This is a genomic window from Parabacteroides sp. KHUB-01 (genome assembly GCF_056640935.1).
The window spans coordinates 1,737,843-1,795,513 of sequence record NZ_CM153256.1; the positions used below are offsets into that span (position 1 = coordinate 1,737,843).

The following is a 57,671-nucleotide window of genomic DNA, read 5'->3' on the forward strand; positions in this document are numbered from 1 at the left end:
CAGCCTGAACCGCTTTATACAAACGAGCATCTTCACCGGCGTTGCGGCAAGGCCACATCCAGTTTGCACTCAACGATACGCTTGTAAGCTTTTCAGCCAACGGAGCGAATACGATGTTTGTCAAAGCCTCAGCAATAGCCATTACAGAACCCGCAGCAGGATCAACCATTGCAACCTGAGGAGCGTGACCGATTGAAGTTGCGATACCGGCTTTTCCACGGAAATCCAAAGCCACTGCACCAAGGTCGCTCAAAGGCAACTGCAATTCACCCTGACACTGCTGGCGGGCAATCTTACCTGTAACCGAACGGTCCACCTTGTTAGTCAACCAGTCCTTACAAGCAACAGCTTCAAGCTGAAGAACATTTTCCAAATAATGGTGCAATTCTGATTCCTTATAAACTACAGGCTGATATGATTCCACCACTGTGCTATCTTTCATGATTGTGCGTGGTGGCTTACCGAACATATATTCCAATTTGATATCGATTGGTTTAGTTCCGTCGGCCTGTTCGAATACGAACTGCATATCGTCAGTAGTTTCACCAACAACATACATTGGAGCACGTTCACGTTCTGCAATACGGCGAACACGTTCAACGTCTTTTTCTTCCATCAGCAAGCCCATACGTTCCTGGCTTTCGTTACCGATGATTTCTTTTGCAGACAAAGTAGGGTCGCCAACAGGCAACTGGCTCATGTCGATGTGACCACCAGTAGCTTCAACCAACTCAGACAAACAGTTCAGGTGACCGCCTGCACCGTGGTCGTGGATTGAAACAATAGGGTTATTGTCTGACTCAGCAATAGCACGGATTACGTTAGCTGCACGTTTCTGCATTTCAGGGTTTGCACGCTGAACGGCATTCAACTCAATACCGCTAGTGTACTGACCAGTATTTACAGATGACACAGCACCACCGCCCATACCGATACGATAGTTGTCACCACCAATCAACACAACTTTTTCTCCCGGTTTCGGGTCGCCCTTCAAAGCATCACGATGGTTAGCGAAACCAACACCACCTGCCAACATGATTACTTTATCGTATGCATATTTCTTGTTGTTTTCTTCGTGTTCGAAAGTCAACACAGAACCGCAGATAAGCGGCTGACCGAACTTGTTACCGAAATCAGAAGCACCGTTTGAAGCCTTGATAAGAATCTGTTCCGGAGTCTGATACAACCAAGGACGAGGGTCAAGAACCTTTTCCCATTCACGAGCACCTTCTGTGCGAGGATAAGAAGTCATATAAACCGCAGTTCCAGCAATAGGCAAAGAAGCTTTACCACCGCCCAAACGGTCACGGATTTCACCACCTGTACCGGTTGCAGCACCGTTGAAAGGCTCAACAGTTGTCGGGAAGTTGTGAGTTTCAGCCTTCAATGAGATAACAGTCTTGATATCTTTAATCTCGAAGAAATCAGGTTTGTCGCCGCTTGCAGGAGCAAACTGTTCAACAACCGGACCTTCATTGAAAGCCACATTATCTTTATAAGCAGAAACCAATTTGTTTGGATTTTCTGCAGAAGTTTTCTTAATCAAATTGAACAGAGAGCTTTCTTTTTCTTCTCCGTCAATAATAAATGTACCACCGAAAATCTTATGGCGGCAGTGTTCAGAGTTTACCTGTGCGAAACCGTAAACCTCACTGTCAGTCAGCTTGCGATTCAATTTTTCGCTTACTTCTTTAAGATAAGCAATTTCTTCGTCGCTCAAAGCCAAACCTTCCTGCTGGTTGTAGGCTTCCAAATCTTCGATGTAAATGATTGGATCCGGCTGTTTGCTGATAGTGAATATTTCCTGGTCCAAACCATTGTAGATACGCTGAAGCATTGGGTCGTGCTCAGCATCACCTGAAGCAACAGGGAAATACTCTTCGATACGAGAGATTCCGCTCAAGCCCATGTTCTGTGTAATTTCTACCGCATTTGTACTCCAAGGAGTAATCATTTCGCGACGTGGACCAACATACCAGCCTTCCATCACTTCGCTTTCCACCGGCGCAGCGTTACTGAAAAGCCATACCAATTTCTGTACATCTTCTGGAGAGAACGCATGTTTGGCTTCTACTGCCAACACGGTCTTTGTGGGAGATTGAAAAAATAGAATCATATTGTTGATTATATTTAGGATATTCTATTCTGAAATTTAGAGTACAAAGATAAAAATAAGTCATGAAATATAAGAGAAATTGGAAAATAAAGTTGTCCTACTTGCGGGAGTTATTGGGAATGGGTAAAAACTAACACATTATTCTTGTTTTTAGAACTATAAATATACTTATTATAATCATGTTAGTCTGTTCGTATATCGATTAATTACCTTATAGATTATACTTCATATAAAATAGGGCGTTAAATATAAATAAGAATATTTTTGCCATGAAAATATTCTATTGTAACTTTGTAACTGAAAATGTATTAACGTAGAAGCGTTTCGATATTATCTTTATACATTAGAAGTCTAGTTGTAGCCTCTACTTCTTTTTTAAAGTTATTAACAAAAAGAAAAAATCATAGTTATGAATAATGTTTACATCACAAAAGCAAATGCATCTAAAATTATCAGAAAGATAAATTTAGAGAATGTACCAAGTGAAGGTTTATTATATAGAGATATTGTAAAGGAATATTTTGGTGATCAGATTGTTTTTAGCGACGAAGCTCTTTTAGAAAGGGAAAATGTTTTAAATAAGCTTTTCAATATAAAAGAACGTAAGTTTTTATTCTCATATAGATTGTTTATGGAAAATCCCCAATTTTTTATGGACGAAATATATGAAAATTATCCTATAAAAGAAGATACATATACTTGGATTTATGAAGATGATAAATCCCCTGCATTTCATATAGATCCATCATGTCCTTTGTTAAATTCTGATTTTAAAAACTTTTTAATACCTGCTTCAATACGTTATAAAGGAATTTCTGAAAAGAAAAAGTATGCAGAATTAACAGAAAAAGAAAAAGCTATAATGAGAAATAATGTTTTAAAGTATAGAGAATGGTGGAACAAATATGAGGATGAAAACGGTGAAAAAGGAGGGAAATATTATTGGTCTAAAGGTAAAGATTTATTTCTGGCGCATGTAAATAATATATTTCAACCCGAGCCAAGAATTAGAAAAATAGATGAATTTGAGGCCAAAAACACAGGTTGGATAGAAACAAATAATGAAAGTATTGAAAGCATTATAAGCATCATTGATAAATTGATGACTAAATATATTAAATATTCAGAAAAAGATAACAAACATAAGATTATACTAAAAAGATATCAAAGTTGGTTTTCTAATAGTATTAAATTCACCAATAATAATACAGGATATACAGATGTTGAAATTAGAGAAGTATTAACTGAATGTGAAACATATTTTAAAAGGCCATTAAAATTTTACTTGAAAGAGTTATATCGAAGAATAAATAACCCTAATATTGAACTTCAAGAAAATTTGTTAGTACAGTTAGGATTTAGACCTTGTGGATATTGTGGTTATGTTAATTTAAAACGAAATCATCAACAGGAAGATTTATCATTTCCACCTACTTATACAGATAAACAGGAAGTTAATTTAGACAAAAATAAATTGTTTTTTAATGATTTAGATATAGATAGTGAAGAAGAATTAATACGTGCTATGATTGCTTTAGAAGCAGATGAAAAAAATGCTCAAATGGAAGACTATTTTTTTATGATTGAAGAAGAATACAAAAAAGAAAGGTTAAAAAAAGATAAATATAAGACTTTTTAGAGACAATGTATGTTCTCAAATATCTTTATTCTCTTTGATTTATTTAACAATAATTTGGGATTATAATACAAATAATAATTTTGTAGTATTATATCCTCTAAGTTAATGCCAAAATTTCAGCCAACAACCTCAAGAAAACTTTCTTTTTTATTAAAATAACGCTAAAAATGCAATTATCTTATAATTAAACGGTTATTCGGATTGCTTGAAAATTGGGTAACGAGATAGCAACCGTTCGTATTTCTGAGTTCTTCATTGTTATGCTACAATGTGATAACTCTTGATGCTACAAAGGTACAAAAAGAAATGCAGACGAGAAGAGAATGATAATAATTTTCTTTCGCCTGCATTTCAATTATAGCAATTTTTTCAGTTCTTCAATATCGGGCAATGCTTGTTTCAATTTCTCAGGCATTTCGTCCGAAGTTTTGTATGTTGCAACGCCTAATGGCTTGTCGTAGTCTTGGATTACATACTCAACATACTTTTTATCGGCACTCTTGCATAGAACTATACCGATTGATGGATTTTCATGTGGCTTACGCATTTGGTCGTCCACTAAACGAAGATAGGTGCATAATTGCCCTAAATAAGAAGATTTAAACGCTCCTTTCTTTAATTCAATCACCACGAGTGCGTTCAGCTCTCGGTTAAAGAAAATCAAGTCAGGGAAATGTTCCACCCCGTACACCTCCAATTTGTACTGATTGCCGACAAAAGCAAAGTCTCGTCCAAAAGTGAGAATAAACTTCTTAATGTTGTGTATGATTTTCTGCTCTATGACTCGTTCGTCAATATCTTCTTTGTCTCGCTCTCCAAGTTCCTCTACATTGATAAAATCCAAAAGATATTCATCTTTGAACATTCCAATGGCTTTCAATGACTGTCGGGCATCTGGTATCTTCTGTATGAAGTTATTTGCAATCTCTCCTTGATGATTAAACAAATCATCCTCGATTCTTGCTGACAATACCTCTTTGCTCCATTTATTCGCAAGAGCTTGACGAATGTAGAACAGACGCTCTGCAAGTGTTTTGGTCTTACGAACAATAATCATATGATGTGTGAATCCCAATCCCAAGAATGAAGCAACATCAAAATTCTCTTTTTGAGGGCTTTCGCAAGGAATCAATAACTGCGTATCTATTTCGCTAACCGCAGTTAGCGATTTATCATCCCCTAATCCGCTAACCACAGTTAGCGATTTCAAGTCCTCGCACCAAGTCTCATAGAATTGACGCATAAATTTGATGTTCGCAGCAGAGAATCCACGAAGTCCCGGTAATTCTTTCTGTAATCGTTCGCTAATGGTTTCTATTGCACCTTTGCCCCAAAAACCATTACGGGAGTTTTCTGATACATATTTGCCAATGCCATAATATAACGATAATTGTTCTTTGTTAGCAATGGAAACTGCACGATATTGGCTTTGTAATATCGCCTCTTTGATAATCCTTACGGCTTCGGTATATGCTTGTATATTGTTCATATGCATAGATTTATATGATCAGTTCTTTTTTTATACAATCACGAAAAATTGTGTATGTTCTTAGCACATTATCAGACACTTCTCTAATCTCTCTTTCATCATTATCGATAACATCGTAATATTTACGAATTTCATCAGAATTATTGTTATCAGGATATGGTATTTCACGTTTTCTATATTCTTGAGTCATTAAAATATCTCTTAATTCTTCTTGAGTGTATTCATTTTCAGGTTCTTCATATTCCCAATATTTTGTGTTGTAAGCACGACATATTTGGCAAGTTAATGATTTTAAATCATCTAATGCTTTTGATAACTTGGTATAACTATCGTTAAGATAGGAATTGATAAATCTGTTTTGAGGATAATCTTGAAAATATTGAACATAGTCCCAACACTTTTCATACCATTTAAAGAATCGTCCAGAAGAACGAAAATCTGTGATACTATTGATAAATTCTTCCTCAGACACAAAGGACATCATTTTTTCAAAAATTTCAATATCGTGTCTCTTGTAATCAAATTCATTTTCCTTAGCGACAATATCATTGTAATTAAATATAATATCAGACAATAGTTTTGTTAGACACAATGATTTGACAGATTTTTTGTCAGTATCTTTTTTCCTGTATGTGATAATTCGATGTGCGGATATATCAAAAGGTAAGTATTCGACACTACCATATTCTTCATTACATATGCAAATAATTCTTTCCCAACCTAAAGAACGCACTGCAAACCCTAATTCAAACATTACATTAGGATTGGGCAAAGCTCGTTGTTTTACATTATCTACTACAAGAGTATATGCAGGTGTTACGTCACATATAAAAATATCAGACTTACCTATTTTTGTTAATATGGCGTTGGGGATGTCTGGTGCTCCTGTGGAACCTCTCGAATCTTCAAGAAGCTCTATACTAATTGATAGTTCATTAAAGGCGGATATTATTTTGTCTTTAATATAACTTTTGTTTGCGTAACCTCCAATATAAGATTGCCATGAATAAAAAACAGAAAATATATGTTCTTCCATACCACAAATATCAAAACTCATTAACATTTAGCTCTATATAAAGAAGGCTGATTAGTTAGTACACTTATTAAGTCTTTCTTGTGCATCTTTTATATCTTCAATGTTGCACACTTCGAGATATTGACTCCAAGAATAGTAATCATTCTTTATTTCTGCCATTTTATAAGATAGTTCTTTTAATTTCTTACCAACTTCCAAAGATGCATAACGGACACCCAATTTATATGTCCTCTTAATATCTCCATCTTTCTTCATTTTTGATATTAGTATATTCGAGACATCTTTTGCATATTCTCCTTTAGGATATTTATCAAGGTATTTCATGCATTCATAGTCAACTTCGTAGTCTTTCGCATTTTTTACATTAGAATATATAGACCTTTCTGCTCCGTTATACGCATCAACAAACGGAAGGCACAAACCAATTAAGCATAATACAGCTAATATGGCACATCCATTTTTTTGTAATATTTTTATTTTCATAAATTGCAATTATTATATTATTTTCATTTTTTAAATATCAGAGAATTCAGTTTATCATTTAATTTGAATGTAAATTGTGATATATTATCCCAATAAAAACTATAATCACTATTCCATGACATTGAACTTCTTATGTATTCTCTGTTTTTGTTTAGAATATTAACAGCGTCTAAAACTTCTTGATAAATATTCGTTCTACGATAGAGATATCTTATATATGCATCTATTAGCGAGGTTATGTGTTCTTCTTTAGAATATTGGTGCAAGGCCTCAAATTTCACAGTATTTTCTTTGTCTTTATAAGTTTCCTTTTCTTTATCTGTCATATACGAAAATGTACAATACCCACTTTCTCTTGTTTTTTTAGAATATGATGGCAGTAATTTCCCTAAATATACATCAGACGGATTAGCATTGCTATATGCAAACTCATTTAATGTATAGGTATCATCATCTCCTATTTTTGTACGAATATGCTCATCTATAGAAACCGTATAAGATTCTATTATTTCTTTAATATTTAATGAATCAATATAATTTAGAACAGTCTCTTTCATAGCATTAATTTTCTTGATATAGGAGAAACAACCATTTATATATGCTTTAGCATCATCAATATTTATGAATTTATCAACATCTTCATCACTTGCCAAAGATATGTTATCAACAAAATTTCGTTCGATATTCAATGAAGCATTGTTTGTATCAAATATCATTGAGTATTTGTATAAAAACTCAACATAACTATATAATGGAATATCTGAGTGAATTACTGCATAAACATATTTTTTTGCAGTAATATTCCATATTAAATATTCGTTATTTTGTTTATGTAATACATAACCATATTGTTTGTCATTCATTGAATAGCTATTGCAAAAATCTGTAATTCTTAACTCACGAACGATCTTTAAATTGTATTCTTTGGAAAATCTATCGTAAGCCCAGTAACCAATTTTAGGTATAAAATCAAGATGATGAAGTTGCGAACAGTTCTCAAATGTATTATAACTAACAACTTTTACATTACGACCACCCAAAACTGCTTTCAAGTTTTTACAGCCAAAACAGAAATATTCTGGCAAAAAGGTAATATCATCTGGTAAAGTAATTGTTTCAACAATATTATTATATTGAAACATCCTTTCAGATAATTTTGTCCCTTCTGGTATAATCACATGTTTATTGACTTTCCAATCCATTTTTCAAGCTTGTTATTTATTCTGCAAAATTACTCAAAAGTCGTAATAATAAGCACTCTACGGGCGAATTATTACGACTTAGGGGTGTGTTTTATAGTTTCAGCCCTCGATTTTGGTTTCTTCTGCTTGTCGGCAGTCCTAACGCTTCCATAAACTCATCTTTCTTGCGTCTGAACCACGAATGGCGTGAAACTCCATCGATATTAAGGTCAAAATGTCCCTCTCTATCTTGTTTAAGAGAGCAAATAGCACCATTAGCTGAAAACGATTGGTTATGTTCCGATGAGTAGAGTTTACCTGTAACAGATACATCTTTGAATGTGCATAATTTCCGTATAAGGTCGTCCGTAAAGCCCATCTTTTCGCTGAGGTATTTAATCATCGGCATCAGTTTCTCCACATACGGGAAGTAACGCAAAATCTTGTCGATATATTCCGATTGTTTGCGGTTCTCTTCTTCGTAAGACCTCTTAACCTCCTGCATCTGCTTTTGATGCTCCACCTGCATTTGCTTGATATCGGATTGCAGTTGCTTGATGGTCTCATCTCGGATGGCTATCTCATCTCTCAAATCCTCATTCTTGCGTTCCAATGATTTCATCTTACCGCTGCCGAAAAGAGAACTCACACCGCTTGCAAGGGCTGTGGCTGCATCGGTGGCTACGCTTTTTAGTTTGTCGGTGCGTATCTCCGATTTCACCTGTTTGAGTTTTTGCTCGGCAAGATCTATCTGGTGTTCCTTGTGCTGCCGTTCAACTTCTATGCGTTCCAGCTCTGCACGCTGCTTCTCGATGATAAAGTCGTTTCGTTCCAAATGCTCCTTGCCTGTCTCGGCTTTGGATTGCCCTCGCTCCATTGATAGGATTTCAGATAACAATGTCTGCATCTGTGTCATATCATCATCGTTGAGTTTGTAACTCTTCCCCGTTTCGTGATTCATCCAATCGAATACGATATGTGCGTGGTAGTTCGGCTTAAACCATCTGCTACCGATTTGAAAGCTCTCCATATCGTCTGCATTGGGCTTTCCACTCAGCCAATGCCCCTCGTCTTTGTGCAGGAATATTTGAAGCGGTGTGATACCCCAACGCTCCTGGCACTCCTCGCCAAATCTGCGAACATCCTCCAATGTTGTATCGGACTTGATGAGTAACACGCCCTCACGAATTGGAGAACATCCTGCCACTTTGATAATCTTGCCACTCTTGTTTTTGCGTTCTCGCTCTTTTTCTTGCATTGCTCGCCCCGTCTTTGCTTTAACCATCTGCTTGATGTTGTCGTAATGCGTCTGCAAATCGTAGTCGGCAATGCGAGGGTCTATCCAATGCTCGTTGTCGGCAACAAGTTCGGGAATGAGGTATATTTTCGACTCTCCGATGTTACGCATATATTCGGGAGTTCTGAGGTTGTGAGCCTCGCTTGATGATATATTGCAAGGCTTGATATGTATGCTGCTTTTTATTGCCATAGTTCTTTGATTTTATTGGTTACAATTAGGCTGTTTGTTTGCTAGTTTCCGCTTACGGGGTCCTTAGGGGCAACGCCCATAAGCGGAGTGCAGAGAGGTCACTCTGCCCCACAACTACACATCGGCGAAGCGTGTAGTTATAGTGGGCTATAACCTGAAGCCTCGTTTCTTCTTTGGCTGCGGTTGTGGCATCCGTCTTACGGATTGAACTTGCGATTTCTTTACTGCTTGTTTCGCTTGTATTCTGTGGCGTAAGTAGTCGTTCAAATCCTTATGCTCGGCATAGTGTTTCGACATATCCCTAAGCTTGTCTCCGAACATCTTTTTCAGACTCTCCATTGCCTTTTGCCCTGCTTGGTCGTTGTCGAGAAAACAGCCGATTCTGCTGTATGGTTGTAGCAGTCGTTCTGCTTTTGAGAGGTTGGTAACGGAGTTGAGTACCATATAATCCTGCGCCTCGATGCGTGGCTCTTCGGGGTGGTCGTTTACCCGAATGGTAAGATAAGAGAGGTAATCCATAAACCCTTCGAAGAGGTAACACGTTGCTCGTGGCTCGCCCTGCTGTCGGATATGTGTAATATCCTTTGGAGCAAGACAACCCTTGAAGTAGCGGTTACGGAGTTCATAGCCTCCTGCCATATTCGGAAAGCCGATGGCGAAGTATGGCTTACCGTTATACTCAAATCGCAACTCCTTACATTCTCTTTTGGCGAGTTCGATGTTTATGCCTCGCTCCTGAAAGTAGGCGATTAGTGCAGGCGAGGATAACTCGCCAACCTGTATGTCCTCGAAACTATGATTAGAGGTTTGTTGCTCGCCAAAAGAAAAGGTGGCAGGGCGTATGTATGGAGTCCGCTCCGCTATGCGAGCCAACAGATAGGCTACATTCTCGCTATGGTACAGCTCGGCTGCCAATGCGATGATGTTGCCACCCTTGCCTATACCGAAGTCATACCATTGGTTAAGTTCGGTATTTACCTTGAATGAAGCATCGGTTTCGTTTCTCAGTGGTGATTTATACCATAGGCTTTTGCCCTGCTGCTTGATAGGCGTATAGCCCAAACTTTGCAGATAATCTGCCAACTTGATTTGTTTTGCATCGTTGATTGTCATATTACTACGATTTTGAGGTTAATGAAATTTTGTTGATTTGATGAACCGTTGATGTAATATGCTTATATACAACCTTGTAACCTCTCAACATCTTCTCAACAAACCGCTCACCAAAAGAGAAATTCACAAACGGTGGTTGTCGGTCTCTCAACTTCTCTTTTGGATTGTTGAGATTTTGTTGAGAATGTATATTGCTTGTTATCAGTGTGTTTATACTCATATTCAACAATTCAACAGAAAAAGATAATGTTACAAGGATTCGAGTTGCTCCCTTGTGATGGTGTAGAAGCGTCCCACTCTCCTTATCGGCTCATAGTGGCAACTTTGGTTGTAGTTGCCTTGATAGGTGGTATAGGTAAGTCCGTTGGGTGCAGGTGTCAGTTTCCAACACTCTTGCACCACCTTACGCACTTGGTGTTTCTCTACCTTTACCTGAGAGTGCATCAACAGCACGATAAAGTCGTTAAGGCAGAATGAAACGCTATCCACATTCATAGTTGCCATAATATCGAGCAACAGCTCCGACATCTCTATCTCCAATCGGTTGCGGTTGCTGCGGATAATCCTCTGCAATGCTTCGGTATGCAGCAATGAGGGGTTGAACCACATTCGGCTCTCCCTCTCGGTGGATAACTTTCGATTGGTGAGGAAATGAAGAAATGCGGGTATTTCTGCTTTTAGTCGTTGCAGGAAGTTGGTATCATCGGACTGCAAGCGGTTTATCTTGCGTACCCAATAGCGTGTTTCTCCTGCATCGATGATTACGGGCAGATACTCGTTGTTGGAGCATAGCACGAATTTGGCAAAGAACGCTATTTCGTCACGGTCTTTGCCTTTGGCTTCCACCTTGTAGGATAATGTGGTACTAAGATTCTTCAACCGCTCGCTGTCCTCCCTGCGATTGAGCAGCACCTCATCGACCACGATAAGGAGCTTGCCTGCCCAATCGGAATTGAATTGACTGCGGAAATCCTCGTTGGTGTTGAATGTGACATTGTTCTGAAAGAGGGCTTTCAGAAAATTGAGGAATGTGCTCTTGCCTGTGTTGCGTTCCTCCGATACTAACAGCAGGATTGGTAACTTCTGAACAGGTTGCAGGTAGAGCAGTTGCAGATAGTCCATACCCAACTCATATTGCTCACCGAAGATGTGTTCTATCAATGAGCGGATAGAGGGGAAATCACCCTCCTGCGGTCGGTGGTCTATCGGCTCATAGAGGTTAAGAAACTTGCCGATTACTGGGCGATAGCCGATGTGTTCGGGTACGGTGCAGAAACCGTCATACTTGGGAACGCTGCCGATGTAGTCCTTGCCATAATCTTGGCGGAGCGTTTCATTGTTCCACGGGATACGCTTCTTCACATATCCGCCACTCAGTCTTGGCTGCTCCACAATCTTGTAGAGTGTTGTTCCCACTCGGATAAATTCTTCTTTTGCCATACCGCCATCTGATGGCGGTTGATAGCTTGTTGTAACTTTTTTAGCTTCCATATTTCACTCTTTTGGGTTTGAAAAATGTCAGCTACAAAAATATAAGTGATTGATGGATAAGTTGCTACGCAAATTGTAGCAGAATGATGAATAAGATACATTGAGGGTGGGAATGTGAGGGGTATATAAACACCACAAGCCCGAAAACAGGCGAAAAACCTATCTTCGGGCTTGCTTTGCTGATTAGTCAGCCGATATGCAGACTTACCGATTTATCGGCTTGTCGGTATGCCATCACGACATACCCGATATAGAGTTTGCAAGCGAAAAGAGATAACATACTTTCTCTTTTCGTCCGCATATTCTCTTTAACAACTCACCCCGTATCTTCTCTGCACCGTATGAGTTGATGCGAAATGCAAGGGCTATAATCATATCCATATTGTAGAGGGTAGCCCAATAGGTATATGGTATTACTTCGCAATGTTGAGTGTGTTCTGTTATCACTCCGCTTTTGTGTATGGCTCGGATTTCAACCTTTAATGTGGGTGCTGCCACATCGAATAGCGCCATAAGTTCCGTAAACGACATCCATATATTGCTATCAGGAATGTTCACTTTGCCTGATTCGCTGATTGTTATTATTGTTCGTTCCATATCTATACATATTAAATTGCAAATCTTCCGCTAACTCGACTCTCAAACATTGATATATCGTGTTCAAGTTTGGTATTAGTAACCTTTGCGTAAATCTGCGTTGTGGTAATGTTCGTATGTCCGAGAATCTTGCTTACACTCTCTATCGGCATACCATAGTTCAAGGCTAACACTGCGAATGTATGCCTACTCAGATGGAACGAAGTTCGCTTCTCGATACCGCATATCTTGGCAACCTCCTTGATGCGTCTGTTAATCACATCGTGGCTACCGATATTGAATAGATTGTTGCTTATTCTGTATGGCTCATATCGTTTGATAATCTGCATAGGAATATCCATCAACTTGATTTGGAACGGTACACCTGTCTTTTGTCGCTTTGATACAATCCACGGTGAACCGCCCAACATTGTAATATTCTCAGTTGTCAGGTTCTTGATGTCGATGAATGATATACCCGTCCAACAGCCGAACACGAATAAATCTCTTGCCAACTCCAAATCGGGATTATTCAATTCAACAGTTGTAAAGGCTTGCAGTTCCTCCTCCGTCAAGAAACCTCGTTCCTTGTGGTCGGGGTCAACCTTATATTGGGCAAATGGATTGCGTGCTATCTTACCGTTATAGTGAGCAGTAGTTACAATATGCTTCAGTGGTATGGAGTATATCCATACTGATGACTGAGCCAATCCAACCTCATTTCGTAGATACAAGCAATAATCACGAATGAAATCTTCAGTAAGTTCATTCATTGCAATGTCATTGCGCTTGTAATGCACCTTGATAAACTCGGCCAGATATTTTCTTACGGTGAGATACTTTTGATATGTACGCAGAGAACGATCCTTGCCAACTCGTTTGGCAAAGGCTTCGTTCTCCTTGTCGAATGCTCGAAGCAGTGTTTCATACTCCGTTCCGATGCCTTGATAGGCATTGCGTACCATTTCGGCAGTTACAAACGCCTCACGGTCTGAAATGCGTTGATAGTGCTTGATGATTTGAGCCTTGATATTATCCAAAGCCAAATTGATGTCTCTCGATTCTTTACTCTTGCCCTTTGCTCGGTTGCCTTTTACATCCCATAGGTCTTTATGGATGCTCTGCTTGCAACTGAATTGAGCCACAGAACCGTTGATTGTTACTCGTCCCATAATCGGGACAATACCGTTTTTCTCTTTGCTTCCGTTCACGTAGAACAGCACCTTAAATGTACTTCGCATAATCTAATCTTTTTTTAGTTACAAAATTAGTTATCAGCGAGTTACACATTGATATGCAAACTAACGCAGAACGATGAAACGTGACGACACAAAGAAAAACTTTACTGCATTATCGGGTAATGACTTGGCAACCGTTCTATTTCATTACCTTGCGTTTCTTTGCTAAATTGCTATTGTCACTATTTCTGAGGTTTTCTGTTTAATGCGTTATGGCTCAGTTCAAAACGCAGAAATTCACCTTTTTTGCATCGAATACCGTGATTTTTTATTAAAACAGCTACTGAAAACCACGAAAAAACGGGATATTTCAAAGTTTCCGAAAAATCATTACAATGACTTGAGTCAATGATTGTGAAGAGTCAATGAAGTTATTACAATGGTTTAGTATAAAGATTGTAATAACTGACTGAAACCATTGTGATGAAAATTTTAACCCATTGGGATTTTCTTGCCAAAACAACTTTTTGAGCATGAAAATATAGCTTAAAAGCCATTTTTTCATCAGGAACGATAAAAAACACAGACAAAATCAGAATAACATTTTAATATGAAATCACGAAAATATATTAACACAGATTCAGTCATAAACTAGAATGATTCAAATGGCTCAAACTCTATGAAAGTGATTATTAATATTTTGTTGACAAATTGTATTTCCTAAACTCTCTGAGAATCGATTTTTGCATAAGTCATTAATATAAGTACAGATTTTTTTGATTCTCATAAAGTTTAGCTGACATAATGTCGGAGTTATTTGATGGATGGTGTTGCAAAACTAATTTAAACACAGAGACACAGAACACACGAAGATTTTATTTATTCTCAATATATTATCTCTGTGACTTCGTGCCTCTGTGTTTGATTTGCATATGTTGCAACACCATCATTACAGACTTACTATTTCCCCTATGTTAAAAAATGTCATCAAATCACATCATCCAACTGACAACCAAGTATATATTAAAATGGTGAAACTTGTAAAAGTAAAAATCTACTGCATATAACAATTGAAATAATAATTAAAATCAAAACACTGCAATGTTTCAGAAAAAAGGTAGGCAGCTTTTCCGGAAAACATCGCAGTGTTTCTAAAAAAAGCTGCCTACCTTTTTCCGGAAAGTTCACTATTTAAAATTCCATATATTTTCATCCGAAAGCAAGTAAAAATACTCTCGGAAGGAAATTGATTTACATACGGAAGGAAAACGAATTACTTTCGGAAGGAAATTCCGTTGCTTTTGGGTGTGTAGACTTTTTTTTATTATAATTGCATTTGTTAGTTGAGTATACACTATTCATATTCCTTTTGATATTGCAACTTATAAACTGATTATGATTAACTTCGACGAATACATACGCCAAGGCGAACCGCATCAACGGGAAAAGGGGTACGCATGGCAAACCGCAATCGGACTACAAGCAGTTGATGGACTTAAACCATCCGATTATTTAATTGAAACAGCACACAAAGATATTGAAGGAGAAATTACAATTGATGAAGTAGAACAACTAATAAAAAGTTACTACCATTCAAAAGATGCACGTACACCAGAAATAGCAGAAATGCATGAGGCAGATACTGCATCAATCAATATTCGCCGAATACTTACAGAGAAAACATTTGCCTTTACGCTTGTCGGACTAACATCTATTCATCGTCGTATATTCGATGGTGTATTCAAATTTGCCGGTCAAATCCGCGATTACAACATTACAAAAAAAGAATGGGTGCTACGTGGTGATACAGTGTTGTATGTTTCCGCACCTGATCTCCGCAAGGCAATCGAATACGACTTGGAACAAGAACGCCAGTTCGACTATTCAAAAGTGGACAGAAATGGATTAGTGAGCCATATAGCCAAATTTGTATCCGGACTATGGCAAATCCATCCGTTCGGAGAAGGGAATACCCGAACGACTGCCGTGTTCACGATTCTCTATCTACGTTCTATGGGATTTGATGTAACAAACGACCTCTTCGCTAATCATTCATGGTATTTCCGCAATGCGCTGGTACGAGCCAACTACCAAAACATACAAAAAGGAATCATGCGTAATTCGGAATATTTGGAACGATTCTTCCGTAATCTGTTATTAGGAGAAAACAATGAGTTACGGAATCGTTATATGGTAGTCAATACGCCTGAAGCACTGATAACAGAACAGGCAGAGCATATCAACCGTACAAGTACCGTACAACCTACCGAACAAGTTACCGAACAAGTTCGTTCTTTATTACTAACATTATCAAATGAACAATTATCTTTGAAAGGTCTAATGGAGAAGATTGGTTTAAAGCATCGTCCGACATTTATAGAAAATTACATAGCTCCAGCTATAGAAGCAGGTGTTCTCAAAGTGTTATATCCAGACAAGCCAAATCATCCTCGACAGAAATATTTGCTGACGGCTAAAGGATTAGCATTATATAACGAAATTAAGTCAAAACAATAATTCTGATGAATAGCATTAATAAATATATCTCCAATATAAAGGACAAGTTTCGCAAGCTTGGAATTAGTTGACAAGAACTTAATTCCCTCGTCAACTCGTCTCTGAAACCTTGTCAACTTTAAATTAACAACATATTATGGAAAATACAGATTTGAAGAAATGGAAAACTATCAGCAGTGAATATTTATATAAAGACAACTGGCTGACAGCACGGAAAGATTGTGTGGAACTTCCGTCGGGCGTGAGAATACCGAGTTATTACATACTTGAATATCCGGAATGGGTTTGCACAATAGCAATTACTAAAGAAAAGAAGTTTATATTTGTAAGACAATACAGACATGGTTTGCAGGAAATAAGATACGAGCTATGTGCCGGTGTTTGCGACCCGGAGGATTCGTCTCCGCTCGAGGCTGCAAAAAGGGAATTGCTCGAGGAAACAGGATATGGAAATGGCAAATGGGAAAAGATTATGGTTGTTTCGGCAAATGCCAGTTCCATGACAAACCATACTCACTGTTTTGTTGCCACTGACGTGGAAAAGATATCTGAGCCTCATCAGGAAGAGACCGAAGATTTAAGGATTCATATACTCAGTCTCGATGAAGTGAGGGAATTAATGCATAATGATGAAATAAAGCAAGCAACGCAAATCGCTCCGCTTTGGAAATATTTTGCTGAGAATGGAATGATTTGAGGTAAAGTTGACAAGGTTACAGAGACAAGTTGACAAGAACTTAATTCTCTTGTCAACTCGTCAACTGAATACTTAGCTTGCAAAACTTTAACAACGAACATACATGAATACAGAAAACACGGAACAGAATATTCTGCATAAAATGGCAGCATATTGCTCAACAGCCGAGAGATGCGTTCAGGACATTGAAAGCAAATTAAAGAATACCGACCTTGACGATGAGGCTCGAGAACGTATAATCGCACGGCTGAAGCAGGAACGCTTCATCGACGAAGGACGTTTCAGCCGTTTTTTTGTCAACGACAAATTACGTTTCAATAAATGGGGACGGATAAAAATATCTTTCGAGCTTAAAAGAAAAGGTATTTCCGGCATTGATGCGGAAGAAGCTCTTTCCGGTATAGACGAAGAAGAATACAGAAACACGCTTTACGATATTCTGAAGAGCAAGAAGAAAACGGTCAAAGGGAAAGATGAACGTGACGTTTTCTACAAGCTTCTGAGATTTGCTGCCGGAAGAGGATTTGAGACCTCAATATCGGCAAAATGTATAAAAGAAATTCTCAACAGTACCGAAGACTATGATGAATCTTATTTATGATTTTCTTAATCTTATTTATCCTCCAAAATGTTGTATATGCAATACGAATCTGATTAGCGGAGAAGATTGCATATGCCTCAAATGCCTTTGTAACCTGCAGCATAGCGATGACAATGCTAACGGGCTGAGCGAGAATTTTCTGTTTTCATCTCCGGGCTTGCCTCCCAGCCTCGCCTATTGCCCGTTTATATTTGAAAAAGGGAGCTGCACGCAAACCTTAATTCACAAAATGAAGTATGAAGACAAACCTCAAATCGGATACCGTCTGGCAAAATATGCGGCTAAAGAGCTGTTGCGTGCGGAAAGTCCGCTGTGCAGTTGCGATTTGATTGTTCCCGTTCCTCTGCATAAAAAGAAGTTGAAAAAAAGAGGTTACAACCAGTCATTGTGGATTGCCCAAGGATTGCATCACGTATGGAAAACAGAAATAAATACAAACTGCATAGAAAGAATATATAACAACCAAACGCAAACTCAAAAAGACGCGTATGAACGATGGAAACACAAGGATTTGGCTTTCAAAGTGAAAGAGCCGGAAACTATTTGCGGAAAATCCATACTGATAATCGACGACGTTATAACAACAGGCACAACCATAAAAGCTTGTGCCATAGCAATTGCCGAAGCAAAACCTAAGGAAATAAACTTCTTTGCCCTATGCCATACATAAAAAAAGATAAATAAATAAGATATAATGAAATTATATAATTTGTTTTCGCTATTTTTGCAAAATAAAAATTAAGTTTCAGGTTAATAGGCTTTATAACCTGACAAATAAAAATTGACTTGCGTATTTCGTTTGAATAAGCATAAAATTTAGACATAATTTAGAGGATTGTATGAAAACATTGGAAAGCTTAGTAGCAGAGAAATTATTAAAGATTAAAGCGGTAAAATTGCAACCAGCAAACCCTTTCACTTGGGCTTCAGGCTGGAAGTCTCCAATTTACAATGACAACCGTAAGACTTTGTCTTATCCGGCTGTTCGCAGTTTCATCAAACTTGAATTGGCTCGTGTAATCAGCGAAACTTACGAAAATGTAGATGCTATTGCCGGTGTAGCTACAGGCGCAATTGCTCAGGGTGCATTGGTGGCAGATTTGCTTGGCTTGCCTTTCGTATACATCCGTTCAACTCCAAAAGATCATGGTTTGGAAAACCTTATCGAAGGAGAATTGAAACCAGGTTCAAAAGTTGTTATTATTGAAGACTTGGTATCAACAGGCGGTAGCAGCTTGAAGGCTGTTCAGGCAGTTCGTAATTTCGGTTGCGAAGTAATTGGTATGGTTGCTATTTTCACATACGGTTTCCCTGTTGCTGTTGAAGCATTCAAGAAAGCTAACGTAACATTGACAACTTTGAGCAATTATGATGCTGTAATTGCAGAAGCAGTTCGTACAAATTACATCGACGAATCAGAAATTGAAATTCTTCAGGAATGGAGAAAAGATCCTTCTGTTTGGAATCCGGGCAAATAATCAGATTTTTTGCAAAACTATAAGATAAAAGGCAGAGAAGCACAGAGACATTCATTCTGTCTCAGTGTTTCTTTGCCTTTGTTTTTATTATAAGATAATTCTATATTCGCAGGTTAGATTTTCAGTTGACAAGTTAACAAGTTGACGAGTTGACCAGTATTTAATTCCCTAGTCAACTTGTCTCTGATGCCTTGTCAACTATTAAATCGAGTTCCTTGCGAAACCTAAATAACACAATATATATGACCGAATTTGTAAGCGAAATAAAAGCTATTCCTCAAAATGACGATCGTATTTTTGCGATGTTGTCTGACTTGTCAAACCTGGAGCGCGTAAAAGACAGAATTCCTCAGGATAAAATCCAGGGATTTGAATTTGACAGTGACTCTTGCAGCTTTTCAGTAAATCCTGTTGGCAAAATAACATTCCAGATTGTTGAACGTGAACCAAACAAGACAATCAAGTTTGCAACGACAAACTCTCCTGTTCCCCTGTTCCTCTGGATTCAGCTTAAGCAGGTGGCTGAAATGGATACAAGAATGAAACTTACTGCGCGCGCAGACTTGAATCCTTTTATAAAACAAATGGTGGCAAAACCAATGCAGGAAGCAATTGATAAAATTGCAGCTGTACTTGAAAAGTTACCTTATTGATTATAATGTAAAAACTGCTAAATAATATGGCACAAAAGCTTTGGGAAAAAAATGTTCAGGTGGATCATGAAGTAGATGTTTTCACCGTTGGCAAAGATAGAGAAATGGATCTTTATCTTGCAAAATATGATGTGCTTGGTTCAATGGCACACATCACAATGCTTGAGAGTATCGGTTTGTTGGAGAAAGAAGAACTTTCTGCTTTGCTTGCCGAGCTTAAGAACATTTACAAAATTGCCGAAAGCGGTAACTTCGTCATTGAAGATGGTATTGAAGATGTTCACTCGCAGGTAGAACTGATGCTGACAAGAAAACTTGGTGACATAGGTAAGAAAATCCACAGCGGACGTTCACGAAACGACCAGGTTCTTGTGGATTTGAAATTATTCACTCGTGCTGAAATCCGCGAATTGGTGGAACTTGTTTCAGGCTTGTTTGAAGTTTTGCAGGCTCAAAGCGAAAAATATAAATCTGTTCTTTTGCCGGGTTATACTCATTTGCAGGTGGCTATGCCTTCTTCTTTCGGACTTTGGTTTGGCGCATACGCAGAAAGTCTTGTGGACGAATTGCAGCTTCTGCAGGCTGCCTATAAGATATGCAACCGCAATCCGCTAGGTTCTGCAGCCGGTTATGGTTCTTCTTTCCCTTTGAACAGACAGATGACAACAGACTTGCTTGGCTTCGACTCTATGGACTACAACGTGGTTTATGCTCAAATGGGACGAGGAAAGATGGAGCGTACTGTGGCATTTGCTATGGCTGGCATCGCCGGAACTTTGTCAAAACTGGCATTCGACGCTTGTATGTTCAACAGCCAGAATTTCGGTTTCATTAAATTGCCGGACCAGTTCACTACTGGTTCAAGCATTATGCCGCACAAAAAGAATCCGGATGTATTTGAACTTACTCGTGCAAAATGCAACAAGATTCAGGGATTGCCAAATCAGATTACTCTTATTTTCAACAATCTTCCTTCAGGATATTTCAGAGATTTGCAAATCATCAAGGAAGTGTTCCTTCCTTCATTCGATGAACTGAAAGATTGCTTGAGAATGGTTACTCACATGATGCGCGAAGTGAAAGTAAACGAGCATATCCTCGATGACGACAAATATTCATTGCTCTTCAGTGTTGAGGAAGTGAACCGCCTGGTGCGTGAAGGAGTTCCTTTCCGTGACGCATACAAGAAAGTTGGCCTCAGCATCGAAGCCGGCGAATTTGTGCCTAACAAGGAAGTTCATCACACTCACGAAGGAAGTATCGGAAACCTATGCAATGAAGAAATCGCAAAACTTATGCAAACAGTTTTGGCAGGATTTGGATTTGAAAAGGTTGAGGAGGCTGAGAAAGCATTGATAGGATAAAATAAATACAGAATAGAGATACAATTTCATCAATATTCATGCGTTATATATAATAACGCAGAAACTGATGAATTGTATCTTTATTTTTTTAGAAAAACAGATATGAAACGACTTCTTTTTTTAATACTTTGCGGAATTGCTTTTTCCTGTTCAACATTTGTAAGTAATATTCCATATGCTAGGGTTTATCTTGAACTGGACTTGACTTATCAGGACAGAGCTCTGAAAACATTGTCGGCATACAAAATTTATAATCAGAAGAATATTGATCAGGCTGGTGAAATGACCGGATTCGGAGGCGTTCTCGTTTACCACGGAGTTAATGCTTCAGGAATGGATCAGTATTATGCCTTTGATGCAGCTTGCCCATATGAGGCAAAAACAAGCATAATAGTTGAAGTAACTGATGATGGATTATACGCTATATGTCCAAAATGCGGAAGTAAATACGATTTATTAAATGGAATAGCAAATCCGTTGGAAGGTCCGTCAGATCAATACCTTAAGCAATATAACGTAAGTATGCAAGGAGATAAAATTTACGTCACCAATTAAAAAAATGCTCAAAAAGTTTTGTAATATAAATATTTTATCTACCTTTGCACTCGCAATCGGAAGCGAAAGAGTTCGTAACAAGTGAAACCGAGAGCAGCATATGCGGAAGTAGCTCAGTTGGTAGAGCATAACCTTGCCAAGGTTAGGGTCGCGGGTTCGAGTCCCGTCTTCCGCTCATCGCTTATGCGAATGGATGCTCGAATGGTGGAATCGGTAGACACGAAGGACTTAAAATCCTTTGGCTATTGCAGCTGTGCGGGTTCAAGTCCCGCTTCGAGTACTGAAAATTATTTGCGGAAGTAGCTCAGTTGGTAGAGCATAACCTTGCCAAGGTTAGGGTCGCGGGTTCGAGTCCCGTCTTCCGCTCTAAAGAGAGAAATCTCAAAACAAAAAACAAAGTACAGACAATCTTGCGGAAGTAGCTCAGTTGGTAGAGCATAACCTTGCCAAGGTTAGGGTCGCGGGTTCGAGTCCCGTCTTCCGCTCAGCTTCCAAAAAGCCTCGTGATTCTTAGGGATTGCGGGGCTTTTTACTTTATAAATCTATACAAAACATTTGTATTATGAAATCACGAATATCAGCTTTTATTTGCAGTTGCATACTTCTTTGCAGTTGCAGTTTCTCCTCACAAAAAGAAAATACCAATAATATTTCTGAAACTGATAATCCAAATGAATTATATCTGTTGGTTGGCAGTTATTCAACTCCCGAAGAAGAAGGCATAAAGCTCTACAAATTCGATGAGGCTACTGGTGATAGCAAATATATAAGCGGACTTAAAGGTATTTCTAATCCGTCGTTCCTCACTATTGCCTCAAATGGAAAGAATATTTATGCTGTTGGCGAAGATGAAGGATTGACTTCAACTGCAAATGCCATATTGCTGGAAAATGAGAAAATGACTCTTCTCAATTCTCAGCTGACAAACGGCGGCGCTCCATGTCATATAAACTTTGACCCTAAAGAAGAATTCGTAATAACAGCAAACTATATGGGCGGCAGTATTACGGTCTTCCCTATCGAAAAAGATGGCAAACTCGGAGAGAAAAGTAATCTGATTCAATTTGAAGGTAAAAGTATCGACAAGGAAAGACAGGAACAACCTCATTTGCATTGTATAAAAATCACTCCGGACGGAAAATATCTTCTGGCTAATGATTTGGGAACCGATAAAATCCATATGTTCCCTTTTGCTGAGAATAATCCGGATAAATCATCAGCCACATTGCTTGACCAGGCAAACATGAAGGACATAAAAATTAAAGAAGGTTCCGGTCCTCGCCATATTTGTTTCCATCCAAACAAGAAAAATGCATATCTTATCAACGAGCTTTCCGGCGAAGTTGTTGTATTCAATTATAATAATGGAGAAATGGACGCTATCCAATATATAAAGGCAGACAGTGTCGGAGCAAAAGGCAGTGCCGATATACATGTTTCTCCTGATGGCAAATTCGTTTATTCAAGCAACAGACTGAAAGAAGACGGCATTGCAGTGTTTGCAGTTGATGAAACTAACGGGAAATTAAACAAGATTGATTATACTCTTACAGGAAAGCATCCAAGGAATTTCATGATTACTCCAAATGGCAAATATCTTCTTGTGGCTTGCCGTGATGACAACAGGATTGAAATATATTCCAGAAATACAGAAAATGGAAGGCTGGAGAACACAGGTAAATATATTGAGAGTGGGAAGCCAGTGTGTTTGAAAATTATACGGTAAAATCAATATTAATAACTAACAACTAAAAAATCATTCAAAATGAGAAAACTAATTGCATTATTGAGCCTTTTTACAATCTTAGGCATTGCATTTACATCATGTGGGGACGATAAAAAAGATGAAGTAGAAGATGTTGTAAAAACAGGTGTTCATAAAATTGTAGTTGAACAAAGTGGAGATATCGATGACTTTGATTTAAACGTAACTTTTGGCGGCGTTTCATTAGCCGGTCCAGCAAAACTTTACAGTGCTGACGGAGAATATGAAGGAGAGAGTTATTCTGCAACTTTCAAGAATGAGAAAAATATAACATGTTATACAGAACCAGATGCTTTCTTCCTTACTTGTGCCGGCAGCGTTTCATGCATTACATCAGGAAAGACTCTTAAAGTAAAAGTTAGTGCTTATATTAACGATAAAGAAGTTGATGTTCTTGAAAAAGAATATAAATCAGACGGAGATGTTTTGGTTGAAAGCTTTAGTCTTTCTACGGATATAAGTATGAAGTAAAATATGCTTGTAAAAAAATAGACTAACTCAAATCAATGAGTTAGTCTATTTTTTATAATGATTTAAATCCGATTTTATTGATTATTCTTCAAATACTCATCCATCGCAGCCGCCGCCTTACGTCCGTCGCCCATAGCAAGGATAACAGTCGCACCGCCGCGAACAATATCACCACCGGCAAATACATCTGACAAAGATGCCTGGTTTGTTGCCTCATTAACAACGATTGTTCCTTTCTTGCTTACTTCAAGACCGGTAAATGCTCTTGGAATAAGTGGGTTTGGAGAAACACCGACGCTGACGATTACCTCATCCACATCAACCAACTCAACTGCACCTTCAATTGGAACAGGACGGCGACGGCCGGAAGCATCAGGTTCACCCAACTCCATCTTCTGCAAGCGCATCTGTTTTACGCGTCCTCTTTCATCTCCGATATATTCGATAGGATTATGAAGTGTAAGGAATTCAACACCTTCTTCTTTTGCGTGTTTAACTTCTTCAAGACGTGCAGGCATTTCTTCCTCGCTTCGGCGATAAATAATCATAGCACGTTCAGCACCCAAACGGCGAGCCGTACGAACAGAGTCCATTGCAGTGTTTCCACCACCAATTACGGCTACCTTCTTTCCTTGCATAACAGGAGTATCTGTTTCCGGATTTGCCGCATCCATAAGGTTTACTCGAGTAAGATATTCATTTGATGACATCACACCAACCAAGTTCTCACCCGGAATATTCATAAAGTTAGGAAGGCCGGCACCGCTGGCAACAAATATTCCTTTATATCCGTCCTCATGCAAATCGTCATATGAGATAGTTTTGCCGACAATACAGTTTGTCACAAACCCCACTCCTATTTTACGCAGACCTTCAATTTCAACATCTACTATTCTGTTTGGCAAACGGAATTCTGGAATACCATATTTCAACACACCACCGATTTCGTGCAAAGCTTCAAATACAGTTACAGAATAACCTTTCTTAGCCATATCACCGGCAAAAGACAAACCGGCAGGGCCAGAACCAACAACAGCAACCTTGATACCGTTTTTATCAGAAATTTCAGGAATTGAAATTTGTCCGCTTTCACGTTCATAATCGGCAACAAATCTTTCAAGATAACCGATGGCAACAGCTTCCTTGCCCATCTTTAAATGTATACACTGGCTTTCGCACTGTTTTTCCTGAGGACATACACGACCGCAAACAGCAGGCAAAGCGCTTGTTTCCTTCAAAGTTTTGGCAGCTTCAAGGAATTCGCCTCTTTCAATATTCTTGATAAATGTAGGGATGTTGATACCAACCGGACAACCCTGCATACATGTAGGTTTCGGACAGTCCAGACAACGCTGAGCTTCTAGCAAAGCTTGTTCCGGAGTCAATCCAAGGTTTACTTCTTCCAAACGTGTGTGACTGCGGTATTCTGCATCAAGTTCATTCATGTGAACACGCGGAATATCGGCACGTTCTTTATTCTTTTTACTCTTACGCAGTTCTTCTCTCCAAGGTTCAGAACGGCGAGCTGCAATTAATTCTTCCTGTGTCATTGTTTGTTCCTCCTTACTTCTTTTCAACATCTTTATATGCACCAAGGCGCAAAATCATTTCATCAAAATCGACCTTATGCGCATCAAATTCCGGTCCGTCAACACAAACGAACTTAGTCTTTCCATCAACAGTAATACGGCAAGCACCGCACATACCTGTTCCGTCAACCATGATTGTATTCAAAGAAGCAACAGTCGGAATATTATATTTTCTTGTAAGTTCAGAGACAAACTTCATCATTATTGCAGGTCCGATAGTGACACACAAATCCACTTTCTCGCGATTGATTACTGACTCAACGCCATTAGTAACCAAGCCCTTGTTTCCATACGAACCATCGTCTGTCATTATTATCACTTCGTCAGAATTTGCACGCATTTGCTCTTCAAGGATAATCAAGTCCTTAGTTCTTGCAGCAAGCACTACAATAACTTTGTTTCCTGCTTTATGGAAGGCCTCAACTATTGGCAACAAAGGAGCAACACCAACACCACCTCCGGCACAAACCACAGTACCGACCTTTTCAATGTGAGTTGCCTGTCCAAGTGGTCCAACCAAATCAGTGATATAATCACCTTCATTCAGTTCACAAATCTTACGGGATGAAGCACCGACAGCCTGAATAACCAAAGTAATTGTGCCTTTCTTGGTATCAGAACCAGCAATAGTCAATGGAATACGTTCTCCCTTTTCGCCAACTTTCACGATGACGAAGTGTCCAGCCTTTCTGGAGCGGGCAATAAGAGGAGCCTCAACCTCCAATTTCACCACATTGGCTGAAAAATGCTCTTTACTTACAATTTTATTCATTTATAATCGCTATTGATATTATATTTCTAATTTATGCGACAAAAGTACAGAAAAAAGTTAACTTCCCTAAATTGTTGAAACAAGATTATTCAAAAAGATCATCTTCTCTAATCAACATCAATATCGCGGAATGAGGCACAATCAAATATTTCTCATCATTGAATGTAATTTCATACGATGCGCTTTGCAAATATATTGCCAAATCACCTTCCTTTGCCTGTAAAGGAAGGTAACGCACCTCATCCTTATTTTTCTTCTCCCAGACTTCCAAATCCTGTTCTTGTGCAGGAAGAGCGTAACCTGGACCGGTTTTTATTACATAGCCGGATTGTATTTTTTCTTTTTCTTGCACAGAAGGTGGCAAATATAATCCTGTCTTCGTCTGACTCTGAGGGTTCTTAGGTTTTATCAACACCTTATCCCCTATCATAAGGAATTTATTGATGTCTTTCTGGTCTATTGATAATTGCATAATTGCTATCTGATTTTAGTTGTTTAAATACAAATATATAACAGTTTCAGGATTTTCGTGCAAATGCCATTTTCTTTTTAAGTGTTCTAACGTGCCACCAAAGGAAAATCCACGCCATCAGGGAAGCCAGAACATCTGAAAACGGACCAGCCAGCCAAACTCCGTCAAGTCCATAAAAGTTTGGCAAAACCCAAATAGCAGGTATCAGGAAAAGACACTGACGGCTAAGACTCAAGAACATTGCTTTCCATGCAATACCGATACTTTGGAAGAATTGGCTTATTGCCAACTGAGAGCCTACAACCAAAAACGCTAGAAGATTCAGACGCAATCCATTTTCCGAAATAACAGATAATTCTTCATCAGCAGTAAATCCATTAACAATTATTCCAGGGAAAAAGTAACTTGCTATGAAACCTATTCCTGTTATGATTGTTGACACAAAAATAACTTTATATAAAGTTTCCTGAACTCTGTCGTGACGCTCTGCACCATAATTAAAACCAACTATAGGCTGCATTCCTTGCGCAATACCGATTACAAGCATAACCAATAGCATTGCGAAACTTGTTATAATTCCACTTGCGCCTATCGCCAAATCTCCTCCATGAGTTTTCAGCGCATGGTTCATAACTACATTCACAAAACTTCCTGCAAGCTGCATTGAGAAAGGAGATATTCCAATTGATATTATACTAAGCAGAATTTTCTTATCCAGACTGAAATGTTCTTTTCTGAAACGAACCAAACTTTTTTCACTGATAAAATGGCTCATCACAAATACTGTACATGCCATCATGGAAAGTAGTGTTGCAATAGCTGCACCTCTAATACCCATATCCAACACGAAAATAAATATCGGATCCAATATTACATTCAATGCCGCACCAAGCAACATAGTGTACATTGCTTTTTTAGGATAACCGGAAGCACGCATCACAGCATTGAAACTGAAACTCAAAGATGCAAACAAATTCGCAGGTATTGCTATATAAAGATAATCTGCTGCATAAGGTATTGTCTGCTCACTTCCCCCAAAAGCCATAAGCAAAGGTTCCAGAAACAACATACTTGGAATTATCGTTATTGCACTCAATATAAAAGTAAGTACCAATGAATTTCCTAATACATTTTCTGCCTGATTAATATCTTTTCTTCCTAAACATATTGATACTCTTGTTGCAGCACCGGCTCCAACCAACATACCGAATGCCTGCAGAAACAGCATTATCGGGAACGTAAGTGTCAGACCGGATATTGCCAGAGGACCTACACCCTGCCCTATAAAAATACGGTCCACAATGTTGTATAAAGCATTTACCATTGTCCCGATTACAGCCGGGATTGCATAATAAACCAAAAGACGACTGATTTTATCATTTTCCAACCGCCAAGTAATTTCATTAGACATACCTATTTCAACTGTTTAGATTTTTATTCAAGTTTCTGATCAATTCCTCGACACTACCAGCAATTTTCTCCTTGCCATCTTTGTCTCTCAGAACAATATTATTCGGAGAATAACAATATACAGACAACTGAGAAACTGATTGCTCTTCAACAGGAGAATATCCATTTCTTTCCAATGCATTTCTTACCCAAAATACAGTATTGGATTCACCCTGAAGAAAGACAGGTTTCCTCTTCACGTTTATATCCATTTTTCCAGTAGAAATATCAAAAGTTATATTATCTCTGGCAAAGAAATCCTGAAATTCCCCGTTCAATATTAAATCCTCCGGACAACCGCACAATATATTCTGAGGTTTACTCCTCATTAGCCACAACTTATCTGCCAGCTGTATGGCTTGCTCCAAATCATGTGTGGATAGTAATATAGCCTTTCCCTGCTCAACAGCGAGACGGCGCAAAAGTATCATCATTTCAATACGGCTAGTTATATCCAAAAAAGCGGTAGGCTCATCCAGTATAATTACAGGACACTGCTGTGCCAGAGTTTTTGCTATCATTGCTTTTTGCCGTTCCCCGTCACTGAGTTCCGACACATAACTACCGGCTTTATTCAATATCCCCACAGCACACATTGATTCTTCAATTATTCTTTTGTCCTCCGCCTTTAATCTGGCAAAAAAGCCTGTATGTGGATGTCTTCCCAATGATACCAGCTCATAAACAGTTATTCCTCCGGCATTCGTTTTCTCGGTAAGAACTACACCCAAAGTCAAAGCCAACTCCAATGGTTTATAGGAAGCCAAATCTCTCCCCATAATCTCAACATTCCCGGCAAGAGAAGGCTGAAATCCACAAAGTGTACGTAGCAAGGTAGATTTTCCGGCTCCATTCAACCCCAAAAGACATGTAAGCTCTCCTTTGTTAAGATATAAATCCATACCTTCATTTACAACTTTAGGAGGTTGTCCTTTACGGCTATATCCTATTGCCAGACCATGAGTTTCAACAGCTGCTTTTTCTATCATACAGACTAGTTAAAATATTGAATATTTCTTCTGTTTACAATAACATAAATTATCACCGGAGCTCCAATCATAGGAGTTACCGCATTCAACGGTAATATGGAATTAGTTCCCGGCATCACAGTAAGTATATTGCAAAGTAACGCCACACACGAACCTGCCAGCATCGTTACCGGTACCAATTGTTTATGATTGGAAGAACCCAGCAGCAAACGTGCTATATGCGGAACAGCCAAACCGATGAAAGATATTGGACCGCAAAACGCCGTAGTTGTTGCAGTCAGCAATCCCGTACAAAACAATATCAGAATACGAGCCTGGCGTACCTTCACTCCAAGATTGACAGCATACATTTCTCCCAGCAATAAAGCATTCAAAGGCTTTATCAGCAATACGGAAAGCAACAGTGAGAGCAATATGGATATTGAGAAAAAAGGCAACTGCTCCAACGAAACTCCGGAAAAATTACCCATTCCCCACATAACGAATGAATGGACACGGTCCGCCGATGAATAATAATTCAGCACTGATATCAATGACGAAGTCATATAACCTATCATAATACCAATAATCAAAAGCATCACATTACTCTTGACTTTTGTAGAGAAGTAAATTATCAGCCCCAAGATAACTCCGGCACCGATAAATGCAGCAGCAACAACCAACAAATATCCGCTTATTGCATACTCAGCTATTTGCCCCATTGTTCCTCCAAAATAAAGAAGAACCGCAGCAACACCAAGATTTGCTCCGTCACTTATTCCCAGGATTGACGGACCGGCAAGCGGATTACGGAACAGAGTTTGCAACAGCAATCCGCTTACAGCCAATGACGCTCCCGCCAATAGCGCAGTCACAGCCTGAGGCAAACGTGATTCCAGAACTATATGGCTCCATGCCGGATGTTCTGATGTGTTACCGCACAAGATATCCAAAACAGAATTAAACGGTATAGACACGGAACCATACACCAGACTGACACAAAACAGCAATACAAGAGATATGGCAAGCAGCGGATAGAAAACTAAAACATTACGCATTGCCTCAATTCCTGTAAAACCTGTTTACTCTTTCCCTTTCCTGAATAAATCCGCCTCTATATGCATATAGAAGTTTCTCCAAATCATGTATTTGTTTTTGAAGTTCCAAGCCTTTGTCCGTATCCTTCACCATTTGCCTGTGCGAACTCAACTCAACGACAATAGTAGTAGAACGTATATCCAATCCTTCTTCTATAGCTTTGTCTGTAGATTCAAACGGTTCATGCTGCACAAGCTGGAAACCTCTTGAATGATATACCAGTGTATATCCGGCAATACCAGTTTCCCTGTGATATGCTTTTGAAAAACCGCCGTCGATAACTATAAGTTTACCGTTTGCCTTGATTGGATTTTCGCCCTTGATAGAACGGACAGGAACATGGCCGTTTATTATATGACGGTGCGACCCCACTACACCGAACTCATCCAACAGCATATCACATACATCTTCCTCTTGTCTGAGTGTATAATAAGCTCCTTTTTCTTCTTTATGAGCCTCTTTGTTTGCTATCAGATAACGTTCAAATGTTGCCATACGTTTCTTGTCGAACAAAGGAGATTCTTTGCCGCACCACAAATACCATACATAGTCAACAGCAAAATTATATTCCTTTTCATCTTCCGAACCGAAATAAGCAATACGCACAAGCTGGTCCACTCTGTCAAGCAAAGCTTTTCCTTTATAGTCTTTTCCTGCAATATTTATAGTCTTCAAAGTCTTGTCCTCATTCAAAGGCACAGAAGCATGGAAAAGTAGGTTTGAATTACAAACCTTATACATTCCACCATTAGTAAACAGCAGACGTATGTGTTTGTGCAGCTTTTCGCTGCTCTTGAATGAATGCAAAATACGTTGCATCAATTCCTCCTCTCCTGGTGAAAGACGATACGGATCGTTCTTATCTATAGTCGGCCAATGAGAATCCAGCAACTCATACTCCACTCCATCATCCAGAATTATAGTTCCTTTATCCAAATCCATACGATGGAGGAGCAATCTGTCATTCATATCATAACTTGGATTCCTGCGGATAATGTCGCCCTCAATTTTCAACTGTATCACAGTCATAGCCTTATGCATCTGTGATATAAGACGTATTGTCTTCTCATCAAAAGCCATATCCTGCGCGCCGCTTTTAGGCATAAAGCGATCACACGAATCATTGGCATATGTTTCCATTGCAAACGTAGCCAAAGGAAGAAGATTGATTCCATATCCATCTTCCAGAGTGGCAAGATTGCCATATCGCAGACACATACGGACCACATTCGCTATGCTTCCCAGATTTCCGGCAGCAGCTCCCATCCACAATATATCATGGTTTCCCCACTGTATATCACAATTATGGTAATCACAGAGAGTGTCCATAATCACATGAGCACCTGGACCTCTGTCATATATATCACCGATAATATGCAACTGGTCTATTGTGAGCCTCTGAATCAGGTTACACATAGCAACAATAAACTCATTAGCCCTGCCCGTTGATATTATCGTATTGATAATCTGGTCCACATAAGCAGATTTATTTGGTTCAGAAGAAGATTCATGCAGCAACTCCTGAATTATATAAGAGAACTCACGAGGCAAAGCCTTCCTCACCTTCGAACGAGTATATTTAGATGATACATTACGGCAAACACGCACCAACTGATTCAGACGAATCATATACCAGTCGTCCAAATCTGCCTCCTTCGAACGTACCAGCTCCAGCTTCTCCTCCGGATAATAAATCAGAGTACACAACTCCTTTTTCTCGGTATCGCGCAACGCATTATTGAATATTTCATTCACCTTTCGCTTTACAGCTCCCGACGCATTCTTCAAGACATGGTTGAATGCCTGATATTCTCCATGAACATCACTCAGGAAATGCTCTGTTCCCTTGGGAAGATTCAATATTGCCTCCAAATTTATTATTTCCGTGCTGGCATCTGCAATTGTCGGAAAACTGCGTGACAACAACTGCAAATAACGCAAGTCGTTCAATATCACTTCAGGTGTTATGTCTTTTACCATCTGCTTTATACTTCTTTTCTTGATTAACAATTCAGGTTGAGCAAAGTTTGTAACTTGAGAAGTTTCAGATCAAAAACTTGAAAAACCTCAGAATATACTACAAAGGTAATACATATAATTTAAGTTTATTCAGTTGCCCAACTTTAAAGTTGGATAAGCCCGTTACATTAATATCAAAAAAGGAGACTGGTTAAACACCAGCCTCCTTTACAAGTAAATTCATTATATCTTATTTATCTGACAATAACCTTGAAGCATTCTTTTCCTGCTTTTACAAGCATAATACCTGAAGGAACAGACAAAGAAACATTGTCTGAAGTCAGCACTTTATCTACAACAATTCTACCTACAATGTCAGAAACCAAAACTCTTTCACCTGCAGCATTTCTCACAACCAAAGCCCCATTTACTGTTGTAACCAAAATTCCTGTTGGTTCTTCAACAGCCTCAACAGATGTTGGTGCAGAAACTCGTTCTACTTCAAATGTTAATGCTCCAGACAATTCTGCCAAAGCCAAAGCATCCTTATCTTGGTAAAGATATTTTTCAGTTTTGTCATTCTGAATCAGACAACCGTCATCTTCAATCTTAAACGTCCAAAATGCTGATTTCATTTCATCTTTTTCAAGAGCCTTTTCCATTTCTGCATCTGTATAATCCTTGAATACAACAGACTGAACTCCGTTATTTTCCTCAACACACAGATAAGCTCTAGAACTCTTATCTCCTGAAATTGAAGAAGTAGAAATAGCATACAAAGGTTTAAGTGCATCTTTTACCTGAATTGTATCAACATACAGTTTGAAATTGTCTTCTGTTGCTTCTGGCAATTCAGAAACTGCTTTCATCAAAGCCTTGTTACCATCGCGGACAATTGCCAATGTATTGTTGAATGCAGACTGCATTCTGTAATGTCCTTCCGACAATACTTCGTATGCAGGAGCTTCCTGAGGTACGATATTGAATGAAGTATAGTCGCCCCACTGATAATCAGCTCTTTCAAGTTTCACGATATTGCTCTGTGAACCATCCACTTTCAATGAACCTGCACCAGCATTTGAATCAGCTTCATCAGACATATAAATAACCATCTGTTTCCCTTCTGCTAATGTCTTGAAAACAAAACGCAAAGCATTCACATCATTGCTCAAAGTCATCTTGCCACTATTGTCAAAACCGACTTTTCTACCCTCGTCATCAACTATTGAATAAACATTAAACTCAGTCTTTTCAGATGGAGACTTAACTGTTTTTTCTATATTAAGCTTGAAGCTGTATGCCTCACTTGCATTTTCAAGATTCTGTCCATACAGATAATTTTCCTTATCTACAACATAGACACTGTTACCCAAGTTTGTGATGATTTCCATTGACCATCTTGTATCCTGAGCTTCTTTAGCTGTCAGATTAATAAATCCAGGAAGAGCATCAATTGCCTGAACTTTGAATGTATCAGCTTCTGAAGAAAGAGATGCTACAAACGTATCAGCAGCTCCAGGAACTTCTTTCAATGCTACAGTCTTTGAGTCATTATAAAAACCGTTGGAAATAGTATATGTAATCTTTCCGTTTTCCTCTATTTTCTCAATGTAGTTATAAGTTTCCGGCAAATAAGCTGAAGCTGCTACTTTCACAAAACCAAGCTTATTTTCTTTGTTATCAAGATTAGCAAACTCAGCGCCCCAGATTTTACCGTTTTCTACAGCATTTGCTCCTGTTGCAACTTTTGTAATGATATATGCCTTTTCTGATGGAGTCCATGCTGTTGACTTACCAAACGATGGTCTGTCAAATGAAAGTTTTTCTCCATTTTTAGGTTCTGCGTTATCAGCAAAAGAAACAGTAACATAAGCTTCTGAAGAATCTAATGTCGTCTTACCTAAAATTACATTATCTGAAACATATGAAAGCTTTATTTCTTCTCCTTCCAGTTTAAGTGTTTTGCCTGCCATAGCAATTACCACCTTATCAGTAGCCTCATCAAGCAAAAGTTTGAAATCCTTAGCAGAAGCATATTCTTTTTTCTTAAAAGCGAACTTAAAGCCGAACTGAGGATCGTCAGCACTCTTTGTTGCCATTACTGAATCTACAGACAAATAGTTTCCTGTTTTTGCAGACTTGATATTGAATACACCTTCTGAAACTTCCTCAAAATAGTAAGCACCATCAGTCACACCTTCCAAAGAAGAAAGTATATCCATTGAATATGTAGTCTGTTCATGCAAGTCAGCTACTGTCATAGCTCTTGAATGATTAACATCGAATATTGTCATTTTCTGAGATGACACTTTAGTCTCATCATCAAAAGATTTCAATACATCTTTATCATTCTTTCCTACATATTTCTGCTCTCCGCTGATGAAATATTTCAAGTATTTTATTTCCGTTCCACTCTCAGCAATTGCAATTTTCTCTCCAGTTGCAATCTGGAAAAATTCAGCAGCATCAAAACTTATAGCCTTGTTTGTTGCCTTATTGACGAATTTATAAAGATAAGCACCTGAGCCATCTTCTCTCTTCTCAGTAACACTCCAGAAAACAGAGTCTGTCTTGAATGCTTTCTCTGTTGATTCTACAAGCACAACAGAATCACCTCTGTTTATATATAGGCCTTCATTCTCTCCCAATTTATAATAGTTGCCATTCACTATATCACCGTCAACAGCAAAAACAGAAGATGAAGCCAATATTGTAGATGCAAAAAGTAATAGTTCTTTTCTCATAGGCAAAAATTTTTTTTTGAGTTTATAAGTTTTTGAGTTTGTAAGTTACATTCCAATTACCAAGTTTCGACATACTGACAAACTCGCTTGTTTCCATTATACAAAGATAATAAACATACATACCTTTATAATAACCTCAACTTATTTATTATCCATTATTAAGGTTATTTGTACGAAACATCATGTTTTACGTACCAGTCCAAAGTTCATAAAATAAAAACCGGCAAAGCCCAATAATGGACTTTACCGGTCAACATAAACACATATTACTTGAATAAGGTTTTGTAATCAATATTTTCAGTTGACGAGTTAACAAGTTGACAAGATGACAAGAATATTAATATACTTACTACTTGACTTCTTAACTTCTTAACTCCTAAAAATTAACATTAATTCCCCCCATCAAATTAAATCCCTGAGCCGGATAACCATAATAAATATCATACTTCTGGAACAACACATTGTTCAACTGTACATTCACGCTAAATGTTTTGTTTATATTATACATACCGCGAATATTCAGTTCATTGATATTGTTCAGATTCACTTCCTCATAACCGCCAAGCTGAGTGTAACGTCCTGTAGCCAAATAATAATTCACATCTACAGCAAGTTTGTCAATAGGACGAACAGTAACACCAGCATTGATTTCAGCAGTCGGTTTACCCCAAACTCTATCCAACTCAGCATTTGCTTCTCCTCCTATCCATGAATCACCATAATTTGCCTTCCAGTTATTATACACTCCTTTCAGGTTTATCTCAAATAACTTCTGATAATTATATTTCAAATTAACTCCGGCAAAGAAGCGTTTTGTATTGATATCACTCATCGCTTCAGCAAAGTTGCCAAAACCATCCTGCTCAAATACTCGTGACGGCAAATAAAGAACATCACTGCTTGTTATCTTATAACCTGCGAAAGCATCAAACCAGAAACCAGGAACAACGCCACTCTTAATACCCAGATTTGCATCCAACCAATTTCGAGACGGCATCAATTCTTCTGTAGGATTTACATATCTGTTTACAAGAGCAGTCTCATACATACTGTTTGAGTAAAGTTTTCCGTCCGCTTTCAAATAGAAAACAGTTTTATCTGCCACTTCAACATCAAAAGCAATATCCGGAGATGCAGCAAACTTACTGTTTTCTCCAGTAACAATCATAGCCTTTGCTCCAAGTTTAAGATTCCATATATCACCTTCAATAGTATAATATGGATTCAAAATAACTTCTGCATGGTTTTCAAAGGAGCATCGTTCCGGAAGGTTGTAGCTGAAATACTCAGCCAAACCGGCAAGACCAATTCTCTGATTTCCTCCGAAAGGAGCAAACAAATTAAATTTAAGCTCAAAAGTATTCTCAGTCGGACCGTCGCTCTTCGCATCTGCACCATATTTATGAGAAAAATTAATGTAGTCGAAGTCCACCATATATCCGAAAGGAGCTTCCTCGTCTTCAGATTCGATACCGATATTTGCACCTATTGTCTGATTAACCTGGTTTGTTGTTCTGTCAGCCAAATCCAGATTTGTTCCTGCTTCTTCCAAATTACCAGTTACAGGCAAGCCATAATAGTTGAAACCTGAATAACCATATTTTGCACCGATATTGAATACAGCTTTCTCAAATTTATGCTTGTAATTTAATCCACCCAGATTATCATTCAACTTAGCCTTCACCTTATCATCAATCTGGATATAATCTATATTGCCGTTAGTCGAACGGTAAGACAAATAAACATTCAAATTGTCTTTCTCCGTACTCAATATATGATAACCGAAATCACCGTTTATATTAAGATTCATACCTGCAGCAAGATTCAGATAACCGCGGCGTTTGTTATAATCCATATCAGCCATAATCTTTCCTGAAGGCAAAACAGAAATCTGCTTTTCCGGTTCAGTAGGCACGGCAAACACGGCATAGTCTATAGCGCGCTTCTTCACTGTCGGCTCTTTCACGGCAGGCAATGTATTTACTTTATTTGCATCCTGAACAGAAGGGTCATATTCCCTTTCGAGAGTCATCTCGCGGTTCAGGTTCTTTTCTTCCTTGTTTACTTCCTCCTGTGCCATGATGCCGGAAGCGCATCCCAACATCGCTATAACACAAAGTACTTTTGTCGATTTGTTAGTTTTCATCGCTTCCTCCTTTTTGATTTATTTTTGCCAAACGGTCTTCAATCATAGCTGCAATATCATCATCACCCTGGTAATTATTCTTCAAGCTATTTAGATAGACTCGAGCCTGAACATCATCACCCTGACGGATATAGATATCTGCCCAAAGAATGAAACCACGGGCAAGCCAGTACTGATGCGGCGTTCCGTTTTTGGCGAAATCCTCAAGCACTTTTTCAGCTTTCTTGTCCTCATGGCTGTCATAATATAGCTGGGCAAGCAAATAGCGCGCTTCAGCTCCATGCACTGTTCGTGTATCTTCAGCCAGAATCTTCAAGTCGGCAAGAGCTTTTTCTTCGTTCTTCGAATCCATATAAGCCTTAGCTCTCACATAACGCGCCTCAGCTGCAATTTCTGGAGAAACTTTCTGATTCTTCAACAAATCATTTGCTGCAGAAAGAGCTTCTTTTCCATCACCAATCTGCAAAGCACATCTCATAACACCAAGACTTGCAGCTTCCTTATTATCCGGATTCTCTGCAATCTTATGCAAACGGCGGAATGTTTCCAACGCCGCGGCATAGTCCTTGCGGTTATATTGTATTTCAGACTTGCGGGCAACTGCTTCCTCCATAAATTTCATATCTCCGCTCTTGATAACAGAATCAAAGAATGTTTCAGCTTCATCATAATTCTTCTGCGAGAATGCTATACTTCCCAAATAGTAATTAGCATTTGAGCTGAAAGCACCTTTAGGATACTGCTGCAAATAATTCTGCATACTGCGTCGTGCTCCGTCATTGTCGCCACGCATAAACAATTTTTCGGCAGCAAGATATGTCAGAGAGTCCTGTTCAGAGATTTCCAGATGAACATTTCCACCCAAAGAGTTCACATAATCCGCAAACGAATTGATATCATTCAAATCAATATAAACAGACTTCAAATCCTGAAGAGCCACTTTGGCTTCTTCTGTTCCCGGATATTTGCTGATTACATTCTTATAAGCTTCAGCAGCCTTTTCCGGTTTGTTGGCATTGAAATATATCAGACCAAGTTGAATTCCACCCTTACGCGCCAAACTGCTTTCAGGATAATTCTTCATAAGAGATTCAAATGCCATTGCTGCCTGATTGTCGTCACCAAGCAACACATAAGCACGTCCTTTCTCAAACAGAGCATCATCCACATACTGCGATTCCGGATATTCTCGGATAAGTCTGTCCAGTGTACTGATTTTGCCTCTGTAATCCTTCTGCAAACCTAGCACGAATCCTTTCTGATAAACAGAATAATCACCGGCAGAAGGCAACAGCTGTGCCGCCTTGTTATAGTTTTCTTCAGCAGCAGCAAACTGACGGCTGTGGAACAGACAGTCACCAATTCTGTTATAGGCATCAGCACACGAAGCAGTTTGCTGGTCGCTTACCATATTTACATACTGACGGAAGCGGTTCAAAGCCTCGTCATAATTTTTCTTCTTGAAATAGCCGTAGCCCAAGTTATAATATGCAAGAGCATACATCTCGCCACTGCGCTGCGAAGTATTGTTCAGATAAGTTCTGTAGTCGGAGATAGCAATGTCATATTCTCCCTTACGGTAGAAAGATTCTCCTCGCCAGAAATAAGCATCATTGCGAGCCTCAGTGTCATAAACTCCCATCTTTATAGCTTCACTGAAGTAATCTATTGCTTCATCAAGCTTGACGTTAGTGAAAGACTGAGTTCCCAACTGGAACAATATACTTTGCTTTGCTGCCAATATCTTTGTACTCGGATGCTTGATTTTCTGTATTGAAGCAAGCGAAGCATCATAGTTCTTTGTAGTAAGATAAACTTCCACAAGATAATCATTCACCTTATCAGCATATCGTGAATTAGGGAAATCATTAAGGAAGTCCTCAAATATAGTCACAGACTCGCCGAATCCAGTAAATCCAGTTTCGTGGATAAGCAATGCATAGTTATATAATGCAACCTCGCGTATCTGCTCATCGTATGAAGATGTTGCCGCAGCCTCAAACGCCATACGGGCATTGTTCTTGTCGTTAAGTTTCAGATACGACTGTCCGAGATAAAGATAAGCATTCTGAGTCAGCTCGTCGTTCTCGCTTACAGTCTTTCCGAAGCATCTCACTGCGTCGCTGAATTTACCCTGATTGTAATAACATACACCAAGTAAATACAAATCACTTCTCAACGGACTTTCAGCCTCGGAAACATACTTAGCCAAAGCTTTTGTAGCCTTAGCTTCATTTCCCAAATGATAATATGAGTTACCGACAACACGATATATTTCAGTGTTGTTCTCGCTGTCCGGATATGACTTCAGCAAATCCTCTCCGGATTCAGCTGCTTGTCTGTATTTGTTCTGTATAAAATATATCTGAGTGATGTAGTAAGCAGATTGTTCCTGATATGCAGACAGGTTACTTAATTCTTCGAATTCAACCAAAGCCTTGTTATATTTTCCGTCCGCATAATCAATATAAGCAACATAATATGCTGATGCTTCCTGATATGTACTTCCAATCTCTTTTATCCGTTCAAAGTAAGCTCTTGATTTTTCCAAATCACCTTTCTGCAATAGCGAATAAGCAAGACGATAACTGCTAGCCTCCTGTTCTTCCGGAGAAAGCATATCTATATTTGCCTCCTGAAGCCAATATATTGCCTTTTCATATTCACTATTACCAAAATGAACTGAACCGATTCGGAAACAAATATCATCAGCATGACGAGTATCAGGATATACATCCAGATAATTCTTCAGCAATTCGCCAGCGTTCGGTCTTCCCTGCTCAAAAGCCGAGCAAACCAGCATATAGTCTGCCTCCTGTATAAGATCGGCATCTGTTGCATGTTTCTTATATGCTTCCAGTTTATCAATACAGCCCGAATAGTTCTGCTGGACAAAAAACTCCTTCCCTTCCTGGAAAAGACGGTCATTTGTCTGGAACTGATATGATCTCTGGCCCATTGCCACAGTACTGCCCAAAACCAGACACAATGGAATCAATATTCTTTTCATCACTCTTTATTATTTGTATGTGAATGCCTGAAAGGCAAACACTATGTTCTATTTTATAACAAACAAACTCAATAAGTTGTTTTATAAATATTTTGCAAAGATAGTGAAAGGAAAGAGCAATGTCAAATCTAAAGCTTGTTTTTGATTTGATATTGCCGAGCCGTATCCTATCTTATGAAAAGATAGTGAGTAAAAGGGGACGAGTTGACAAGGTGCTTCAAGGCTGAAAGCCTTAAATTATATAGTACAGAACTCCCCATGTTTCAGGATATATACCATACAATAAGCCCTGAAGGGGCAGAACCGAGTGAAGTTCTACCCTTTCAGGGCGCATTTAGTATGGGGGCGGTCAAAACGTAGGGCACTGCCCTACACTGTAAAATCAAAGGCCTTCAGCCAAAATTTAGATAGAAAACAACAAACTTCTTAACTTCTTGACTCCTTTCTAAACCTTTCCACCGCCTCACTTATCGACCTCAACCCGAACTTCCGCCAATCCATTTCCTCCAATTTCAACGGCAGAATTTCCTCTGCATCATCGGCAGCAACTGCACCGGCAAAATCGTCGACCTCACACATAAAGAACATATCCAATGTATGAACTTCAAAACCACTATATACATATATATTAGGGATGGAAAATAAATAACGGCATTCACCTATTTCCAAACCTGTTTCTTCCTTCACTTCACGACGTGCAGCCTCCTCGGCAGATTCAAATCTGTCAACAAAACCGCCGGGCAAGTCCAGTGTTCCTTTTGCCGGTTCTTTTCCTCGGCGGACTACCAGAAATTCTCCGTCCTTGTTTCTGATAAAACAGGCTACGGCTGATGAGGGATTCAAATAATATACGAATCCGCATTCCTCACATTTCTTTGATTTTTCATCATTATCGACGAAATGTTCCGACCCGCATTTAGGGCAGAATTTGAATTGGTTTAATGGATGCATTTTGAGTTTTTAAGTTTATAAGTTTTTGAGTTGACAAGGTTTCAGAGACAATAGATAAGGCTGAAAGCCTTTTACATAGCCCAGGGCGTGAGCCCTGGGTGATATATGATAATATGTACCTGAGCTCTGAAGGAGCGGAACTAAAAGGATAGGTTTCGCCCCTTCAGGGCTTTATTGGGTGTGGTGAGACTTTAAACCCAGGGCTCACGCCCTGGGCTATATCAAATCAGGCTTCCGCCTGATTTAAAGACCTTCAGCCTTAAATAATAGTTTTTGAGTTTGTAAGTTTATAAGTTTGATAATAGCACCTAAATACTATCGAACTTCTAACTCCATCTAACTTCCTCTAACACCTTTAACTCCTTCTCTCCTCACCTACTAAAAAAGGATACGCAGCCCAAGCCGCATATCCTTTTCCATATTATGATAACATTAAATCAATTAAAGAGCAGATGGTTCTTTAACTTCCCAGCCCAAAGCACTAGCACCAAGAACTGCTGCATCGCTTTCCTTCAACTGAGAGAACAAAAGTTTAGTTTTGCCTTCGTAAACTTTAAGCATGTTCTTGTCCATTGAACGTTTAACTGGGTTCATGATCAAGTCGCCAGCCTTAGTCAAACCACCGAACAAGATGATAGCTTCAGGGCTAGAGAATGCTACGAAGTCAGCGAATGCTTCACCCAACATTGTACCAGTGAACTCGAAGATTTCCAAAGCAAGCTTATCATTCTTCATTGCTGCATCGAATACATCCTTTGAAGTGATTTCATCCGGATCCAATTCACGCAACAAACTGTCTTCTTTGCGGATTTCCAAGAATTCGCGAGCTGTGCGAGCAACACCTGTTGCTGAAGCATAAGCTTCCAAACAACCCATACGACCGCAACCACAAGCACGACCGTTGTTGCGACGCATGATAACGTGACCTAACTCACCGGCAAAACCGTCATGACCGTAAACCAAGTTACCGCCAACTACGATACCGCTACCTACACCTGTACCCAATGTGATAACGATAAAGTCTTTCATACCACGAGCAGCACCGTAAGTCATTTCACCGATTGCAGCTGCGTTAGCATCGTTAGTCAAAGCTACTGGAATACCACCAACTTTTTCGCTGATCATCTGAGCCAAAGGAATTTTGTTTTTCCATGGCAAGTTTGGCGCAAATTCAATGCAACCGTTAAAGAAGTTTCCGTTTGGCGCACCTACACCAATACCTTTAATCTTTTCAGGGCCACCAGCCTGATTAATTACGCTAAGCAAACCATTGCTCAATGCTTCAACATAATCATCTATATCAGCATATTTACCAGTTTTGATAGAACCACTATACAAGATTGTTCCACGAGCGTCAACAACGCCAAATACAGTATTGGTACCACCTATATCAATACCTACTACATAAGGTTTCTCCATGATTACTTATATTGGATTAATAATTATTGTTTGTGTTCTTTTGTTTCACAAATATAAGAGGTTTATAACAAGTTCCAATGAATTATTCAGAAAAAATAACTTTTTGTATTAATTTTTCTTGGCATACACTCAATAACTATGTTTTAGAACATAAAAACGCGTTACAAAATGATATTTTTATGACAAGTTGATGGGTTAAAGTTCATACAATATTGTACAACAAAAATGCTAAATCGAAACCGTTCGAATAGCCATTACCAAATATAGACTCCAATGTAAAACAAAAAGAGGCTGCATTTTCATGCAACCTCTTTTCTGAATTTATTTATAAGTTGTCAACTTATCAACAAACTTGTCAACTTGTTAACTTGTAACCGGTATTATTTTACGCTTACTTTGAAGCTTTCACCGTCAACTGCTACAACTACGATACCTGCAGGAACGTTGATTGTTGCGTTGTCTGATGTCAATACTTCGTTAGCTACTACCTGACCCAAGATTGTAGATACTACTACGTTCTTACCAGCAGCGTTCTTAACTACTACTGAACCGTTGTTTGCTACAACTTTAACTTCAGAAGCAACTACTGATTCGTTAGATGTTGGAGCTTCAGCTGGGTTAACTGTAAATGCCATTGCATTATCTTTGTCTGTCAAGATAACAACACCATTCTTCTGACCAACATACAAGTCTGTATTTTTAACTGAACGAACTACATATTCATCAGCTACAGCTTCATCTTTCAATGTGATTGTAAATTTGAATGCATCAGCCAAATCTTTACCTTCTTCAGCTACTGCAGAAGCAAATGCTGCTTTCAAAGTACCTTTAGCTTCATTTGTTGATTCATCAACCATAGCATCTTCACCATAGTAATAAACATCATTATATTTATACTTAGCAGTGAATTCATCAAATACCTTAGCTGAATCAATTGGATTGAACATATAGTTGCGAGCTGCTACTGAATCATTACCAAATGAGATATAGAATGAAGGATGTTCATTTTCAATATCTGCAGTATCCAACCAGAATACCTGACCTTCTGAAGCCAAGAAACCTTCGTTGATACCTACCAAATCTTTAACATTGATTGAGCCTCTAGCGTTATCGAATGTGTAGTGACCTGAAACTGCTGGAAGAGATGTGTTCAACTCTACATTTGACAACACATTTAGATTAGCAAAAACATTGTTAACAGCATCCGCATCATAACGAGAAACTGAAGTAAATGTCAAACCATCAGGATTAGTTCCAGTTACTTTATTATACTGAACACCAGCAACTTGCTGAGCCGCATAGGTTGCTAAACTTGTTGTATTAGGAGAATGAGATACTAATGAATAGCCTCCATTCATATTCTTTGCAAAAGCAAAGACAGTGTTCGGAGTAGAAGATTGAGAAATTGAATATCCTGAACCCAAAGATTTAACTACCTTACCATCCTTATCAAGCTCTGTAGCTAAGATATAAGTAGGAATAACCAAATTAGCTTCTGCAGTCTTATAAGTAACTTCTCCTTCTGCATTCAAACAAGCATAAGTAAAATCTGGTTTAGTAACTTTATCTGCTTTCTTATCATCTGTAAGATTTTTTACAGCATAGAAAATGATAGCATTCTCAGAATCCAAATCAAGAGTCATGCTTGATTTAGCTTCATTATAAACTCCAAAGAATTCTTTTTCACCTGCCAAAACTGTTTCTCCAGTGAATGATAACTTGATACCATTCTTCATCTGATCTTCAGTCAATGCCAAATAGCCATCATTCTGAGTTGTTTCAATAGGCAAGAATTTAACTACAGCATTAACATTTCCATCTACTGTTGCAACCTGATCTAATCCTGATTTAACTTCATAACCAGCTTCAGTTTTAGCTACACGAAGAGTCAAAACTTGATCTGTCAAACGATTCTTTAAAGTTACTGTATATTTTCCATCGAAATCAGTTACTACCCACTGGTTTTGCGCCATTGAGAAATCCAACTTACTAGCAGGCATATAGGTTTCAGTTGTACCTGTGCTAATAACATAGTTATAATATTTACCTGCTCCAGGAGTACCATTAACAACCAAAATTGATACTGTATTGATCGCATCAGCTTTCAAGAATTCAGAAGCAGCCAAGTATGTATTATCTCCTAATTGTGCATTCTTAACTACAGACCAATTTGTAGTAGGAGCAACAGTTGTAACATAGGCTTTAGTATCTGTCGCAGAAGTTTTGATTGCAGCAACCTTTAATTCAGTATCACTAAAAACTTGACCAGAAGTTTTTGTCACATTAGGTTTGATTGACAACTCAACAACACCTTCATTATTCAACTGGTCTTTTTCTAAGATAGAAGTAAACGCAGCAATAGAAGTAGAGTCAGCAACGATAGCACCATCTTTAAGAGCATTTTCTGCTTTCATCCAATACAAAGAATAACCTTCCTGAGCAATTGTAGAATTCAAGCCATAACGAGAATTTGGGTTAATAGCAAGAATTTCTACATCTTTGTATGTTTTAGCATCAGCTGGATTAAAATCTTTAGCTTTAGAGCCTCTGACAAAGTATGTTCCTTGTTTAGCAGTGTTATCAGCAGACAAAGTAACAGGTATCACACTTTTAAATTCATTACCAACTAATTCATCATCAGAAAAGTCAAAGCTAAATGTTGTGCTAGTTGCATTGAATTCTTTTAAGTCTGTTGCCTTATAATCTAATTCTGTAGTATATGCAACAATTGAAGAAGTATATTCACACAAATTCTTTCCAATACCATTAACTACATATGTAACAATATTGCTTATATCTGTTGTTTTGTCTTTAGAGAAGAATTTTGAAACGACTTTATCTTTATCTGTTACAGTTGAACCAGATACAGATGAAACAGACAATTTCTTGCCATCAACATATAACTCAAATACAACACCACCTGTTACTGTTTCCAAATTTCTCACTTCAAAAATAGAAGCATTTTTAAAGTCACTTTGAGAAGTAACAAATGAAGTAAATTCTGTCTCACCAACTTTTACTGTACTTACAGTCAAATAATTACTATTGTCCTTTTTCAGATAAAATTTAACGCCATCAGCCAAATTAATTGCTTTTATCTGAGTTCCATTTGGAGCAGTTGCATACTCCACAAGTTTAACATCAGGAGTATAAACACTTGCTGCATTTACCGAAAAAGCAGATGCCAACAACAAGCTGGCACAAACCATAGTAAATTTCTTGTTCATAATCTTTAAAAATTTAGTTATTAATAGTATGTAATTAAAAATCTAGTGTAATATCAAGTTCTAAAAAGGCTATCTATATTATAGCCACTACTGTGCAAAGGTAGTTCTTTCTTTTATACCTACAAATTTTATAAAGGAATTTTTATCGATTCAATTGTTTTCTTATCACTTAGCTAAGTTATCTAGTACGAAACCCCAGTTTTTGGTGACATAAAATATTCATAGAATTTCTCCGACATACAATATAATATATGTAATTAACCATAGACAAGTATTCATAAGGATGAGATGTTTATTTTAACTCACCTAGGTGAGCTAATCAATCCACCTAGGTGAGCCGATTGAACCACCTAGGTGAGCCGAAAAAAATTATTAACTAAAAGGGTGAAATTTCCATCACCAATCCATATTATTAATGTACTAGAAGTAAGTTTTGATTGACACCCGAATCAGAACAATAACATCATGAAAATAAGCAATAAAACTATTATCTTTTTTCGGCAAAATGTAAAACAATACTAATCTCACAAATGTTATATTAACAGATGATTCTTACGAACAACGAAACCAAGAGACCAATTGTATTCTTTATGCTAACATTGCTCCGAAAGAACCATAGAAACTCACTAAAAGAATAAAAATATGAAAACAAAAATTTTCAGTGCCTTCTGTTTAATTGCATCAATGTTTTCCTGCTCGAAAGATTGCGATATTCCGGAAAATGAATCACAAGACAATCTTGTATCACCACGAATTACTGCAATGGTAAACGACGAAACCGGCTACAGTCCTCTAACCGGTATTCTGGAGGTTTATCCTTGCGAAAGTAACAGTTCAATTTATTATGGGAATTATGTCAATGGAGAATTAGGTCCGTTCAACGGTTATTACCGCATTCTGGAAGGTCATATATTCGGGGATTATAACCGGGTGTTGAGTTTGCCGGATAATTTCTATAATTTCGTTTATTGGGGAACGCCCAAATATGAAGAGCCAATATACAGCAAACCGCAAATCAGTTCGCCGGGCTTAGTCGTTGGAGCTGACTTGAGCAAGTTATATTTTACCCTAAGGAAAAATGATGACAACACTTGTGCTCCTGTGTATGATTTGGTTTTTGCTCAAAAAGAGACTCACACAAGCGACGACTTTAAAGCTGAGCTTAGAAGAGTGGTTGCAGGATTGAAAGTTACTGTTAAAAACAGCAATAACGGAACTTTCAGCTCTAACATAAAGAGTATGGAAGTCCAAGTTGGAAGTATTGCAGAGAAACTTAACTTCTATACGGCAGAGCCGGAAAACCAGACAAAGACCGTAAAATTTGAGCTTGCCCGTTCTGTTGATGACACTGAAATGACCAATGCTACTGTGATGCTATTTCCTTCAGCTCCAAACCCGCTGATAAAACTGGTAATCACAATGCAGGACGGGACTACAAAAGTGTTGTCAAAGAATATAGAAAACACTCTTTCGGCGAATACTAAACTGAATCTTAACATTACCATCAAGGAAACTATCGTAAATAATAATACCGGAGATTTCAGTATTCAAAACTGGAATGAAGTGACCGAAGATATTGTATTTGAACTGAAATAAAACTATTAATATACGGATATGGGATGTCTGAGAAATAAAAACACGCAGATGTCCCATATCCATTTCTATTTATCACATTATACCTAAAAAAACTATCAAAATGCATACGTCATATTATTTAAGTTATATCTTTGCAAACATATATCAAACAATTTGAAAAACACCTATGATTCATCTGGAAGGGATAAACAAAACATACCACAACGGTGCGCCGCTACATGTTTTGAAAGGAGTGGATTTAGATATAGAGAAGGGAGAAATGGTTTCAATCATGGGAGCATCCGGTTCGGGAAAATCCACATTATTAAATATATTGGGTATATTGGATACTTACGACTCCGGTATATACACTTTGAACGGCCAGCTTATACGCAATCTGAGCGAGAGCAAGGCTGCCGAAATCCGCAACCGCACGATTGGTTTTATCTTCCAGTCGTTCAATCTTATATCTTTCAAGAATGCTATGGAGAATGTGGCTTTGCCTCTGTATTATCAGGGTGTGAGCCGCAGGAAGCGTAATGAGCTTGCTCTGGAATATCTGGATATGGTGGGACTAAGGGATTGGGCTCATCATATGCCTAACGAGATGTCCGGCGGGCAGAAGCAGCGTGTGGCTATCGCCCGTGCGCTAATTGCAAAACCGAAAGTCATCCTTGCCGATGAGCCTACCGGCGCATTGGACAGCAAAACCACAGTGGAAGTGATGGATTTACTTCGCAAAGTGAATCTGGATGGGATGACGATGGTGATTGTCACTCATGAGCAGTCGGTGGCGGATGCGACGGATAGGGTTATTAGGGTGAAGGATGGAGTTATAATATGAGGGGACAAGGGAACAAGTTGACGAGTTGACAATGAGTTTTTCTTGTTTCTGAAGCCTTGTCAACTTGTCTCCTTGTTAACTCGTCAACAAACAAACTCATAAACTTAAAAACTTAAACAATGTTCGACTTAGACAATTTCCGCGAAATCTGGAGTACCATAAAGCGAAACAAGCTGCGTACTTTCCTTACGGGATTTTCCGTCTCGTGGGGTATATTCATGCTTATTGTTCTGCTGGCGGCGGGAAACGGACTTAAGAACGGTATCATATATAATTTCCGCAACATTTCCATGAACTATGTAAATGTTTGGACGCGCTATACGACAAAGCCATGGCAGGGAATGCCGACAAACCGCGCGATTAGCTTCCGCCAAAATGACCTGGACGATCTGAAGAGGGATTTCAAGGAAGTGGAATATTGCTCGGCTTCGATTAACCATTCCGATACTATTACATATAATAAAGAATATTTCACCGGGCAGACCGAAGGGGTGATGCCGGACCATGCCATTATCAATTATATTAATGTAAAGTCTAATAATGGCAGATTTATAAATGAGGCGGACGTGAAGATGATGAGAAAAGTGATTGTGCTGAGTCCGCGTATGGCTGAAGTACTGTTCAGAGGCAAAAATGCTTTGGGCGAATATGTCAGATGCGGTAGTTTTATGTTTCAGGTTGTTGGAACATACGAAGATGAAAATAACAGTAACAACTCTCCTGCTTATATTCCTTTTTCGGTAGCTCAGCAACTATATAATAAAGGATATGGATTCGGCTCGTTAAACTTCACTCTTAAAGGAGTTAACACCGAAGCAGAGAATGATGCCTTTGAGGAAAAGTTCAGAGGATGGATGGCAAGGCGCCATCAGTTCGACCCGACGGATGAGAATGCCATTGGTATGTGGAACCTGGGAAGCGAGTTCCGTTCGTTCAACACTATGATGGCGGGAATCAACCTGTTTATATGGATTATCGGTATCGGAACTTTGATGGCAGGAATTGTGGGCGTAAGCAATATTATGCTTATCACGGTGAGAGAACGCACGAAGGAGTTCGGTATCAGAAAGGCTATCGGTGCAAAACCATCATCTATACTTATGCTTATAATCACGGAATCAATTATGGTTACCGCCGTGTTCGGATATATCGGCATGATTATGGGAATCGGGCTAACGGAGATGATAAATTATGGTATGGAAACGGCACAGGCAGCGCAAAGTGCTGTGGAAAGCAGTAATACCGTGGGAGGAAATGTTTCGACATTCCGTGACCCGACAGTTAATATAAGTATTGCAATTTCATCAACTATACTGATTATTGTTGCCGGAGTGCTTGCCGGTTATTTCCCGGCACGAAAGGCTGTGAAGATTCCAGCAGTAGAAGCGATGAGAGCAGAGTGAATATATAGAGACGAGGGAACAAGTTGACAAGGGAACAAGGAGGATTCCTTGTACCTGTAGCCTTGTCAACTCGTGAACTAACAAACTTATAAACTTAAAAACTCAAACAAATGTTCGACCTGGACAGATGGATAGAAATATGGGTTACAATAACCCGAAATAAGACAAGGAGCCTGCTGACATGTTTCGGCGTGTTCTGGGGAATTCTGATGCTCGTCATATTATTAGGTTCGGGCAACGGTATGAAGAACGCGATGTATAAGTCGGTTGACGGATTTGCCACAAATTCTGTGTTCTTCTTTTCTGACAGAACATCCGAATCATATAAAGGATTCAATAAAGGACGAACCTGGAATATGCGCAACAGGGATGTAGATAATGTAAGGGAAATACATGGCGTGGAAGCAATCTCTCCTATCCTGTGGGGCTCACAGAACGAAAAGAATATCGTTTACGGACAGATGACGGGAACATTCAACGTTAAAGGTGTGACCGACGATTATTTCAAAATAGAGAATCAGAAACTTTCATATGGAAGATTGCTGAACAAAATAGATTTAAAAGAGAAAAGAAAGGTTTGCCTTATAGGAAGCAAGGTGAATGAAGTGCTTTTCAAAGGTGCAAATTCGTGCGGCAAATATATACGTGTGAATGGTATTTATTATCAGGTGATTGGTGTAACAGACCAAAAAGCTTCGAAAGTAAATATCGGCGGACGAGCTTCGGAAACTGTTTTCCTCCCGTTCAACACGATGCAGCAGACGCTTAATCAAGGAGATATAATTCATTTCCTTTGTGTGCTGGCTTCGCCCGGTGTAAAGATGAATGATTTGGTTGAAGAAATAAAGACTGTGATAAAACAGCAGAATGAAATATCGCCGACTGACCCACAGGCTATCGGTGTGGTTAACGTGGCGGAACAGTTTGAGACTTTCCAGAATCTGTTTGTCGGTATCGACATTCTGATTTGGATTGTCGGAATCGGAACATTACTTGCCGGAGTTATCGGTGTCAGCAATATTATGATGGTGACAGTAAAGGAAAGAACAAGGGAAATCGGGGTACGCCGTGCATTGGGTGCAAAGCCTTGGAATATTATCTCGCAGGTGATGAGCGAAAGTTTGCTTATCACTGCTATGGCAGGATTGATTGGTCTGAGTTGCGGTGTATTTATCCTGGATTTCTTAGATAGAATATTAATTGCTCAGAATCCTACGGGAGAAGACAGTCCGCTGGTGAATCCGGGCGTGAGCATTCAGGTTGCTGTTGCAGCAACTGTTATTCTCCTTTTCTGCGGCTTGCTTGCAGGACTTATTCCGGCGTGGAGGGCGATGCAGATTAAGGCGATTGATGCGATTAGGGAGGAATGAGGGGAAAGGAGTTAAGGAGTTAAGGAGTCAAGTAGTCAAGAAGTTAAGTATACTATTCCCTTGTCAACTTGTCAACTCGTCACCTTGTTAACTAAAAAACTTAAAAACTAAAAAACTTAAAACATATGTCCAACAGATTAGTAAAGAAAGTATTGCGTATAATACTGCTCAGCGCAGTTGGTTGTGCAGTTATCGGAACATTCTATTTCTTATGGAAGAAAGCGCAGCCGGTGAAGACTATTTATGAAACTATTTCACCGGAGAAAGGGAATGTTGCGACAAAAACAGTGGCAACAGGTAATGTTGAGCCAAGATATGAAGTTGCGGTGAAACCACAGATTTCCGGTATCATTGCCGAGCTTAAGAAAGAAGCCGGTCAGATGGTGAAACAGGGCGAAATAATTGCCACTATCAAAGTTATTCCTGAGATGGTTCAGCTGAACAGTGCCGAATCGAGAGTGAATCTTGCCGAAATTTCATTGAAACAAATCGAGGAAGTATATAAACGTGACGAAGATTTGTTCAAGAAAGGTGTTATCGCTCTTGAGGAATTCGAGACAAGTAAGGCTAATTATCTAAAAGCTGTTGAAGAACGTGCAAATGCTCAGAGTGCGTTGGAGATTATACGTGATGGTATTGCCAAGAATTCAAATGTGGAAAGTACAACTCAAATCAGAAGTACGATTACAGGTATGATTCTGGATATTCCGGTAAAAGTAGGTAATTCTGTTATCCAGGCAAACAATTTCAATGACGGAACAACTATTGCAACCGTTGCCGACATGAATGATATGATATTCAAAGGAAACGTAGATGAAACAGATATAGGCAGAATCAAGGAAAATATGCCGATAGTTCTTACAATCGGTGCTATGGAAAGCCGCAAGTTCGATGCCAGTCTGGAATATGTTTCACCAAAAGGTGTTGAGAAAAACGGAGCAATACAGTTTGAAATAAAGGCTGCAATAAAGATTCCGGAAGATGCTTTCATCAGAGCAGGATATAGCGCAAATGCAGAAATCGTTCTGAAAGAAGTAAACGATGTTATGACTGTGCCTGAAAGCACTGTTGAATTCAAAGGCGATTCTTCATTTGTATATGTTATTACTCAGGAAGTTCCGGAACAAGTGTTTGAAAAGAGAAGTATTACAACAGGACTTTCTGACGGAATAAAGATTGAAGTGAAGAGCGGACTGAGCGAAAGCGACAAGGTCAGAGGTGCTGAGGTTGAGAAGAAGTAACAACTCATAAACTAAAAACTCAAACCAGATGTATAAATCATTTTTACTGAGCATAGCAGCCATAATAGGAACACAATATGCGACGGCACAGGAGAAAGCCGGAAGCTGGACTCTAGAAGAGTGTATACGATATGCTATCGAGAATAATATTTCTCTGAAACAAATCGAACAGGACAAGGAAAACAAGAAAGTGGAACTGCATACAAGCAAGCATAGCTGGTTGCCGTCAGTCAATGCAAGTTTGTATCAGAACTTCGACTTCGGACGTTCGCCTTCGAAAACGGGTGTCATTGTGGACCAGAACTCGGCAAATACTACAGCTTCAATAAACCTGAGTATGCCTATTTTTGACGGATTGAAAACTCCGAATGATATCGCAGCGAAGAAACTTAATCTAAAAGCAGCAATGGAAAGTCTGAATAAGGCACGTGAGGATTTAGCTATCAACATTGCTTCTTATTATCTTCAAGTGTTATATAACAAGGAAATTAAGAATATTGCCGAACTGCAGGTAAATCTGAGCCGTGAACAGGTGGAAAAGACTGAGGCTTTGGTTAAGAACGGTAAAGTTCCCGTATCTCAATTATATGATATGAAAGCACAGTTGGCAAAAGACGAAGTTTCGCTTACGGAAGCAGACAATAATGTGAGCCTTGCGTTGCTGAATCTTGCCCAAAGTCTTGAACTGGAAAGAAGTGAGAAGAATTTTGATATTGTTATTCCTCAAACCAGTGACGCTATAGAAACATATATGAGCAGTATTGTCCCACCGGATAATATTTATGAACATGCCGTTACATTCAAACCGCAGATTAAAGAGCAGGAATATTTGCTGGAAAGTCAGAAGAAAATGCTGAATGTGGCAAAGAGTTATTATTATCCGCAGCTTTCATTAGGAGCAAGTTATACCAACGGATATTATCATTATTATACGGGTGATAATATTTCTATTCCTTTTGGCGACCAGTTGAATCAGAACGGACGAAGAACAATTGGTTTCTCACTGACAATTCCTTTGTTCAACAGATTCCAGGTACGTAATGGTGTGAGAAGCTCTCGCATTGCCATAAAGAATCAGGAACTGGCTATTGAGAATACCAAGAAAACTTTGTATAAGGAAATACAGCAGGCATATTATAACGCAACTGCTGCCCAGGCAAAATATGAATCTTCAGGTAAATCAGTAGAAGCAAGCAAAACAGCATTTGAATATGCTGAAAACAGATATAGCGCAGGGAAAAGCACTGTATTTGAATTTAATGAAGCAAAGACAAAATATGCCCAGAGTCTGGCTGAAGAAGCGCAGGCTAAATATGACTTTATATTCAGGGCAAAAATTCTGGACTTCTACGGAGGAAAAGAGCTTAAGCTGTAAGTCGGCGGCCTAGGTATTTCACAGGGTACCAGGCTGCCAGAAAGCCTATCACTAGGACTGTGACAAGAACGGCAAGAACATCGCCCAGCATAAGATGCACCGGATATGAATCAATGATGAATGCACCGGATGCATCGCCAAGCTTTATTATTCCGAAATATTGCTGGGCAAGGCAAAGAACAACACCTATAACTATGCCAATAAACGCTCCGAAGGCGGAAATCATCCATCCTTCGAGAAGGAAGATGTTACGAATCTGAGTATCGGAAGCTCCCATATTACGAAGAGTGCAAACATCATTCTTCTTCTCAATCATAAGCATTGAAAGAGAACCAATGATGTTAAACAGGGCAATGGCAAGAATGAAACAGAGAATAAGGAATGTAACCCATTTCTCAATCTGCATCATACGGAATGAAGCTTCCTGCTGCTCGAAACGGTTCTCAACAACAAAATCACCGCCAAGGATTTCTTCTATTTCTTTTTCCGTTTGGGGAAGTAATTCCGAATCCTTAAGTTTAAGTTCCAGGGCGCTGATTTCTTTTTCGTAGTTGAAAAGAGAACGGACAAGGTCGATGGGAACAATCATATAGTTCTCATCATATGCCTGTTCGTTAATCCGATAGACTCCGGCAATATAAGCATATTCAACGCGGAAAGATGATGCCGGATTCGACATATTTACTTTCTCTTCTCTTTTAGGAGCATATATCTCAAGAGGAGAAACAAAGCCGGCATTTATGCCAAGTGAGGAAGCAAGGCCAATTCCCATAGTCGCATAATTAACAACATCCTCTGATAAGGTGAACGTTCCATCAATCAGTACGCTGTCAATATTGGTCAAATGATGAAAACTTTCGTCAACGCCTTTTACTACAACACCTACAACCTGGCGTTCGCGATATTTCACCAATGCATTATCCTGAAGAACTTCTCCGGCAAAAGCTACATTGCTAAGATGGCGTACTTGTTTTATTCTCTCGTCTGAAGGATCGAACACTTTTCCATAGTGTGGTGTGATTTTCAATTCCGGATCGAAATTGCTGAACAAACCGGAAACAAGGTCGTTGAATCCGTTATAGACAGAAAGAGCACACACGAGAGCAATAGTTGCAACAACTACGCCACAAACAGAAACCATAGAAATCACGTTGATTGCGTTATGAGATTTCTTGGAAAACAAATATCTGCGAGCTATATAGAATGAGAAGTTCAAAGGACTGATATTTTCAAATGATTATTTTTTCAACAGTTTATCGATATTCTCAATATAATCCAAAGAATCATCAATAAAGAATGTCAATTCAGGAATCTTACGCAACTGCAAATGAACACGCTGACCAAGGTCATAACGGATTGCTTTTGTGTTTGCACGTATAGCAGATAACAACTCTTCAGCCTTTTCAGAAGGGAAAATGCTCAAATAAGCGCGGGCAACACTTAAGTCCGGGCTTACACGAACAACACTGACAGAAACCAGAACACCAGGCATAGCCTTTGTCTGCTTTAGGAAGATGTCGCTTAATTCTTTCTGCAACAAACGTCCGATTTTATTTAATCTTGTACTTTCCATAAATATTTATTTTTTCCAAATCATTGTCAAACCATCACGAAGCGGAAGAATTACTTTCTCTACTCGCTCGTCGTTCTTTATTTTATCATTGAATTCCAATATTCCTATTGTCTGCTTGTCAGACGGAGAGATTTTCTCTTCCACAACTTTTCCATCCCAAAGTGTATTATCTGCCAGAATCAGACCTCCGGGACGAACCATAGGAAATATCAAATCATAATACTGTGAATACAAACGCTTGTCAGCATCAATAAACACCATATCAAATGTCTCGCCCAATGAAGGAATTATTTCAACAGCATCACCGATATGAAGTCGGATTTTGTCTTTATAAGGAGAACGGTCAACATATTTCATAATGAAATCTTCCATCTCGTCGTTAATTTCCAAAGTATGCACCAAAGCTCCTTCTTCCAAACCTTCGGCAATGCAGAGAGTTGCATAACCTGTGTATGTTCCTATCTCAAGCACGCGCTTCGGACGAAGCATACGACAAAACATCTTCAATATTCTGCCTTGCAAATGTCCGGACAACATACGAGGACGAAGCAGGTTCACGTTGGCATCGCGAGTCAAAGCTGAAAGCAATTCTCCTTCTTCATCAGAGTGAGAAAGAATATAATCGTCAATTGACACTTCTTCTACCCTATCCGGCAAATGTGTAAGATAACTGTCTCTTCCCATAGGTAAGTATTATCAAATGATAAAATTCAAACACAGAGACATAGAGATATATTGGTAGAATCTCTATGCCTCTGTGCTTATATAAGGGGACAAGTTGACAAGGCTACATATACAAGTTAACAAGGTCAGAACACATGTAATATCATGAATTATTATCTAAAAATCTTGTTAACTTGTCATCTTATCAACTTGCTAAATATATTTAGTCTTTAAAAGTTGGCAACTGATACTGGTTTCCAGCATTCAACACCTTGCCAACATTGTTAATTTCAAGGAATGTTGTTCCACCACCTTCACCATAGCTACCGCTCAAATAAGCAACCATATCATCACGAGTAATACGACCGCTATTGATAAGCTGATTCAATGCATCATAGAAATATCCACGGCGACTATCATTCCATGGCTGATGAACAGCCCAAACACCGTAAGACAAAGACAACATACGCATTACACGTTCGTTGTAGCAAATAGCAAATACTGTTGAAGTACCACGGAATGCAGCCAAATAACGAGCTGTACGTCCAGTGTAGCTGTCAGTGATGATTGCCTTAACGTGAAGTTTAGAAGAAGACTTAACAGCCTGTTTTGCCAAATAAGAAGTTACATCCAAGTCGTTGCCTTCAATTGGAACACGGATATCGTTAGCAGCCAATTTAGTCTTTTCAGCTTCTCTAGCAACTTTAGCCATTGTCTGAACTGCTTCAACAGGATACTTACCGTAAGCTGTTTCACCACTCAACATCAAAGCATCTGTACGATAATAAATAGCATTTGCGATATCAGTAACTTCAGCACGAGTTGGACGAGGATTGTTAATCATTGAGTGCAACATTTGAGTAGCAACAATAACCGGTTTCTTAACCTCAACGCACTTACGTATCAACACACGCTGGATACCAGGAATCTTTTCTGCAGGAACTTCGATACCCAAGTCACCACGAGCAATCATAATACCATAAGCAGCTTCAAGAATTTCGTCGATATTGTCAACACCTTCCTGGTTCTCAATCTTAGCAATAATCTTTATTGGGCTGTTATGTTCATCAAGAATACGCTGGATATCCAAAACATCCTGTTTGTTACGAACGAATGAATGTGCGATGAAGTCCAAATCATTGTCAATAGCCCACAAGATATTTCTGCGGTCTTTTTCTGTCAATGAAGGAAGATTAATTCTAACACCCGGAACGTTTACACTCTTGCGGCTTCCAAGAGTAGCTTCATTCTGAGCTTCGCATACAAGATAATCAGCATGTTTTTCGATAACACGCAATTCCAAATCACCATCATCAATCAAGATATCACTATTTACACTCAAATCCTGAACGAAATTTGAATATGAGACATAGATATGCTCGTGAGAAGTTTCCATTTCAGGATTTCCTGAAATTTTTACAATATCACCAATCTTGAAAGCAATAGGTTCCTTGTTTACAGTAACAGTTGTACGAACTTCAGGACCTTTTGTATCCATCAGAATACCAATTCGGTTAGACACTGTACGGATATTATTTACAACACGGCTCAAACCTTCTGCATCCATATGGGCTGTGTTCAAACGAGCCACATTCATACCTGCTTTATACAATGCGTCAACAAATTCTACTTCGCAACGCATGTCAGAAATCGTCGCAACAATTTTAGTATGCTTCAACATAAGATTTTTAGTTTGTAACCAACAGTGACTGTCCTTTTTTCCGGCTTGGACACTGATGGTCTATATTAAACATTAATATTATTTTTAGTTTTTGAGTTTTTTAGTTTTTGAGTTGACAAGTTAACAAGTTGACGAGTTAACAAGGGGTTAGTAAATTTAACTTCTTAACTACTTGACTCCTCAACTACTTAACTTCCTATCTCCTTCCCTCACAAATCTCCGCCATTCGCCAAAAATGATTCAAGGGCAA

Annotated in this window: 45 protein-coding genes and 4 tRNA genes (2 of these 49 cut by a window edge); 21 read left to right on the plus strand and 28 right to left on the minus strand. The window is 38.8% G+C overall.

From position 1 onward, the window contains the following. On the minus strand, positions 1-2,116 hold the 5' portion of the coding sequence (gene purL, locus ACYIAR_RS07750) for a phosphoribosylformylglycinamidine synthase (RefSeq protein ID WP_480333242.1). Its footprint begins 1,571 nt before the window's first position; 2,116 of the gene's 3,687 nt are visible here — the first part of the coding sequence; the start codon lies at positions 2,114-2,116; the stop codon falls past the left edge of the window. 409 nt (positions 2,117-2,525) lie between these two features. On the opposite strand from purL, the gene ACYIAR_RS07755 reads away from it, so the two are divergent. Beyond that, complete coding sequence (locus ACYIAR_RS07755) at positions 2,526-3,755, plus strand: hypothetical protein (RefSeq protein ID WP_480333244.1); 1,230 nt, start codon at positions 2,526-2,528, stop codon at positions 3,753-3,755. 355 nt (positions 3,756-4,110) lie between these two features. Here ACYIAR_RS07755 and ACYIAR_RS07760 read toward each other — a convergent pair whose 3' ends face one another. From ACYIAR_RS07760 to ACYIAR_RS07800, 9 genes are all read right to left on the minus strand, one after another. After that, a complete protein-coding gene (locus ACYIAR_RS07760; protein ID WP_480330886.1) occupies positions 4,111-5,244 on the minus strand; it encodes a PDDEXK nuclease domain-containing protein in 1,134 nt (377 codons plus the stop codon). 10 nt (positions 5,245-5,254) lie between these two features. After that, positions 5,255-6,280, minus strand: a complete 1,026-nt coding sequence (locus tag ACYIAR_RS07765; RefSeq protein WP_480330884.1) for a hypothetical protein — start codon at positions 6,278-6,280, stop codon at positions 5,255-5,257. 51 nt (positions 6,281-6,331) lie between these two features. After that, positions 6,332-6,763: a hypothetical protein gene (locus tag ACYIAR_RS07770; protein WP_480330882.1), complete on the minus strand. Its 432-nt coding sequence runs from the start codon at positions 6,761-6,763 to the stop codon at positions 6,332-6,334. A 23-nt stretch (positions 6,764-6,786) separates the two neighbouring features. After that, on the minus strand, positions 6,787-7,965 hold the full coding sequence (locus ACYIAR_RS07775; RefSeq protein WP_480330880.1) for a leucine-rich repeat protein: 1,179 nt from the start codon (positions 7,963-7,965) through the stop codon (positions 6,787-6,789). Between the two features lie 91 nt (positions 7,966-8,056). Continuing rightward, the gene (locus ACYIAR_RS07780; protein WP_480330878.1) at positions 8,057-9,433 is read right to left on the minus strand and encodes a mobilization protein; all 1,377 of its coding nucleotides are present in this window, start codon (positions 9,431-9,433) and stop codon (positions 8,057-8,059) included. 147 nt (positions 9,434-9,580) lie between these two features. Beyond that, on the minus strand, positions 9,581-10,546 hold the full coding sequence (locus tag ACYIAR_RS07785) for a toprim domain-containing protein (protein ID WP_480330876.1): 966 nt from the start codon (positions 10,544-10,546) through the stop codon (positions 9,581-9,583). Positions 10,547-10,795: 249 nt separating this feature from the next. Continuing rightward, the gene (locus ACYIAR_RS07790) at positions 10,796-12,037 is read right to left on the minus strand and encodes a primase-helicase family protein (protein WP_480330874.1); all 1,242 of its coding nucleotides are present in this window, start codon (positions 12,035-12,037) and stop codon (positions 10,796-10,798) included. Positions 12,038-12,271: 234 nt separating this feature from the next. Beyond that, a complete protein-coding gene (locus tag ACYIAR_RS07795) occupies positions 12,272-12,634 on the minus strand; it encodes a virulence RhuM family protein (protein ID WP_480330872.1) in 363 nt (120 codons plus the stop codon). An 11-nt stretch (positions 12,635-12,645) separates the two neighbouring features. Continuing rightward, on the minus strand, positions 12,646-13,854 hold the full coding sequence (locus ACYIAR_RS07800) for a site-specific integrase (RefSeq protein WP_480330870.1): 1,209 nt from the start codon (positions 13,852-13,854) through the stop codon (positions 12,646-12,648). Between the two features lie 1,332 nt (positions 13,855-15,186). On the opposite strand from ACYIAR_RS07800, the gene ACYIAR_RS07805 reads away from it, so the two are divergent. The 14 genes from ACYIAR_RS07805 (at position 15,187) to ACYIAR_RS07870 (ending at position 23,892) form a co-directional block, all read left to right on the plus strand. Further along, positions 15,187-16,308 (plus strand): Fic family protein, encoded by a 1,122-nt coding sequence (locus tag ACYIAR_RS07805; RefSeq protein WP_480333246.1) that lies wholly within the window; start codon positions 15,187-15,189, stop codon positions 16,306-16,308. A gap of 136 nt (positions 16,309-16,444) precedes the next feature. Continuing rightward, on the plus strand, positions 16,445-17,005 hold the full coding sequence (locus ACYIAR_RS07810; protein ID WP_480333248.1) for an NUDIX hydrolase: 561 nt from the start codon (positions 16,445-16,447) through the stop codon (positions 17,003-17,005). 103 nt (positions 17,006-17,108) lie between these two features. Then, complete coding sequence (locus ACYIAR_RS07815) at positions 17,109-17,606, plus strand: regulatory protein RecX (protein WP_480333250.1); 498 nt, start codon at positions 17,109-17,111, stop codon at positions 17,604-17,606. Between the two features lie 229 nt (positions 17,607-17,835). Continuing rightward, a complete protein-coding gene (locus tag ACYIAR_RS07820) occupies positions 17,836-18,276 on the plus strand; it encodes a ComF family protein (RefSeq protein ID WP_480333252.1) in 441 nt (146 codons plus the stop codon). Between the two features lie 169 nt (positions 18,277-18,445). Then, positions 18,446-19,084, plus strand: a complete 639-nt coding sequence (pyrE, locus tag ACYIAR_RS07825) for an orotate phosphoribosyltransferase (protein WP_480333254.1) — start codon at positions 18,446-18,448, stop codon at positions 19,082-19,084. 242 nt (positions 19,085-19,326) lie between these two features. Further along, positions 19,327-19,737: an SRPBCC family protein gene (locus tag ACYIAR_RS07830; RefSeq protein ID WP_480333256.1), complete on the plus strand. Its 411-nt coding sequence runs from the start codon at positions 19,327-19,329 to the stop codon at positions 19,735-19,737. A gap of 26 nt (positions 19,738-19,763) precedes the next feature. After that, complete coding sequence (argH, locus tag ACYIAR_RS07835) at positions 19,764-21,101, plus strand: argininosuccinate lyase (RefSeq protein WP_480333258.1); 1,338 nt, start codon at positions 19,764-19,766, stop codon at positions 21,099-21,101. Between the two features lie 102 nt (positions 21,102-21,203). Then, on the plus strand, positions 21,204-21,656 hold the full coding sequence (locus ACYIAR_RS07840; protein WP_480333260.1) for a Rieske (2Fe-2S) protein: 453 nt from the start codon (positions 21,204-21,206) through the stop codon (positions 21,654-21,656). Positions 21,657-21,758: 102 nt separating this feature from the next. Further along, a tRNA-Gly gene (locus tag ACYIAR_RS07845) sits at positions 21,759-21,831 on the plus strand. Positions 21,832-21,851: 20 nt separating this feature from the next. Further along, positions 21,852-21,936, plus strand: a tRNA-Leu gene (locus ACYIAR_RS07850). Between the two features lie 13 nt (positions 21,937-21,949). Next, positions 21,950-22,022: transfer RNA gene (locus ACYIAR_RS07855), tRNA-Gly, on the plus strand. 46 nt (positions 22,023-22,068) lie between these two features. Further along, positions 22,069-22,141, plus strand: a tRNA-Gly gene (locus ACYIAR_RS07860). Positions 22,142-22,218: 77 nt separating this feature from the next. Further along, the gene (locus ACYIAR_RS07865) at positions 22,219-23,382 is read left to right on the plus strand and encodes a lactonase family protein (RefSeq protein WP_480333262.1); all 1,164 of its coding nucleotides are present in this window, start codon (positions 22,219-22,221) and stop codon (positions 23,380-23,382) included. A gap of 39 nt (positions 23,383-23,421) precedes the next feature. Next, positions 23,422-23,892, plus strand: a complete 471-nt coding sequence (locus tag ACYIAR_RS07870; protein ID WP_480333264.1) for a hypothetical protein — start codon at positions 23,422-23,424, stop codon at positions 23,890-23,892. 74 nt (positions 23,893-23,966) lie between these two features. Here the strand turns inward: ACYIAR_RS07870 and gltA are convergent, their stop codons facing one another. From gltA to ACYIAR_RS07935, 13 genes are all read right to left on the minus strand, one after another. After that, positions 23,967-25,442 (minus strand): NADPH-dependent glutamate synthase, encoded by a 1,476-nt coding sequence (gltA, locus tag ACYIAR_RS07875; RefSeq protein WP_480333587.1) that lies wholly within the window; start codon positions 25,440-25,442, stop codon positions 23,967-23,969. Positions 25,443-25,455: 13 nt separating this feature from the next. Further along, the gene (locus ACYIAR_RS07880; RefSeq protein WP_480333266.1) at positions 25,456-26,253 is read right to left on the minus strand and encodes a sulfide/dihydroorotate dehydrogenase-like FAD/NAD-binding protein; all 798 of its coding nucleotides are present in this window, start codon (positions 26,251-26,253) and stop codon (positions 25,456-25,458) included. 85 nt (positions 26,254-26,338) lie between these two features. Next, the gene (locus ACYIAR_RS07885; protein WP_480333268.1) at positions 26,339-26,725 is read right to left on the minus strand and encodes a co-chaperone GroES; all 387 of its coding nucleotides are present in this window, start codon (positions 26,723-26,725) and stop codon (positions 26,339-26,341) included. 46 nt (positions 26,726-26,771) lie between these two features. Then, entirely contained in the window at positions 26,772-28,136 is a 1,365-nt protein-coding gene (locus ACYIAR_RS07890) for an MATE family efflux transporter (RefSeq protein ID WP_480333270.1), read from the minus strand. A 7-nt stretch (positions 28,137-28,143) separates the two neighbouring features. Next, complete coding sequence (locus ACYIAR_RS07895) at positions 28,144-29,163, minus strand: ABC transporter ATP-binding protein (protein ID WP_480333272.1); 1,020 nt, start codon at positions 29,161-29,163, stop codon at positions 28,144-28,146. 5 nt (positions 29,164-29,168) lie between these two features. Further along, a complete protein-coding gene (locus tag ACYIAR_RS07900) occupies positions 29,169-30,200 on the minus strand; it encodes an iron chelate uptake ABC transporter family permease subunit (protein WP_480333274.1) in 1,032 nt (343 codons plus the stop codon). Between the two features lie 4 nt (positions 30,201-30,204). Continuing rightward, positions 30,205-32,220 (minus strand): fructose-1,6-bisphosphatase, encoded by a 2,016-nt coding sequence (locus ACYIAR_RS07905; protein WP_480333276.1) that lies wholly within the window; start codon positions 32,218-32,220, stop codon positions 30,205-30,207. Between the two features lie 233 nt (positions 32,221-32,453). After that, positions 32,454-34,943: a DUF6383 domain-containing protein gene (locus tag ACYIAR_RS07910; protein WP_480333278.1), complete on the minus strand. Its 2,490-nt coding sequence runs from the start codon at positions 34,941-34,943 to the stop codon at positions 32,454-32,456. A 376-nt stretch (positions 34,944-35,319) separates the two neighbouring features. After that, the gene (locus tag ACYIAR_RS07915; RefSeq protein WP_480333280.1) at positions 35,320-37,089 is read right to left on the minus strand and encodes a TonB-dependent receptor; all 1,770 of its coding nucleotides are present in this window, start codon (positions 37,087-37,089) and stop codon (positions 35,320-35,322) included. Next, positions 37,079-40,099, minus strand: coding sequence for a tetratricopeptide repeat protein (locus ACYIAR_RS07920; protein ID WP_480333282.1), 3,021 nt, complete (start codon positions 40,097-40,099; stop codon positions 37,079-37,081). Before ACYIAR_RS07920 ends, ACYIAR_RS07915 begins: the two co-directional genes overlap by 11 nt. Positions 40,100-40,525: 426 nt before the next feature. Further along, entirely contained in the window at positions 40,526-41,050 is a 525-nt protein-coding gene (locus ACYIAR_RS07925) for an NUDIX hydrolase (RefSeq protein ID WP_480333284.1), read from the minus strand. Positions 41,051-41,491: 441 nt separating this feature from the next. Then, on the minus strand, positions 41,492-42,469 hold the full coding sequence (locus ACYIAR_RS07930) for an ROK family protein (RefSeq protein ID WP_480333286.1): 978 nt from the start codon (positions 42,467-42,469) through the stop codon (positions 41,492-41,494). Positions 42,470-42,849: 380 nt separating this feature from the next. Beyond that, positions 42,850-45,696, minus strand: a complete 2,847-nt coding sequence (locus tag ACYIAR_RS07935; protein WP_480333288.1) for a DUF6383 domain-containing protein — start codon at positions 45,694-45,696, stop codon at positions 42,850-42,852. Between the two features lie 642 nt (positions 45,697-46,338). On the opposite strand from ACYIAR_RS07935, the gene ACYIAR_RS07940 reads away from it, so the two are divergent. The 6 genes from ACYIAR_RS07940 (at position 46,339) to ACYIAR_RS07965 (ending at position 53,504) form a co-directional block, all read left to right on the plus strand. Continuing rightward, the gene (locus tag ACYIAR_RS07940) at positions 46,339-47,292 is read left to right on the plus strand and encodes a FimB/Mfa2 family fimbrial subunit (RefSeq protein ID WP_480333290.1); all 954 of its coding nucleotides are present in this window, start codon (positions 46,339-46,341) and stop codon (positions 47,290-47,292) included. Between the two features lie 166 nt (positions 47,293-47,458). Then, entirely contained in the window at positions 47,459-48,115 is a 657-nt protein-coding gene (locus ACYIAR_RS07945) for an ABC transporter ATP-binding protein (protein WP_480333292.1), read from the plus strand. 119 nt (positions 48,116-48,234) lie between these two features. After that, a complete protein-coding gene (locus tag ACYIAR_RS07950) occupies positions 48,235-49,518 on the plus strand; it encodes an ABC transporter permease (RefSeq protein WP_480333294.1) in 1,284 nt (427 codons plus the stop codon). A gap of 110 nt (positions 49,519-49,628) precedes the next feature. Beyond that, the gene (locus ACYIAR_RS07955) at positions 49,629-50,888 is read left to right on the plus strand and encodes an ABC transporter permease (RefSeq protein ID WP_480333296.1); all 1,260 of its coding nucleotides are present in this window, start codon (positions 49,629-49,631) and stop codon (positions 50,886-50,888) included. Positions 50,889-51,013: 125 nt separating this feature from the next. After that, entirely contained in the window at positions 51,014-52,129 is a 1,116-nt protein-coding gene (locus ACYIAR_RS07960) for an efflux RND transporter periplasmic adaptor subunit (protein WP_480333298.1), read from the plus strand. 28 nt (positions 52,130-52,157) lie between these two features. Beyond that, positions 52,158-53,504, plus strand: coding sequence for a TolC family protein (locus ACYIAR_RS07965; RefSeq protein ID WP_480333300.1), 1,347 nt, complete (start codon positions 52,158-52,160; stop codon positions 53,502-53,504). On the opposite strand, the gene ACYIAR_RS07970 is transcribed toward ACYIAR_RS07965, so the two are convergent. The 5 genes from ACYIAR_RS07970 to aroQ form a co-directional block, all read right to left on the minus strand. Continuing rightward, positions 53,494-54,720 carry an FtsX-like permease family protein gene (locus ACYIAR_RS07970; protein WP_480333302.1) on the minus strand — a complete coding sequence of 409 codons (1,227 nt, stop codon included), beginning with the start codon at positions 54,718-54,720 and terminating at the stop codon, positions 53,494-53,496. The genes ACYIAR_RS07965 and ACYIAR_RS07970 overlap by 11 nt on opposite strands. A gap of 21 nt (positions 54,721-54,741) precedes the next feature. Then, positions 54,742-55,077, minus strand: coding sequence for a 30S ribosome-binding factor RbfA (gene rbfA / locus ACYIAR_RS07975; protein ID WP_480333304.1), 336 nt, complete (start codon positions 55,075-55,077; stop codon positions 54,742-54,744). 6 nt (positions 55,078-55,083) lie between these two features. Further along, positions 55,084-55,761 carry an O-methyltransferase gene (locus ACYIAR_RS07980; protein ID WP_480333306.1) on the minus strand — a complete coding sequence of 226 codons (678 nt, stop codon included), beginning with the start codon at positions 55,759-55,761 and terminating at the stop codon, positions 55,084-55,086. Positions 55,762-55,963: 202 nt separating this feature from the next. Next, positions 55,964-57,421: a pyruvate kinase gene (gene pyk, locus ACYIAR_RS07985; protein WP_480333308.1), complete on the minus strand. Its 1,458-nt coding sequence runs from the start codon at positions 57,419-57,421 to the stop codon at positions 55,964-55,966. A 209-nt stretch (positions 57,422-57,630) separates the two neighbouring features. After that, positions 57,631-57,671, minus strand: the 3' end of a protein-coding gene (gene aroQ / locus ACYIAR_RS07990; protein ID WP_480333310.1) for a type II 3-dehydroquinate dehydratase. The gene runs 394 nt beyond the window's last position; the window shows 41 of its 435 coding nt (coding positions 395-435); the start codon falls outside the window, past its right edge; it ends in the stop codon at positions 57,631-57,633.

Excerpts from the sequence above, each read along its gene's own strand:
- ACYIAR_RS07755 (WP_480333244.1), top strand. The coding sequence starts at position 2,526 with ATGAATAATGTTTACATCACAAAAGCAAATGCATCTAAAATTATCAGA.
- ACYIAR_RS07760 (WP_480330886.1), bottom strand. The coding sequence starts at position 5,244 with ATGAACAATATACAAGCATATACCGAAGCCGTAAGGATTATCAAAGAG.
- ACYIAR_RS07765 (WP_480330884.1), bottom strand. The coding sequence starts at position 6,280 with ATGGAAGAACATATATTTTCTGTTTTTTATTCATGGCAATCTTATATT.
- ACYIAR_RS07770 (WP_480330882.1), bottom strand. The coding sequence starts at position 6,763 with ATGAAAATAAAAATATTACAAAAAAATGGATGTGCCATATTAGCTGTA.
- ACYIAR_RS07775 (WP_480330880.1), bottom strand. The coding sequence starts at position 7,965 with ATGGATTGGAAAGTCAATAAACATGTGATTATACCAGAAGGGACAAAA.
- ACYIAR_RS07780 (WP_480330878.1), bottom strand. The coding sequence starts at position 9,433 with ATGGCAATAAAAAGCAGCATACATATCAAGCCTTGCAATATATCATCA.
- ACYIAR_RS07785 (WP_480330876.1), bottom strand. The coding sequence starts at position 10,546 with ATGACAATCAACGATGCAAAACAAATCAAGTTGGCAGATTATCTGCAA.
- ACYIAR_RS07790 (WP_480330874.1), bottom strand. The coding sequence starts at position 12,037 with ATGGAAGCTAAAAAAGTTACAACAAGCTATCAACCGCCATCAGATGGC.
- ACYIAR_RS07795 (WP_480330872.1), bottom strand. The coding sequence starts at position 12,634 with ATGGAACGAACAATAATAACAATCAGCGAATCAGGCAAAGTGAACATT.
- ACYIAR_RS07800 (WP_480330870.1), bottom strand. The coding sequence starts at position 13,854 with ATGCGAAGTACATTTAAGGTGCTGTTCTACGTGAACGGAAGCAAAGAG.
- ACYIAR_RS07805 (WP_480333246.1), top strand. The coding sequence starts at position 15,187 with ATGATTAACTTCGACGAATACATACGCCAAGGCGAACCGCATCAACGG.
- ACYIAR_RS07810 (WP_480333248.1), top strand. The coding sequence starts at position 16,445 with ATGGAAAATACAGATTTGAAGAAATGGAAAACTATCAGCAGTGAATAT.
- ACYIAR_RS07815 (WP_480333250.1), top strand. The coding sequence starts at position 17,109 with ATGAATACAGAAAACACGGAACAGAATATTCTGCATAAAATGGCAGCA.
- ACYIAR_RS07820 (WP_480333252.1), top strand. The coding sequence starts at position 17,836 with ATGAAGTATGAAGACAAACCTCAAATCGGATACCGTCTGGCAAAATAT.
- pyrE (WP_480333254.1), top strand. The coding sequence starts at position 18,446 with ATGAAAACATTGGAAAGCTTAGTAGCAGAGAAATTATTAAAGATTAAA.
- ACYIAR_RS07830 (WP_480333256.1), top strand. The coding sequence starts at position 19,327 with ATGACCGAATTTGTAAGCGAAATAAAAGCTATTCCTCAAAATGACGAT.
- argH (WP_480333258.1), top strand. The coding sequence starts at position 19,764 with ATGGCACAAAAGCTTTGGGAAAAAAATGTTCAGGTGGATCATGAAGTA.
- ACYIAR_RS07840 (WP_480333260.1), top strand. The coding sequence starts at position 21,204 with ATGAAACGACTTCTTTTTTTAATACTTTGCGGAATTGCTTTTTCCTGT.
- ACYIAR_RS07865 (WP_480333262.1), top strand. The coding sequence starts at position 22,219 with ATGAAATCACGAATATCAGCTTTTATTTGCAGTTGCATACTTCTTTGC.
- ACYIAR_RS07870 (WP_480333264.1), top strand. The coding sequence starts at position 23,422 with ATGAGAAAACTAATTGCATTATTGAGCCTTTTTACAATCTTAGGCATT.
- gltA (WP_480333587.1), bottom strand. The coding sequence starts at position 25,442 with ATGACACAGGAAGAATTAATTGCAGCTCGCCGTTCTGAACCTTGGAGA.
- ACYIAR_RS07880 (WP_480333266.1), bottom strand. The coding sequence starts at position 26,253 with ATGAATAAAATTGTAAGTAAAGAGCATTTTTCAGCCAATGTGGTGAAA.
- ACYIAR_RS07885 (WP_480333268.1), bottom strand. The coding sequence starts at position 26,725 with ATGCAATTATCAATAGACCAGAAAGACATCAATAAATTCCTTATGATA.
- ACYIAR_RS07890 (WP_480333270.1), bottom strand. The coding sequence starts at position 28,136 with ATGTCTAATGAAATTACTTGGCGGTTGGAAAATGATAAAATCAGTCGT.
- ACYIAR_RS07895 (WP_480333272.1), bottom strand. The coding sequence starts at position 29,163 with ATGATAGAAAAAGCAGCTGTTGAAACTCATGGTCTGGCAATAGGATAT.
- ACYIAR_RS07900 (WP_480333274.1), bottom strand. The coding sequence starts at position 30,200 with ATGCGTAATGTTTTAGTTTTCTATCCGCTGCTTGCCATATCTCTTGTA.
- ACYIAR_RS07905 (WP_480333276.1), bottom strand. The coding sequence starts at position 32,220 with ATGGTAAAAGACATAACACCTGAAGTGATATTGAACGACTTGCGTTAT.
- ACYIAR_RS07910 (WP_480333278.1), bottom strand. The coding sequence starts at position 34,943 with ATGAGAAAAGAACTATTACTTTTTGCATCTACAATATTGGCTTCATCT.
- ACYIAR_RS07915 (WP_480333280.1), bottom strand. The coding sequence starts at position 37,089 with ATGAAAACTAACAAATCGACAAAAGTACTTTGTGTTATAGCGATGTTG.
- ACYIAR_RS07920 (WP_480333282.1), bottom strand. The coding sequence starts at position 40,099 with ATGAAAAGAATATTGATTCCATTGTGTCTGGTTTTGGGCAGTACTGTG.
- ACYIAR_RS07925 (WP_480333284.1), bottom strand. The coding sequence starts at position 41,050 with ATGCATCCATTAAACCAATTCAAATTCTGCCCTAAATGCGGGTCGGAA.
- ACYIAR_RS07930 (WP_480333286.1), bottom strand. The coding sequence starts at position 42,469 with ATGGAGAAACCTTATGTAGTAGGTATTGATATAGGTGGTACCAATACT.
- ACYIAR_RS07935 (WP_480333288.1), bottom strand. The coding sequence starts at position 45,696 with ATGAACAAGAAATTTACTATGGTTTGTGCCAGCTTGTTGTTGGCATCT.
- ACYIAR_RS07940 (WP_480333290.1), top strand. The coding sequence starts at position 46,339 with ATGAAAACAAAAATTTTCAGTGCCTTCTGTTTAATTGCATCAATGTTT.
- ACYIAR_RS07945 (WP_480333292.1), top strand. The coding sequence starts at position 47,459 with ATGATTCATCTGGAAGGGATAAACAAAACATACCACAACGGTGCGCCG.
- ACYIAR_RS07950 (WP_480333294.1), top strand. The coding sequence starts at position 48,235 with ATGTTCGACTTAGACAATTTCCGCGAAATCTGGAGTACCATAAAGCGA.
- ACYIAR_RS07955 (WP_480333296.1), top strand. The coding sequence starts at position 49,629 with ATGTTCGACCTGGACAGATGGATAGAAATATGGGTTACAATAACCCGA.
- ACYIAR_RS07960 (WP_480333298.1), top strand. The coding sequence starts at position 51,014 with ATGTCCAACAGATTAGTAAAGAAAGTATTGCGTATAATACTGCTCAGC.
- ACYIAR_RS07965 (WP_480333300.1), top strand. The coding sequence starts at position 52,158 with ATGTATAAATCATTTTTACTGAGCATAGCAGCCATAATAGGAACACAA.
- rbfA (WP_480333304.1), bottom strand. The coding sequence starts at position 55,077 with ATGGAAAGTACAAGATTAAATAAAATCGGACGTTTGTTGCAGAAAGAA.
- ACYIAR_RS07980 (WP_480333306.1), bottom strand. The coding sequence starts at position 55,761 with ATGGGAAGAGACAGTTATCTTACACATTTGCCGGATAGGGTAGAAGAA.
- pyk (WP_480333308.1), bottom strand. The coding sequence starts at position 57,421 with ATGTTGAAGCATACTAAAATTGTTGCGACGATTTCTGACATGCGTTGC.